This window comes from uncultured Odoribacter sp. (assembly GCF_937966165.1).
Taxonomy (GTDB): Bacteria; Bacteroidota; Bacteroidia; order Bacteroidales; family Marinifilaceae; genus Culturomica.
The window spans coordinates 57,672-115,342 of the sequence record NZ_CALCLB010000006.1; the positions used below are offsets into that span (position 1 = coordinate 57,672).

The following is a 57,671-nucleotide window of genomic DNA, read 5'->3' on the forward strand; positions in this document are numbered from 1 at the left end:
ATGTCGGGATCGTTCTGCCTTTTTTCCTGGGTGTTGTCACTTCCTTTTGGGTGTATGAAAAGTATGCCATGACTCATGCGGCCTTTTTACCTTTTGCTCTTTTTATTGGTATTTCAATGAGTATTACGGCTTTTCCCGTATTGGCCAGAATTGTACAGGAAAGAGGATTAACCAAAAAACACATTGGAATATTGTCTATCGCATCGGCTGCAAATGATGATGTAACAGCCTGGTGTTTATTGGCCGTAGTCATTGCGATTGCCAAGGCCGGAACTTTTGTAAGTGCTCTTTATACTGTAGCCTTGACGCTGGCTTATATCCTGCTTATGTTCCTGGTCGTACGACCTTTTTTGAAAAAAATAGGAAACGTATATGCTACCAGTGAGGTCATCAATAAGACTTTTGTGGCATTTATATTTATAGTATTGGTATTATCAGCTGTAACTACAGAGATTATCGGAATTCATGCCTTGTTCGGTGCTTTTATTGCCGGTGTTATTATGCCTTCCAATATTGGCTTCCGGAAAGTGATGATGGAAAAGGTAGAAGATGTCGCTTTGGTATTTTTTCTGCCTTTATTTTTTGCTTTTACAGGACTGCGTACTGAGATCGGTTTACTGGATAGTCCGGAATTATGGGGCGTATGCGCTTTATTTGTAGGTATGGCTATTGTCGGGAAACTGGGAGGATGTGCCATTGCTTCCCGATTGGTAGGCGAAAGCTGGAAGGACAGTTTCATTATTGGCACTTTGATGAATACAAGGGGGTTAATGGAATTGATCGCTTTAAACATCGGTTATGAAATGGGGGTATTGCCGCCTTCTATTTTTGTCATTCTTATATTGATGGCTTTGATTACGACTTTTATGACCACTCCTTTATTGGTTTTCTTTGAGAAAATTTTCCATGTAAAAGAAGGCCTGGTGGATTTTAAAAATAAAATCCTTCTTTCTTTCGGAAAGCCCGAAAGCGGGAAAGTATTACTTTCTGTCATCCATTTTTTCCTGGGAGAACAGTTGAAAGATACAGAACTGATCGCTGCTCATTTTACTTTAGGGGCGGATGTTAATCCGGTTAAGGCAGAAGAATATGCCTGTAAAAGTTTTCAGCCGGTCCGGGAGGAAGCTGAGCGGTTGGGAATAAAACTTACGGAGCGTTATAAGGTTACGGATAAATTAATATACGAAATCGCCCGTATGGCCGGGAAGGAAAAAGTCCGTTTCCTGTTTGTCGGAGCTGGCCAGCAATTTATGCGGGAATATGCAGAACGTTTGACGGAGCAGCGTTTACCTGTCCTGTATCGTTTTTTCCGGATGCTTAGCCGGGGAACTTATGCTTTGCCGGGAATCCTTCACCGGGAAAAAATAGAAAAGATGATGCGGGAGGTGGACTGTCCTGTTGCAATATTTGTAAATCGTCATTTTTATCGTCCAGAACATATTTATTGGATTATCGGAAGTGGGGAAGATTTGTTCCTTGCAGAATATATCGTTGTCCTTTTAGCAAAGGGGGTAAATATCCGGGTTGTTTATAGGGAAGAAATTGCAGGAAATATTTCTTTGCAGAGTCATTTGGATCAGTTATACAGCCAGTATCCCGATAATTTAATTCCGGATGGATCTTTACGAAATAATGAAGGTATACAGGGAGTAAGTCATCTGGCTATTCTGAGTTATGACACTTGTGTGCATATCGCTTCAAATGCTGATTTGTTTTCTTCCCTGCCTTCTTTGTTAGTTATACATCCGGGAAAAGTGGATGAAGGCAAGGAATCTGCTGTATAGAGGAAGAATGGGATTATTCATACATTTTATGATATTTATCGATATGAATTTTTCCTTTTTCATCGGGAGTAAATACGAGACATTTATTGTGTAATTTTTGTTCTACGAAATCGATAATCAGACTGGGATCGAAAGGCTGTCCGTTGATGCGGGTTTCAAAATGTAAATGTTCTGTTGTGGCACGCCCTGTGCGTCCTTCCAAAGAGATCGGGTCTCCTGCATTTACCTTATCTCCTGCTTTTACTAAAAATTTCGAGTTGTGTCCGTAAACGGTTTCCAGTCCGTTATAATGCCTGATCACCACGACATTTCCGTAGCCTCTCGTGCGTCCGGCAATCCGGACGATGCCATCAAAAGCAGCCCGGATCGTGTCGTTGGCAAAAGTTTTGATATCTATACCGGTATGCGGACGGTTATGCCGTCTTCCATACTGAGATAAAATACGGGCATTGGGGAGAGGAAAAACAAAAGAATTTTCTGCAATCTGTCCGAAATCTATCCATAATTCTTTGCATTTATCGAATAGATTTTCTGTTTTTGCCCTTACCAGATACCTTTCTTCCCCATTGAAAATATCCGTAATTTGAGGAGCCGGAGCGATAAATTCTGCTGGCTTGGGTAAATAATCGGAATAAGCCAGGGGAGAAGGGATCAGCATTCCTTCAGTGGAAAAGGCATGCAACTGAGTGGAGAAAGGAGCTTCCGGAATATGCCGGAAAGAACAAGACGTAAAAAACAGAGAAACTGATAAAAGAATAAATAGGAATGATTTTCTAAAATTCATAGGCTCAATTTTTACGAATACAAAAATAAGAAAAATAGTTTTAATTCCGATGGAACTTATTAAATGCCAACACTTTTTAACGATTTGTAATTTAAGCGGGCAGTAAACAGAAAGTTTGGGTGTCTGATAGGGAAAACAGTAAGGGATTTGTCTGCTCTGTTTTAAAGTACTACCTTTACCTCGTTTTTATCGTAGAAAAATGGATTGGTTAAAAGAGCTTTTTATAGACCATTCAGTGATACAGGCAGTAGTTGTCGTTTCTCTGATTACGGCTGTCGGATTGGTATTGGGGAAGGTAAGAATTCTGGGTATTTCGCTGGGCGTAACTTTCGTATTTTTTATCGGAATTTTGGCCGGTCATTGGGGATTGAGTATTAATCCACAGATGTTGAATTATGCGGAAAGCTTTGGATTGATTATTTTCGTATATGCTTTGGGGTTGCAGGTTGGACCTGGCTTTTTCGGTTCGTTCCGGAAAGGGGGGATTACGTTGAATATGCTGGCTTTGGCTGTTGTGTTATTAGGTACCGTTATGACGGTTCTTTTTCATATCTTGACAGGAATTCCGTTATCCGATATGGTCGGCATTCTTAGTGGTGCCGTAACCAATACACCGGCTTTGGGAGCTGCTCAGCAAACATTGAAGCAATTGCAAATGGAGGGGACAGATCCGGCTTTAGGGTGCGCTGTTACTTATCCTTTGGGGGTAGTTGGTGTCATCATCGCTTTGGTCGTTATCCGGAAAATATTCCTGAATAAAGCAATTCCTGCCAATGGGGAAGAGGTCAAATCGCATACGACTTTTATTGTCGGTTTTCAGGTATGCAATCCCGGCATATTTGGTAAAACGGTAAAGGAAACGGCTATGTTAGCCTATCATAAATTTGTTATATCCCGATTATGGCGGGATGGAAAAGTCAGTATTCCCACTTCCGATACCGTTTTACAGGAAGGGGACCGTTTGTTGGTGATTACTTCAGAGGCAGAAGTGAATACACTTACCATGTTATTCGGGGAGCAGGAACATGTGGATTGGAATAAGGATGATATTGATTGGAATGCCATCGATAGCCAGTTGATATCACAGCGGATTTTAGTGACACGTTCAGAAATTAATGGTAAAAAATTAGGATCTTTGCGTTTACGTAATCATTTTGGTATTAATATTACCCGTATTTACCGCGCAGGAGTTGAGTTATTAGCTACTCCGGAACTCGTGCTTCAATTAGGGGATAAGTTGACTGTCGTGGGAGAGGCAAATGCAATAGCCAATGTCGAAAAATTGTTAGGAAATAAAGTGATGAGCCTGAAAGAACCCAATTTGGTGGCCGTATTTGTCGGAATTGTATTGGGATTGATTGTAGGTACTATTCCTTTTGTTATTCCGGGTGTCAGTTTTCCGGTTAAACTGGGTATAGCTGGCGGCCCGATTATTATGGGAATTTTGATGGGGGCTTTCGGACCACGGCTTCATATGGTCACTTATACTACCCGTAGTGCCAATTTAATGTTAAGGGCATTGGGTTTATCCATGTACTTAGCCTGTTTGGGATTGGATGCAGGGGAGCATTTTTTTGAAACTGTTTTTCGTTCAGAAGGTTTATTATGGCTGGGACTTGGCTTTGCTATTACGATTGTTCCTGTCTTTATGGTAGCATTTGTTGCTTTAAAAATGATGAAGATGGATTTCGGGGCTGTGTCTGGCATGCTCTGTGGCAGCATGTCTAATCCGATGGCTTTAAATTATGCCAATATGGTTGTAAACGGAGATAACCCTTCTGTCGCATATGCTACCGTATATCCCCTGACAATGTTTATCCGGGTTATAATTGCCCAATTGGTATTGCTTCTCTTTTTATAGAATTAAAGTGGAGGAAAGTGTGGAAACCTCCGCGAGGAAACTGATTAACGCTTCGTTGATTAACGGAACAGGTTTTCCGGATTAATTTCTTTTCTCTAAACCGCAGGTTTAATAGTCAGCGAGTCTTTTGACTTACCTTAATCAGGTAGAAAGTACCCTTAATCCATTAAATGTTTAAACATTTTCCCCCAAAATGTTGCATGGTGTTTTTAAAAAAATCATCTTTGTAAAGAACCTTATGAATTGCATTGAAAACGCTGTGTGAAAATATTACTGATGAGGAGTTATTGGCTGGTTATCGGGAGACGGGTAAAACCGAACAATTGGCTGAACTTTATAAGCGCTATATCCCACTGGTATATGGAGTGGCTTTAAAATATTTCAGGTATAGCGAAGATGCTCAGGATGTGGTAATGGATATTTTCGAGGAACTGCTGGCTAAAGTCAAAAAAAATGATATCCGTATGTTTAGGCCTTGGTTGTATACCTGTGTGAGAAACCATTGCCTGGCGAAACTCCGGAAACGTTCTTTAAATCCTACCCTTACTTTAGACGAAAACTTTATGGAATTTTGTGATGATTTTAATCTTGATGATATAAGGGAAGCGTATGATAAAGAAAAAGCCTTGTTAAAATGCATAGAATCTTTACCGGAAAAGCAACGCATAAGCGTATATCGTTTTTTTATGGAAGAGCGTTCTTATAAAGAAATAGAAGAGACGACCGGATTTTCTTTGAAAAGAGTAAAGAGTTTTATTCAGAATGGGAAACGTAATTTAAAATTATGTATGCAGAAAAAAGGGTTGGTATAATATGAAATACGGGGAAGACTTAGGAGAATACTTGCGTGGAAAGCAAAGAGGCAAGGCGGCTAACCGTCTTGAACGGAATGCTTTGTCCGATCCTTTTTTGTTTGAAGCTCTGGAAGGTTTAAATGAGGCAAAAGAAGATCCGTTAAAAGTTATTGAAAAACTTTCTAGAAAGATAGAATACCGGATTTTCCCCCGAAAGAAACGAATCATCCGCCAGGGAATAGGTATTGCTGCTATTTTTCTTGTATTCCTTGTATTGGGTGTATTTTTCTGGCAAAAAGAGCCTGCTGAAAAAATGATTTTTACTCAATATGTTAGTGAAGAGGAAGCGGATACACTGAAAGTTATCCCTATAGCGAAGCGGGAGGAAAAGCAGGAATTGAAACAGAGAATATCGGTAGAAAATACTGCAGGGCATGCATTGGCTGATTCTGTAGTTTTGGATAGGATAGAAAAGGATTCGGCTGAAGCTGTTGTTGAACCGAATTTCAGAAACCGGCTTGCTTTTGCCAGTGTTGCCAGGGAAAGAGGAAAAATACAGGTGGAAAATAAAGGAGGGAACGGGCCTATGCCGGAAGGTGGAATAGAGGCTTTTGAGCGTTATATCCGGGATTCTCTGGTATATCCGGAAGATGCAAGACTCGCAGGTAAGGAAGGGGTGATAAAACTTTCATTTATAGTGAACCAATATGGCCGTCCATCCGGAATCCGCGTGATTCAATGGATAACAAATTCCTGCAATCATGAAGCTATCCGTTTGCTGAATAATGGTCCGAAATGGACCTATACAGGTACAGCAGATTCTACGATTCTTTCCCTACCTTTCTATTTGGATACTGTTTCTCACAGATAATTTGTTTTTGAAGGGTAAATATTTCTTATCTAAAGAACAAGACACTTTGATTTAAATATATTTTATTCAATCTTTATTATTTTTTTTTAATATAGATTGTAACATTTATCTATATTTGAGCGTCTAAAAAGTATTAATATTTCTAAAGAAAATATTTTGGCGGACAAGAAGAAAGGCGGAGAACATACTCTGCATGTGAATTAATTATTTGCGTAAACCTGGAATCATGATACATCTGGAGAATATCAACAAAACTTATAATAACGGTGCTCCTTTGCATGTATTGAAGGGGATAAATCTGACGATTGAAAAAGGAGAATTTGTTTCTATTATGGGGGCTTCGGGGTCCGGGAAGTCAACGCTTTTGAATATACTGGGGATTTTGGATAATTACGACTTGGGGAATTATTATCTGAACGGCACCTTAATTAAGAATCTTTCTGAAACGCAGTCTGCGGAATACCGCAATAAAATGATTGGGTTTGTCTTCCAGTCGTTCAATCTGATTGCTTTTAAAAATGCCTTGGAAAATGTGGCACTTCCGCTTTATTATCAAGGAATATCCCGGAAAAGACGGAATTCCATGGCTATGGAGTATTTGGAAAAACTGGGATTGAAGGAATGGGCGATGCATATGCCGAATGAATTATCGGGTGGCCAGAAACAGCGGGTGGCCATTGCCCGTGCTCTGGTAGCCAGTCCACAGCTTATATTGGCCGATGAGCCTACAGGAGCTTTGGACAGTAAAACTTCTGTAGAAGTAATGAATATTTTGCAGGAAGTAAACCGAAGCGGGATGACGATGATTATTGTAACGCATGCTCCTGACGTTGCAGCGATGACAAGAAAAATTATTCATATTAAGGATGGGTTAATCGGTTCAATAGAGGTAAAGGATAAATAACGGGATTTTTTTTATGAAGATATGTTCCCAACGTTTTTTAGTTTGATACGGTATGTTTGACATTTGGCAGGAAATATTCAGTACGATCCGGAAAAATAAACTCAGGACTTTTTTGACAGGTTTTTCGATGGCTTGGGGCATCTTTATGTTAATCCTTTTATTGGGTGCCGGAAACGGATTAAAAAACGGAGTTTCTGCGAATTTCGGAAATTCCGCGAAAAATTCTGTTTATATGTGGGCAGGGCGTACCAGCATGCCTTATAAAGGATTACAAAAAGGAAGACGTATAAAGTTCGACGAAACCGAAAAAGGGTATCTGAAGCGGGAATTTCCTTTTATTTCTTCTTTTTCAGCCAGTATAATCCATTGGAATCCGGTTATTTCTTACGGGAAAGAATATGGAAATAATACTGTAAGGGGAATTGAGCCTGATTATGCAAAGATTGAAAATATGGTTGTCAGGGCTGGGGATGGGCGTTTTATCAATGAGGTGGATATGAAAGAAGCGCGGAAAGTAATTGTTATTCACCGGAAAACTGCAGAAGGATTATTCAGGGGAGAGGCTGCCCTTGGAAAATATGTGGTTGTCGATGGCGTAGCTTATCAGGTTATTGGTATTTATGAGGGGGAAGATGTGGATCAATTACCGGATGTATATATACCTTTAAGTACAGCTCAGCGGATATACAATCCGTCGGAGGGATATCAAAATGTTAATTTTATGGTAGAGGGATTGTCTACTTCTCAGGATAATGAGGTATTCGATGCGGAGTTAAGGGCAAAAATGGGGCAAAAACATATCTTCGATGCTCAGGACCGACAGGCTGTATGGATTTGGAATAAATTGAAGTCTTATATGCAGACAATGGGGATCTTCAATGGAATTAATCTTTTTGTATGGATTATCGGAATTGGCACCTTGATAGCTGGTATTGTGGGTATCAGTAATATAATGCTGATTACGGTAAAGGAAAGGACTAAGGAATTTGGAATACGCAAGGCTTTGGGGGCAACCCCTTTTTCTATACTGAAGTTGATTATTCTGGAAGCATTATTGATTACCGGATTTTTTGGTTATATCGGTATGGTTGCCGGGGTAGGATTGACGGAGCTGGTGAATCATGTACTGCTAAGCGCAGGGGCGACAGACGAAATGAGTGTTTTCAGAAATCCTACTGTAGACTTATCTATTGTTCTGGCTGCAACCTTTGTTTTGATTGTTGCCGGAATTTTAGCCGGATATTTCCCTGCCAGGAAAGCTGTAAGTATAAAGCCGATTGAAGCTTTACGGTATGAATAAAAGCAGAGTCGGCATAAATAGAGTTCAATAAACAGAAAGTTTGATATAAGATGTTTGATCTGGATCGTTGGCATGAAATATGGATTACCATAACGCGGAATAAAATGCGGAGTGTGTTGACCGCATTTGGTGTGTTTTGGGGGATATTTATGTTGGTTGTAATGTCAGGAGCCGGTTATGGACTGGAAAACGGTGTGAAATCCGGAGTGGAAGGATTTGCTGAAAACTCTGCCTATTTTTTTGCCAGTACGACAACCGAGGCTTATAAAGGATTCCGGAAAGGGCGTAGATGGCAGCTCCGGAATGAGGACATGGAAATGTTGCGGGCACAGATACCTGAATTGAAATACATTTCTCCTATTTTGTTCGGAGGGAAAGAGGATAATAATGTAGTAAGGGGAGATAAATACGGGACCTATTATATAAAGGGGTTGAATCCGGAATATAATTTTATTGAACCGCAAAGCATGTTATACGGACGCTATTTGAATGATATTGATATCAGGGACAGAAGGAAAGTATGTGTAATCGGGAAAAGAGTTTATGAAGAGATGTTTGTAAAAGGGGAAGATCCTTTGGGACATTTATTAAAAGTAGGGGGCATATATTATCAGGTGATCGGAGTGAATGAACCGGTGACACAGGTCAATATTGGCGGGGATTCTAAAGAAAGTATCATTTTGCCTTTTACGGTGATGCAGCAAACATACAACCGGGGAAATGAATTGGATTGCATTGCATTAACTGCTGTGGAAGAGGTTCGGATTGGGAAATTGGAAGAAAAAATTGGAGGCTTATTAAAGGCGCGGCATTCTATTTCTCCTACGGATCCGATGGCCGTACAAAGTATGAATGTAGAAAAACAGTTCCGCATGTTTAAAATGTTGTTTTTGGGAATAAATGTTCTGATCTGGATTGTAGGCCTTGGGACTTTGTTGGCAGGTATTGTGGGGGTGAGTAATATTATGATGGTTACGGTGAGGGAAAGAACGAGGGAAATCGGTATTCGGCGGGCTTTGGGAGCAAAACCGAAATCCATACTGATGCAGATCATGTATGAGAGTTTGGTTTTGACAGCACTGGCCGGATTTTGGGGATTGGCTTGCGGGGTCGGTATATTATCGTTAGTGGATCAGGTGGTGAGCAATGTGGACAGTGATACTTTTTTCCGGCATCCGCAAATTCCGTTTTCGATGGCAATTGTGTCTGCTTTTATATTGCTGATCAGCGGAGTAATGGCAGGAATTATTCCGGCCTGGCGGGCTTTGCAGGTAAAAGCGATCGATGCAATACGCGAGGAATAACCGGATAAGAATAGGAGATAAGAAATAAAAAATAAATAAAGCAAATATGAAAAAGTATATCAAATTTATTTTTATAGGACTGTTTGTGTTCGTGCTGATCTGGACTTTTTTCTTTTTATGGAAGAAATCCCGTCCGGTAAAAATTGAATATCAGATTGTTTCGCCGGTAGTGGCAACGATTGAAAAGAAAACAGTTGCTACGGGCAAAGTCGAGCCACGGGATGAAGTATTGATAAAACCACAGATTTCAGGAATTGTGTCGGAAGTATGTAAAGAAGCCGGACAGTCTGTAAAAGCAGGTGATATATTGGCGAAGGTAAAAGTTATTCCGGAAATGGGGACCTTGAGTGCAGCGGAATCTCGCGTAAACGTGGCTCAGATAAATTTAAGGCAAACGCAGAAAGAATATGATAGGACTAAAGAATTGTATCAGGGAAAAGTTGTGGCGAGTGAAGAATTCGAAAAGGCAGAGACGGAATTGATGCGGGCGAAAGAAGAGTTACAGAACGCACAGGATAACCTGGAAATCGTGCGGGACGGCATTGCCAAACGTTCTTCCCAGTTCAGTAATACCCAAATCCGGGCGACCATTACGGGGATGATATTGGACGTACCGATAAAAGTCGGAAATTCCGTTATCCAGTCTAACAATTTTAATGACGGTACTACTATTGCTTCTATTGCCGATATGAGCGATATGATTTTTAAAGGGAAAATTGATGAGACGGAAGTGGGACGCATTAAGGAAGGAATGCCGCTTATGCTGACAATCGGTGCATTGCAGGATATGAAATTCAATGCGGTTCTGGAATATATTTCTCCGAAAAGTATAGAGGAGAACGGAGCTATTTTATTCGAAATAAAAGCTGCTGCAGAGGTCCCGGATTCTGTATTTGTAAGGGCGGGTTACAGTGCGAATGCTGAAATTATTCTGGACCGTCGTCCGGATGTTTTGACTATTCCGGAAAGTACTGTAGAATTTCGTCAGGATTCGACTTTTGTACAGGTTGTCGTTGCTGAAGAGCCGGACCTGAAGTTGGAACAACGTTTTGTCAGATTGGGTTTATCGGATGGAATAAATATAGAGGTGATAGACGGTCTTACCGCTTCTGATAAAGTAAGGGGCAGTAAAATACTAAAAAAATAAAGGAATCTAAATCAATAATTTGTGTATGATAAGGAAATATATAAGCCTGGCTGGACTTCTCATTTGGGTTTGCCTGACGGTTTCTGGACAAAGTGCGGAAACAGGAAAGACCGTTCACTCACAGCCTTCCCGCGCCTGGACATTAAAAGAATGTATTGATTATGCCATAGAGCATAATATAGATATCCGGCAAAGAGTATTGGAAAAAAGGGATCAGGAATTAAGTGTCAGTACAGCTAAATTCAGTCGTTTACCGGATTTGAATGCAGGAGTGGGACAAAATTTTTATTTTGGGAGGGGACCGGGACGGGATGGAACTTATCAGGATCAGAGCCAGTCTTCCAGTTCTCTGGATGTCAATACCCGAGTTCCGGTTTTTTCAGGATTCCGAATTCATCATCAGATCCAGCTTGAAAAATTGAATTTGCAGGCTACCATAGCAGAACTGGACCGGGCAAAAGAAGATTTAGCCTTAAATATTACCTCTTATTTTTTGCAAGTACTTTTCAACAACGAATTGTTCCGTATTGCAGAAGAACAGGTGAATTTAAGCCGGGAACAAGTGGAAAATACTGAAGTATTGGTGAGGGGGGGAAAGGTGCCGGAATCCGAATTATTTGATGCCAGAGCTGCCTTAGCTAAAGAAGAATTGAATAAAACGCAGGCACAAAATACTTTAAAATTGTCTTTACTCGATTTGAGTCAACTCTTAAACTTGGAAACTGTGGAAGGGTTTAAAATCGAAATGCCGGATATCGGGCATGTCCTCATTGAACAAACAGCTAATCTGATGACTCCGGAAGCTGTCTATATAGCATCAGTGAAAAACCGTCCGGCGGTGAAGGCGGCAGAATTCCGTTTGCGCAGCAGTGAGAAAAACCTGAAAATAGCAAAGTCAGTTTATTATCCTCAATTATCTCTGGGGGCTTCTTATAGCAATAGCTATTATCATACCTATAATTTAGGGGCTGGGGAGAGTAATCCTTCTTTTTCGACACAGTTAAGCCGGAATGGCAGTGAGTCGGTGGGCCTGAGTTTGAGTATACCTGTTTTTAACCGGTTGTCTACCCGTAATCAGGTCCGTTCTGCCCGGATTTCTGTAGAAAACCAGGAGTTGGTATTGGAAAATATACGTCAGAATTTGTACAAAGAAATCCAGCAGGCTTATTATAATGCTGTTGCTGCTCATGAAAAATACCTTTCTTCTGAAAAGTCTGTGGAAGCTTCTCAGATAGCTTTTCGGTATGAAGAACAGAAATACAATGCCGGCCGCTCTACCAGCTATCAGTTTAATGATGCAAAAACCCGTTTGGCCAAATCTCTTTCGGAAGCAGCCCAGGCAAAGTACGATTTTATTTTCAGAACAAAAATCCTCGATTTTTACAATGGCCGGCCGTTGGATGAGTAGAAAAGTTCAAAAGTAAAAAAGTTAGATATGGGAAAGATTTGCGGTATTTCATGCCGGATGAATACGGACAGAAAGGCACATGGATAGGTGAACTTTTGTGCCGGATAAAAAATCCAATCCGGAACCGAGGTTTCGTAAATCAGTAAAACCTTAACCGGTTTCTGTAAGGAAGCATTCATTTCTTGTGCATTTTTACATTTCAGCATTTCATCGCGCAAACATTCGTCACAACTTGATATTTTGATTTAAAACAGTTACTTTTGCCGCCTCATTGAGAGAAGAAATTTATCTCTCCGTGTGCTTGATAAACCACGTAAAAAACAAGAAAGATGCAAAAGACTGTTACTATTCCGTTTATGCTTTTAGGTATACTGTTCAATGTATGTCTGATTGCTTCTAATTTATTGGAGACAAAAGTTGTCCAGATCGGTGGGATAACGGCTACGGCCGGCTTGATCGTGTTTCCTATTTCTTATATTATAAACGACTGTATTGCCGAAGTATGGGGATTTAAAAAAGCCCGTTTGATTATATGGACGGGATTTGCGATGAATTTTCTGGTTGTCGGATTTGCCCAGTTGGCTGTTCTGTTGCCGGCAGCCCCCTTTTGGCAGCAGGAAGAAGGATTTAATTTTGTGTTTGGGATGACTCCCCGCATTGTGATTGCCAGTCTCTGTGCTTTCCTGGTCGGTTCTTTCCTGAATGCTTACATTATGAGTAAAATGAAACTGGCTTCCCGGGGAAAGTATTTTTCTTTACGGGCCATTGTCTCTACTTTGTTCGGGGAGAGTGCCGATTCATTGATTTTTTTCCCTATTGCTTTCGGGGGACTTATTCCGGGAGAAGAATTGTTTGTTATGATTATAACCCAGGCTGTGCTTAAATCCCTTTATGAGGTGCTTGTCCTTCCTTTAACGATACGAGTAGTCCGGTATATCAAAAAAATAGAGCAGACAGATGTATACGATCAGCACATCTCTTATAATATTTTGAAATTAAGGGATATTTAAGTATAACCGGGAAAACTGTTTTTTTACGGTGATCCTGTTAAAATATCACAAAGAAACCCAAGGTTCCCGGAAGAGAATTTATATTTAAAAATATTCCGGTATTTTTGTAGGGAATGGAATATATGAATAAGAAATATATTTTACTTGATCTGGACGGAACAGTTATAGATTCCCGGGAAGGGATTACTGAATCCGTTCGTTATGCATTGAGACAGTTGGGTATTGAGGTACAGGATTTGCGGGATTTGTACTGCTTTATCGGACCTCCTTTGCGGGATTCTTTTTGTAAATTCTATCACCTCAGTGCACAAGAGGCAGAACGCGCTATTCAGGAATACCGGAAACGTTATAGTACCAAGGGAATCTTTGAAAATAAGGTATATGAAGGAATGCCGGCCCTTTTAAAAATGTGGCAGTCTGCAGGCAAACAACTTTTTTTATGTACATCTAAACCCCAGCCTTTTGCTGTACAGATTTTAAAAGAATTGAGGCTGGAAACGTATTTTACTTTTGTAGGGGGAGCGACTTTTGACGGTTTACGTCAGGAGAAAGCGGATGTGGTCCGGTATGTATTACAGAAAAATGCTATTTTTGACCGGAAGGAAGTGGTTATGGTCGGGGACCGGAAGTACGATGTAGAAGGGGCGAAACGGAACGGGATAGATTCCGTAGGTGTGTTGTATGGATTCGGAGACCGGGAAGAATTGGAAAGAGCGGGAGCGGATGCTATTGCAGAGACTGTCGCTGATTTGGGGAAAATACTATAATACAGAAAAAGGATGAAACCTATAAATGCCTTTTATTTTTTTATATATTGGATTTTGGGATGGGGATTTGCAGTTTTCCCTGTTGCTGCCCAGCAGAATTTGCCAGTAGCAAGCTGGGAAGAAGCTAACTTGCAGGCTGCCCGGGATAATAAACTCGTGTTTGTGGCTGTAGATATAATGCCGGATAAAAAAATATTTTCCAATGAAACGGTAAAATTTTTTTTTGAACGGAATCTGGTTCCTGTTTATATGGATATGCAAAGTGAAGAAGGAAAAAAAATAGAACCGAAATTACTGTTAACTCCTTATCCTGTATACGCTTTTTTTATGCCTTTCGGGGATTTACTATTAACGGTTGGAACAGCGGAAGTCGCAAAGGATCCTCTCCTTTTGCTGGATGCTGCCCGGGAAGCGCAACAGTTGGCGGAGGTTAAAAAAAATAACAGCCGTTCCGTGAATTTTGTAATCTCAGACTGGCAGGATGTCCTGGCAAAAGCAAAAAAGGAAGAAAAACCTGTGTTTATCTATTTTCACGGAGAGAATTGTCGGGAATGCCTTTTGATGGAGAATAATATCTTTAATTTAGACCGGGTGGCGGATTTTTATAACCGGAATTTTGTCCCTTTCCGCGTTGATATTTCAGCTGAACAACCTTTATTGAAAACATACAGGATTGAGGAATTACCCGCTTATTTATTTGTGAACGGGGAGGGGAAAGTCATTACTTCTGACTGTGGACGGAAGCAGACGGAAGAGATCATACAGATGGGGGAAGAAGCTCTTCATAAAGCAAAGGGAGTAGAATTTTCCGAAGGAAGCTGGGAGCAGGTCCTGACACAAGCCCGGCAGGAAAAAAAGGGGATTTATGTGGATTGTTATGCTTTAGTTGGAGGAGAACGGAGGCCTTTGACGGAAATTGTATACCGGGATCCGGAAATTGCGGCTTTATTGAATGATCATTTTATTAATTATACTCTGGATCAGAAAAGTGAGGAAGGGAGACGCTGGACAGAAAAATCCGGACTGAATTCTCCTTTTTGTCAGGTGTTTTTGGATAGTGTAGGAGAATGGGTACATTTGTCTGCCGGTATTCCGGATACTTCTGAATTCAAAAGAATGGTTTATAGGGTTTTGGAAGGGAAAGGACTGAAATTCCTTTCGGAAAAATATGAGCAGGGGTGCCGGGAATCTGCTTTTGTAGAAGAATATATCCGGATGTTGGGGAAAGCAGGTTTAAAAAACAGAGCAGCACAAGTGACGGAGTGTTATCTGGGAGCGTTGGACCCCGGGCAGTTGAAAGATAGGAAAAATTGGGAATTGTTCCGGGATTATGTGATCGATATGGATTCCGGATTGTTTAAATATATTTCATTGCATAGAAATGATTTTTTCTCTTTATTCGGAGAGCGAGAAGTTATGGGTAAAATTCAGGAGGTCTGGACGGCTGGGGCGGAGAGTTTTGTCCGGGAACAAAATGGGAAATATGAATTCGATGAAACGGGCTTTAAAGCGTATGTAAAACGATTAAAGGCTGAAAAAATAGAAAATTGGCGGCAAATCGTCCGCAAGGCCCGTATGAATGCTGCTGAAAAGACCGGAAATTGGAAGGTTTTTGCAGAATTAGCTGAAGAAAGATGGACGGAAGAACAGATTCCGGAAGCAGAACTTTACGGTTGGGGAGTAAAAATCAGAGACAATTGTCGGGATAAATCTATACGTTATAAGGCTGCCCGCTGGTTTGCCTGGACAGTTTCAGAAATCGAGAAAAAAGAACGGCAGGAAGGCAAAGTAAGAGTTTCTTCTTACAAAGGTTTTTTTGAAAAATTAGTAAATGATTTGATTGAGGAATAAAAACGGGAAGTGATAAAAATAAAAAACGGAGCTTTTAAACTCCGTTTTTTATAAAATTGAACAGGCCGAAACCCACTTATTTAATAACGTTCAGTTTCTTCCCGATTTTAATGAATGCAGCGATAGCCCGATCCAATTGTTCACGGGTATGTGCAGCTGAAAGCTGAATGCGGATACGAGCCTGACCTTTCGGTACTACCGGATAATAAAAACCGGTTACATAAATGTGCTCTTTCTGTAGTTCAGCTGCAAATTCCTGAGATAATACAGCATCGTACAACATTAAAGCGGCAATAGCAGATTCTGACGGTTTGATATCGAAACCGGCTTCTGTCAGTTTACCACGGAAATATTCTGCATTTTCCATTACCCGGTCGCGTAATTCAGTGCTGGCACTTAACATATCGAATACGGCGATAGAAGCGCCACAGATAGCCGGAGAAAGGGAATTGGAAAATAAATAAGGTCTGGAACGTTGACGCAACATTTCAATGATTTCTTTTTTACCTGTTGTATAGCCGCCCATAGCTCCTCCGAGAGCTTTTCCTAATGTACCGGTAAGGATGTCGATCCGGTCCATTACGCCGTGATATTCGCCTGTACCTCTTCCGGTTTTACCGATAAATCCGGCAGCGTGGCTATCGTCTACCATCACCAGGGCATCGTATTTTTCAGCTAAATCGCAAATTTCATTTAATTTTGCGATATCGCCGTCCATAGAAAATACACCGTCGGTTACAATAATACGGAAACGTTGTGCCTGAGCTAATTTTAACTGCTCTTCCAAATCCTGCATATTAGCATGTTTGTAACGGTAACGTACAGCTTTACACAAACGTACCCCGTCGATAATGGAAGCATGGTTTAACTCGTCTGAAATAATTGCATCTTCCTGGCCGAATAAAGGTTCAAAAACACCTCCGTTGGCATCAAAGCAAGCAGCATATAAAATGGTATCTTCTTTTCCGAAGAATTTGGATATTTTGGCTTCAAGTTCTTTGTGGATATCCTGAGTACCACAAATAAATCGTACTGATGACATACCGTAGCCGCGAGCATCCAACCCTTTTTTGGCACCTTCAATTACACGGGGATCAGAAGAAAGACCTAAATAATTGTTTGCACAAAAGTTTAATACAGTTTCACCTGTGGTTAATTTGATCTCTGCTCCCTGAGGGGTGGCGATCAGTCTTTCGGTCTTGTATAAACCGGCATCCTTTATAGACTGAATCTCAGTCTTCAAGAAATCTTGAAATTTTCCGTACATATCTGTAAAATTTATGTTTTATTGAAAGACAAAATTAAATAATTTTTAATCAAAATACTATTGGATGCTTAAAAATTGAAAGACGAAATCGTTATTATTTTTAATGTTTGATTTTTTCTTTAGAAGAAAGAGAAAAATGATAAGCTAACATAAAAATAGTTTAAGATAAAAAGGTTAATTTTTCTTTATAAACTGCAGAAATAAGAGAAAAAAAATAACTTTGAACATTATTTAAATTTAAAAATTAGAAAACTGAATCTCTTAATCTGTTGAGTATGAATATGACAACTGCATTTAAACCTATAAGCTTGGGTTTAGCTAATTCACGTACCTATTTATTCGGTGCTGCTTTTGTATTCGGGAATCTGCTTTTACCTCAATTGTGTCATTTTATCCCGGACGGAGGGAAAATGTGGTTACCTATTTATTTTTTTACTTTAATTGCCGCCTATAAATTCGGAGTCCGGGTGGGTTTACTGACAGCCGTACTTTCCCCTCTGTTAAACTGTCTGTTTTTCGGAATGCCTCCTTTGGCTGTTTTACCTGTATTGCTGATCAAATCTTCTTTATTGGCTGGTATTGCTGCTGGTGTTGCTTTTTATACCCGGAAATTATCCTTATTTTATATCGCTGTCGTTGTCTTAGGTTATCAGCTAGCCGGAGGATTGGCAGAATGGTTATTATCCGGTAGTTTTATGGTTGCTGTGCAGGATTTTAGGTGGGGATTACCCGGAATTTTGTTTCAAATTACAGGTGGCTGGCTGGCCCTTAGAGGATTGGCAAAGTATGAATTCTAAAAATTTTTCTGAAGTTTTGGAAAGATTCAGGGAGATCAAATTTGAGGAGTCTTTCGATATGATTGTGGCTATAGCTAACGGAGGAATTATTCCGGCAGCATTGCTCAATCAGCGTTTAAATGTCGGGATTCAATTATTGAAGCTGAATCTGCGGGATGCTACTCAAAGACAGTTGTATCCCCAACCCCGTTTGCTGGAAGAAATCAGCTTTGATGTGAAAGGGAAGACTATTCTATTGGTTGAAGACCGGGTAAAAACCGGGACTACCTTGCATTATGCCCGTCAATTGCTTGCAGATGCAGAACTGGTGAAAACTTTTGCAGTAAATGGGGAGGCAGATTATAGTCTGTATAATGAAGCTTGTTTTCGTTTTCCGTGGATACTGTGATTGGTTTCCCGGGAAAAGGATGACACAGGGGAAATAGATTTTGTAATGGATTAAATAAGTAAACAATGGAACGTCGGGAATTTTTAAAAGCGATAGCACTTGCCGGAGTGGCAGCTACTATAAAAATCAGTAATCCTTTGAGTGTATTGGCTCAAAGCGGACAAAGCCAGATTACTGGTTTACCTTACGATTTGGTAGCTGTTATGGGAGGTGAACCGGTGGATATGTTTCGGAAAGCCATGACTGAAATGGGGGGGATGGAAAAATTTGTGAAGCCGGGGCAAAAAGTGGTCGTGAAGCCGAATATCGGATGGGATAAAACGCCTGAATTAGCCGGGAATACCAATCCGGATTTGGTAGCAGAAATTATTCGCCAATGTTTTGTTGCCGGTGCGAAAGAGGTCGTCGTATTCGACCATACCTGTGACGATTGGCGGAAATGCTATAAAAACAGTGGAATTGAGGAGGCAGCTAAAGCTGCAGGGGCTAAGGTCGTACCTGCCCATGAAGAGAGTTATTACAGGGAAGTGGAGTTGCCGAGGGCAAAAAATTTAAAGAAGGCTAAAATCCATGCCTCTTTGCTGGATTGCGATGTATGGATAAATGTTCCTATCTTAAAAAATCATGGCGGAGCGAAAATGACCATATCGATGAAAAATCATATGGGCATTGTTTGGGACCGCGGTTTTTTCCATAAAAATGATTTGCAGCAATGTATAGCGGATATCTGTACATTGGATAAACCTGCCGTATTGAATATTGTAGACGCTTACCGGGTAATGAAAACGAATGGTCCCCGGGGTAAATCGGCTGCTGATGTAGTGAATCCCAAGGGATTGTTTATTTCTACGGATATTGTAGCGGTGGATACGGCTGCGACGAAATTTTTTAATCAGATAGAGAGCATGCCGCTCGATGTTGTCGGACATCTGGCAAAAGGGGAAGAATTGCAGATCGGTACAATGGATATTCAGAAATTGAAAGTGAAAAGGATCAGGATTTAAGGACAAGGGGGACGGGATTTTTTATTTCCTAAGGATAAATATATGCTGAGAAAGTTACGTATTCTGGTGTCGGTGGTATTTTTTACCCTGATTACATTTTATTTTCTGGATTTTGCAGGAATAAGCGGAGTAAAGTCTTTTTTACCCCGTATTCAGTTTGTGCCTGCTCTGTTATCGTTGAGCGTGGCGGTCCTGGCCGTTTGGGTGGTATTGACGTTATTTTTAGGACGGGTATATTGTTCTTCTGTCTGTCCTTTAGGCATTTTTCAGGATATTGTCATCTGGGTTTCCAGACGCCGGAATAAGAAGAAAAAATACGGTTATGCACCTGGCAAAAATGTTTTGCGCTGGCTGATTGTGGCGGGAACCAGCATTGCTTTTTTGTTCGGGTTTACTTTCTTATTGAGTTTGCTTGATCCTTATAGTGCCTACGGAAGAATAGCGACCGATTTGTTCAGGCCTTTCTATTTGATTGGTAATAATGGTCTGGCATGGCTGTTTACCAAATTTGGCAATTATACTTTTTATTATGTACATGTAGCTATTCTGAGTACGTTTGCTTTTGTCATCGCTTTATTTACTTTGGGAATTATCGGCTTTTGGGCCTGGCGTTCCGGCAGGAGCTATTGCAATACGGTTTGTCCGGTAGGTACTGTTCTCGGATTTTTGTCCCGTTATGCTCTGTTTAAAATTCGCATAGATACTGCCAAATGTAACGGTTGCGGATTATGTGCTTTAAAATGTAAGGCTTCCTGTATAAATAGCAGAGAGCATTCCGTTGATTATAGCCGTTGTGTAGATTGCTTTGACTGTATCGGAAATTGCCGTCAGCAGGCAATTGTTTTTTCTTCTAAAAGGAGGAGAAAGCCTGTGGAAAATAATACGGTTACGACTGATGAATCCAAACGGCATTTTCTGGCAACTGCATTGGCTACGGCTTTAGTCGTACCCAAAGCGGTGGCTCGGGAAAAAGTGGAAGTATTCAGCCGGAATAAAGCTTATCGGCGGGAACACCCTATATGTCCTCCGGGTGCAGGGAGTGCAGAACATCTTTTAAAAAATTGTACAGCTTGCCATCTTTGTATTGCCAAATGCCCTTCTCATGTCCTGAAACCTGCTTTTCTGGAATATGGTTTTGGAGGGATGATGCAACCGATGATGTATTTTGACGAAGGTTTCTGTAATTTTGACTGCACTGTTTGTTCTGAAGTATGTCCGAACGGAGCCATTTTACCCTTGACAAAAGAGAAAAAACAGCTGACCCAAGTCGGGCGGGTTGTCTTTCTGATTGAGAATTGTATTGTCAATACCGATGAGACGAGCTGCGGTGCCTGTTCTGAACATTGTCCGACCCAGGCCGTTACGATGGTTCCCTATAAAAATGGATTGACGATTCCTCAGGTGAACCCTGAAATTTGTGTGGGATGCGGAGGCTGCGAGTATGTCTGTCCGGTCAGGCCTTTCAGAGCTATTCATATTGAAGGAAATCCTGTTCAGGTGGAAGCCCTGCGTTTTAAAGAAGCAGAGAAAAAAGAAATTCAGATCGACGATTTCGGTTTTTAGCAGCTTTTGTAAATAAAAAATAAACTTGATGTAAGTTTTGCAATTCCTGTCGGAATCATTATTTTTGTAGAAAATATAAATATTTCTTCGGGGCAGGGTGTAATTCCCTACCGGCGGTGATAGTCCGCGACTCTTCTTTTTAGAAGACTGAACCGGTGAAAATCCGGTACCGACGGTATAGTCCGGATGGTAGAAGGAATAAGGATAAAGATGGATTTGTCTTTATATAGATTGGTATGATATTGCCCCGGACTGATAACGTTCGGGTTTTTTATTTTTCGGAAGTCGGTTATGGAAAAGCAGAATTTTTCTACGGAGGATTGCCGGTTTATGCAGCGGGCAATGGAATTGGCGGAGCGGGGAAAGGGATTCGTCAACCCTAATCCACTGGTGGGAGCTGTCGTTGTAAAAGACGGGAAAGTAATCGGGGAAGGGTGGCACGAATATTACGGCGGTTTGCATGCGGAGCGGAATGCCTTTAAAAATTGTGCGGAAGATCCCCGGGGCGCTACTTTGTATGTGACTTTGGAGCCTTGTTGCCATTATGGGAAAACGCCCCCTTGTACGGAAATCGTGATGGAGAAAAAAATTGGCCGGGTGGTAGTAGGACTTTTGGATCCCAATCCGCTGGTAAGCGGTAAAGGGATTGAAAAATTGAGAGCTGCGGGAATTGAAGTGGTCACAGGAGTGAAACAAGAATTTTTGGAAGAACAAAACCGGTTTTTTTTAAAATATATAAGGACAAAGTTGCCTTGGCTTGCTTTGAAAACTGCTATGACATTGGATGGTAAGATTGCGGCAGCAAGCGGGGATTCGAAATGGATAACTGCAGAAGCTGCCCGGCAACGGGTGCATCAGATGCGTGCCGAGTTTATGGGAATTATGGTAGGTGCCGGTACCGTAAAAATTGATGATCCTCTTTTGAATTGCCGTATGGAGGGTAAATGCCGGCAACCGGTCCGGATTGTTATCAGTACAAAGGCCGATATCTCTTTCGATTCGCAGATCATCCGTACTGCCCGGGAATATCCTGTCCTTATTGCTCATACGGCAGCAGCAGGAGAAGAAACCCTGGAAAAGTTACGGAAGGCCGGAGTAAAGACGATGCTTTGTGCTGAGGAAAAAGGAAGGGTAGCTGTAAAAGATCTGTTGGGTAAGCTGGGAGAGTCGGGAATTGATTCCCTGTTGCTGGAAGGGGGAGGGGAATTGAACTATGCTTTTTTACGGGAGAACTTGGTGGATGAAGTTTTTACTTTTATTGCACCGAAACTGATTGGAGGGAAAGAAGCGAAGACGGCAGTAGAAGGGGAGGGGTTTAAGCGGATGGCCGATGCTGTGATTTTGCAGGATGTTAAGACAGAACAGATCGGAACGGATTTTCTGATCCGGGGAAAGATAAAAAATAGATAAAAGAATATGTTTACAGGTATAGTTGAAGAAATAGGAAAGGTAAAAAGTATCCTCCGGGGGGGAAAAAGTGTGATACTGGAAGTGGAGGCAGAAAAAGTGCTGAGAGATACGAAAGTGGGAGATAGTATTGCCACGAACGGGGTTTGTCTTACTGTGACTTTTCTGGGAAATTCTTTTTTCCGGGCGGATGTTATGCCGGAAACGATGAGACGGAGTAATCTTGGTTTATTGCGGCCTGGCGACCGGGTAAATTTGGAGCGGGCGCTCTGTTTAAATAGCCGTTTGGGAGGTCATTTGGTTGCCGGACACATTGACGGAACCGGACGGATTGTAGATATACAGCGGGAAGATAATGCTTTATGGCTTACGGTTAGTGCCGGATCAGACCTTTTAAGATATATTGTTTCCAAAGGTTCTGTAGCTGTAGATGGGGTAAGCCTTACAATTGCATACGTAGATGAGGCTGTCTTCCGGGTGTCTGTGATCCCTCATACGCAGGAGGAGACGACGCTGACAGGTAAGCATAGCGGAGAGGTGGTGAATTTAGAGAACGATATGATTGTCCGTTATGTGGAAAAGTTGATCGGAAAAGAAAATAGAAATGGATTGAGTTTATCTTTTTTAGAAGCGAATGGATTTTAAGAGAAAGAAATTATAAAAATTGAATCATTTAATGAGCCTAAATTTAACTGAAACGTTATGGAAGAAATTAAGTTTAATACGATAGAAGAAGCTGTGGCTGACCTGCGGGCCGGAAGGATGATTGTTGTGTTGGATGATCCTGACCGGGAAAACGAGGGAGATTTAATATGTGCAGCTGAGCATGCTACTTTAGCAAATGTAAATTTTATGGCATCTTATGCGAAAGGCTTGATTTGTATGCCGATGAGTAAAGCGTTGACGGAAAAATTAAACCTTCAGCAGATGGTAGCCAATAATACGGACAATCATGCGACCGCTTTCACTGTTTCTATCGATCATATTTCTACTTCCACGGGGATTTCTGCTTTAGAACGTTCCGTGACAGCTATGAAATGTGTGGAAGAGGGAGCGAAACCGGCTGATTTCCGTCGTCCCGGCCATATGTTCCCTCTGGAAGCAAAACCGGGAGGGGTATTGGAACGGATGGGACATACAGAGGCTACAGTGGATTTGATGAGAATTGCGAAACTGAAAGAGTGCGGTTTATGTTGCGAAATCATGCGGGAAGACGGCACGATGATGCGGACGACCGAATTAGTGGCTTTTGCTAAAAAACATCATTTGAAGATTATCTCTGTTGCCGATCTGATCGCTTACCGCCGGAGAACCGAAATCCTGATCGAAAGGGTTACGGAAGCGGAGATGCCGACAAAATACGGAATTTTCAAAGCATATGGTTATGTCAATAAAATCAGTGGTGAACACCATATCGCTTTGGTAAAAGGAAATGTTGCTGACGGAGAACCCGTATTGTGCCGCGTTCATTCGGAATGTCTCACGGGAGATGCCTTCGGTTCTCTCCGTTGCGATTGCGGGGAACAGTTGGGAGAAGCTTTACGCCGGATAGAAAAGGCAGGCCGCGGAGTATTGTTGTATATGCGTCAGGAAGGAAGGGGTATAGGCCTGATTAATAAATTGAAAGCATACCATTTGCAGGACGGAGGGATGGACACTGTGGAGGCCAATCTGGCTCTTGGATTCAAGGCTGATTTGCGGGAATACGGTACCGGAGCAGAGATATTGGCAGATCTGGGAGTAAAGAAGATGATTTTAATGACAAATAATCCTTTGAAAATTAAAGGATTGGATGGTTATGGGCTGGAAATTGTGGGGCGGGAGCCTATTGAGATGACCTGTAATGAGAAGAATGAATTCTATATGTATACCAAGTACAAAAAGATGGGACATATTTTACATGTCCGGAACGATTGGAAAAAAGAATAGAGACAAATAATAAAAATCGTAATTTATAATATTCAATATCATGAAAATTTTGGAAGGAAAATTATTAGCGGAAGGTCAGCGTATCGGTATTGTAGCCGGCCGTTTTAACGAATTTATTACGGCTAAATTGTTGGGAGGGGCTGTGGATGCATTTGTACGTCACGGGGGAGATGAAAGTCAGCTGGAGGTCGCATGGGTTCCGGGTGCATTCGAGATTCCGCTGGTGGCGAAAAAAATGGCTGAGAGTAAAAAATACGATGCTGTGGTTTGCCTGGGAGCGGTGATCCGGGGGGCTACTCCTCATTTTGATATGGTGGCAGCGGAAGCGACAAAGGGAGTTGCTCAGGCTGGTTTACAGACAGGAGTACCTGTTATTTTTGGTATCCTGACGACGGATTCTATTGAACAGGCCGTAGAGAGGGCGGGTACAAAAGCGGGTAATAAAGGATTCGACGCGGTGAGCAGTGCTATTGAAATGGTCAACCTGCTCCGGCAAATTTAATCCGTCTTTTGAAACAAAACATCCCTTTAGCTGATTGGATAGGCGATGCTTCGTATCGGATTCCGGCTTGCCGGTTAACGAACCTTCCGTTCTATTATGGATGCATCCGGAACGGGAGTTTCGTTAATCAGCGGAGCGGTAATCCGCTTCCCGAAGGAGTATCTGTCTTTCGTCCAGGCAGTTAAAGGAATATATTTGTTTTTTAAATCAGCCGGGTTTAAAGTTGTTTTATCACTTCCAGGGCTTTTTCGTAATCCGGTTCTTCTGTGATTTCCGGAACATATTCTACATATTTCACCTTTTGATCTTTACCGATGATAACGATTCCTCGGGTGAGCAGGCGTAGTTCTTCTATGAGAAAGCCATATTTTAATCCGAATTCCAGATCTTTATAGTCGGATAATGTGATTACCCTGTCGATGCCTTCGGCTGCGCAATACCGGTTTAATGCAAAAGGAAGGTCACAGGAAATAGCTAAAATCACAACATCTTTATTTAAGTCGGTCGCCATTTTATTAAAATGGTGCATTTGAGCCGAACAAACCGGAGTGTCGATAGAAGGAAATGCTGATACAATTACCGTTTTGTCTGTAAATTCTTCCAGACTGATGGGTTCCAGTTTTTTCCCTAATCCATAAAATACAGGGGCGTTTTCTCCTACTTGAATCGCTTTTCCTACCAGTGTAAGAGGATTGCCATGCATCGTAATTTTTCTTTCTTCCATATGTTTTTTCTTTTTTTTACGTAAAAAGCAATTTAATGTTTAAAAATTATATTACCAACCAAAATACAAAATTTTTTGAGTGTAATGAGTAAAAGGAGAGGTCGGAGAAGAATGGGAAACAGAAAAGGAATCTTTTGTATCTGAGCGGCAGAAAGAATAGGGGTATAAACCCGAACCTGAGGATACCGAAGAGAGAAACCAATCCCCTTTACGGGGATGTATAAATGGCAGAAAGCTTGAAAAGCCAATTCTTTCGGTTTGCAGCCTTGCATTCTCTGTCAGCTTCCGTTTGTTTGCCCGAAGTATAATTTGCAAAGGGATAATCGGAAATATTTTGCTCAGGGACAAACTGATTTTCTGGTATCCGATAAAAAATACGACTAGTATGTCCGAAGGAGAAACATCAGTATAGAATAGTTTGAAGTCTTCCTGTTCCTCTGAAACGGTTCCTTCCCGGAAGGGGATTATTCAGATATATATTGACAGCAAATGGCGGATGGAGTTTGGAGTCCACTGCTTTCCCTTGTATACATTTTTGTGCTTTTACAGCGAATGTTCTCCAAAGGAAAGCAGGGGAAAGAACACGATTTTCCTGTTCAGTTGAATATTTCTGCATACTGAGAAATTAAATAACTTTCGGGGTAAGCTGTTTTTAATGATTCGTAATACTTCCGGGCCTCTGTTGTATTTCCTTTTCCCAGATATAGCCGGATGAGCATATCGTAAGCTTCTGCTTTTCCCCAGGAGGGAAGCCAGGGATGGGGCAGGTTTTGGGCAGGAAGCCGGATGGCTTTCAGTAAATAACTTTCTGCTTTCTGTCCGCCGCCGTATGCGGCAGGCATATAAAAGTCGTGGCTGCCGGATACATACCAACCCCTTAAATTGGTTGAATCCATTTGCACTGCTTTCTGGGCGTTTGCTGTGACTTTTGCGGAAATCTTACCGGCTTCTGTACCCGATTTGAATTGTAGAGAAAAACTTTCTAAATAAGCTAAGAGCGCATAATCTTCTGAAGTTTTGTCTTTTATTTTTTCAAGTAATAATTTTGCTTCCGCTAAACATTTTTGAGCCTGCTCAGTGTCTTGCGTTTTCAGGTAATAAATAGCTTCATAAAATTTGGTGTAAGCTATCCAGTAAGGTGTAAGTTGCGTATTTTGCTTTTCCAGTTCCGGGTAAAGGGAGGTCAGCGGTTGAACAGATTGTTCTGTAAAACAAGCATACAATTTATTTTCGATCCGTTTTTGTATCGGAAGTTCCTGGGGGACAGATTCTGCCAAAAGAATGCCGGTTAGGCAGGAGAATAGAAAAGATAAAATAAACGTTTTCATGGGTTTATAATTTAATAGTGAGTAAATCGATTAGGAGCAGGTAAATACTGAAGCGTCCGGAAAATCCTTTTCAGGATTGCTCCTCGTTTTCTTTGTTTAAAGGGATAAAGACGTAAATAGCCTGTATAATGAGATGTATCCCCCAGCCGGCAGCTGGCCAGATAACCCACCAGTACCCGTGAAAACAGACGTAATTGATAAAGGATAGGAAGGACATGATGACAAAATAAGTGAGTAACTGGCGGTAGAATACCCTTATTTGTTGTTTGTGCGAAATGTTTGGAATTGTATTCATGGTATTAAATTTAAAGTTGAATAAGATTTTGAATGGCATGAATAATGGTGTCCGGTTCGATTTTTATCGCCTCCAGATGCCTTCCCCGGCATTGCAGGAAAAATTTGGGTTCCGGTGCATTTTGAAATATTTCCTGACCTTGGCTATAGGGAATACCTTCGTCATCCGGGCTGTGAATGATCAGTTTGGGAATGCGGTCGACGTAGGTGATATCCGTTTTGGCGGAATAAGGGAAAAGCAGGAAAGGGCGCGCCATTTCCCTTTGTTCTTCCGGTATGTTTCGTAAAGCGATATCCGTAAAAGAATTCATCCCTCCTTCTAATACTAAAGCATGGATTTTCTCCTGATTGTCTCTTGCTAACTTAACAGCGAGCTGCGTTCCGATAGAGGCTCCATAGAGAATGATTCTGGTATTTTGTACCTCCGGGCGTTTTAACAGGGAATCCAGAATCAGCTGTCCATCGGCGGCTATATTGAGGTGAGTCGGCTGTCCGGAAGATTTGCCGTATCCCCTGAAATCGGCCATAAAGACTTGAAAACCTGCTTTGACTAATGTATTGATGACGGCAGAGTGATAAGAGATATTTCCAAAATTACCGTGAATATAAAATATGGTGGCAAGGGGACTTCCCTGAGGCTTACATAAAATCGTATGTAAGCTGTCTGCCTCCGGATAAAAATAAAGTTCTTCGTAGGTCGGTAACTGGCAAGAGATCCACTCCTTTTGCGGGCGGTAAAATTGATTGTCGTATTGTGCCGATGCGTTTAAATAAAAGCATAATATTCCCAGAATGATGAAATTTGTTTTCATAATTAATTGATTAATAGTATATTTGTTTATGTCTTTACCGGATTATCCGATGTTGCCGATATAGCTTTTCAACGCTTCAATATAATTTTCGAGGGCATGCTTACCGTTAGCCGTAATCCGGCAAATTGTCTGCGGCATCTTGCCTTTAAAAGTTTTTGTGACTTCAATATATCCGGCTTTGTTGAGTTTGTCAATCTGGACGCTGAGGTTACCTGCGGTAGCTTTTGTTTGTTCTTTGATGAATACAAAATCAGCCTCCTCTACCGAGATCAGAATTGACATAATTGCCAGCCGTAATTCTGAATGAAGCAAAGGATCCAGTTCTTTAAACATGTTTTTCTGATTTTAAACGTTTCTTTCTTTCAGCATATTGCAGAATATGCCCGGGGATGATCATACAAAACAGGAAGATTACAGCAAAAATCAATATACTCTTCAGGCCCAAAACGATGAGCAAGGAATAACTGAGAATAACACCTACAGATCCCCCTATGGTCAGGGCCTTGAATTTTATAATCAATCCTGTGATAATAGTTGCTGTATTTATCATTATGGCTACCATAAAAAGAATGGGAAGTATCCTGAAAACCGTGAAGAAAGCTGCACAAGCCGATAACCATACAATGACCCCTGACACTAACCATACATATCCCACCATCCGGTCGATATAAGTAGTGACTTTCCTGGGATGAGAGCGTTTATCAAAATACTTTCCTATTCCTCCTACGATGGGAATGGCGAACCATAAGAAATAATAGTAAGGATTGAGCGTATACCCTACAATAAAATAAATAACGATAGAAGTAAAGAGAGTGGTATAGCCATAAATCAGCATCGTTTTTCCTCCCCGTGTTTCCAGATTATCGTGTGTATTCCGGATCATCCGGGCGATGAGTTCCAGACTTTCTTTTTCATTGAGTTCTTTGGTTTCCATAAATGTTCGTTATTATTGTTTTTGTATAGAAATTACTATTATCAGCTTGTTTTTCTGTTTTGTAATTTCAGGTTTCTATTGATTTAACGATACAAATATAAATTAGTTTATAATATAAACCAAATTATTTTATAAATTTTATCTGGTTTATTTCTAAAAGCAAATCATCCGAGGATTTGAATGGGGATAATATATTGACGTTTGGTTCAGTATGGTTTTGGTCAGCCGTATGCTGGCCAAATGCAGCTGATTGTACAGTCGGCTTTTACGTTTTCTTTGTCATATCTGATAAAACATGCCCTCTGCTTCATTAATCAATGAAATAGAGGGCATGCATCCATTGCATAAAAAGCTATTGTAGAGAATAGGTAAAACCTGTTTTATTTCTTTCTTTGTTCCCGCGTTTTTTGTTCCTGCATTTTTTGCATTTGTTCCAGGCGTTCGTAGAATTTCGATTTTTTTGCCGGTTTCGTTTTAGCTATTTCGATTTGCTTGAGCAATTTTTCGTCATTTACATAACGACGGATAGCCCAGGTTTGCAGGATTGTAATTAAAGTGGCAATAAAATAATAATAACTCAGACCTGAAGAATAGTTATTAAAGATAAATAGGAACATGACCGGCATAATATACATCATCGTCTGCATACCTTTCATCTGGTCGTTTTGAGGTTGGTTTTTGTTATTCATAACCATATAGATAATATTGACGGCCGTCATGAGCAAGCAGAACAAACTGACGTGATTTCCATAAAAAGGTATACTGAAGGGGAGGGTGGCGATCGAGTCGTAAGAAGCTAAGTCTGTAGCCCAAAGGAAACTCTTTTGCCGGAGTTCGATGGCTCCCGGGAAAAACCAGAATAGTGCAATCAATATCGGCATTTGCAATATCATCGGAAGGCAACCTCCCATCGGATTCACTCCTGCCCGTTTATAGAGAGCCATGGTCGCTTTTTGGCGTTCCAGGGCTTTTTCTTTTGGATATTTTTTGTTTATTTCGTCGATCTGGGGTTTCAGTACTCTCATTTTCGCCTGCGAAAGGTATGATTTATAGGTGAGAGGGAAAAGGACCAGTTTAATAATTAAAGTTAACAACAGGATGATCAGTCCGTAGTTTCCCGTCACGTGATTTTCGAGGAAGTTGAATAAGGGGATTACAATGTAACGGTTAAACCAGGCGACCCATTTCCAGCCTAAGTTTACCAGTTTTGGTAACTCAATATCAGCCCCGTATTCTTTCAGAATAGGATAAGAATTGGGTCCGAAAAAGAATTGCATATCATAAACCTCATTGCTATTTCCTGCATAAGGCAGCGGAATTTCTGCATAAACTTTTTTCAGATATTGCGGTTCGTTACTGATATCAGAAGAAAGTGTGACATCTGTAAAAGCTTCCTGGGCAATAAGTATAGAAGAGAAAAACTGTTGTTTAAAAGCCACCCATTTGATTTTAGTGGATAACGTTTCTTTTTCATTGGAATTCATAGACATATTCTCTACGTCATCACTTAGAAAATCATAATAAACTCCGGTATACCGGTTTTCAAAATCCTTGCTTTTTTCCAATTGTGGCATATCGACTCCCCAGAATAAAGTCAGGAAAGAGGAATTGGAAGCGATGACGTCGTTCATATTATAGGTACGGATACTGAAATCCGCCATATAACTGTCCGGAGCCAATTTATATATAAACTCCACGTATTTGTTTTCTTCCGAAAAGAGTTTCAGAGACAATGTTTGTACGTCCTTTTCTGCATTTAAAACTGTCTCTGCCGTATTGGGAACGAAGAGGTAATCTTCGGTGTTAATCTGTTTGTTTTTTGCGTAAAAGCTTAAGCCGAAGGTACTTTTATCTTCTTTCCACAAAACGAGTGGCATAGAATCGTGTGTGACATATTCTTTCAGGTCTACGTTGACGATACGTCCTCCTTTTGTGCTGAGTTGTAAACGGATTTTATTGTTCTCCAGGGTAATGATTTCTTCTTTCAGGCTGTCCTGGGCAAAAATCGCATTCGAAGGTATTTTTAAAGAATCCGTTTGCTGGGATAATTCAAAATCTTTTTTTTCCTGCTCAACAGCCTGAGCCATTCTTTCTGCCTCTACCCGGGTAATAGAGTCCCGTTGTTCCTGTATTCTTTTTAATTGTTCTTCATTCGGACGGGTGAGGTAAGAAAATCCGATTAGGATGACAAAAATAAGTACTAAACCGACGATTGTATTTCTATCCATATATGATTTACTATTTTTGATTTACGATTTTATTTTTCAAGTTAAGAAAGACATGCTTTTATAAAAGCCACAAATAAAGGATGGGGTTTCACCACAGTACTTTTATATTCCGGATGGAATTGAGTGCCTACAAACCATTTATGGGACGGAATTTCAATAATTTCAGTCAGACCGGTATCCGGATTGATACCAGTGGTTATCATTCCTCCTTTTTCAAATATTTCTTTGTATTCGTTATTGAATTCATAACGGTGACGGTGCCTTTCCTCTACCATTTTTTGACCATATGCTTCATACGCTTTGGACCCTTCCTTCAATTCACATTTATAGGCTCCTAAACGCATCGTCCCTCCTTTTTCTGTTACATTCTTCTGGCTCTCCATCAGATCGATAACCGGGTATTTCGTTTTGGCGGCCATTTCGGTAGAGTCTGCTCCTTCCATATGAAGTACATTGCGGGCATATTCAATGACTGCCATTTGCATCCCCAGGCAAATTCCAAAAAATGGAATATTATTGATACGCGCGTAACGAATCGCCAGTAATTTTCCGTTAATCCCCCTATGACCGAATCCGGGAGCCACCAGAATGCCATGCAGATTTTTCAGCGTCCCTTCAATATTTTCTTCATTTAAGGCTTCACTGTGGATCCAGTGAATATTTACCTTGCAGTCGTTTACAGCTCCGGCATGTATAAAAGCTTCAACAATAGACTTGTAAGCATCGTGTAATTCGACGTATTTACCGACTAATCCGATTTGAACCTCCTGCCGGTAATTCTTCAATTTGTAAAGAAATTTTTTCCAGGAATCCAAATCCGGTTCACTATTTAAAGGAAGGTCCAGTTTCTCCAGTACGATTTCGTCCAGTTTCTCTTCTTCCATTTTGATCGGGACTTCATAAATTGTTGAAACATCAATGGATTCAATAACAGCTTCCGGTTGTACATTACAGAATAGGGCAACTTTCCGTTTTAAGTCGTTGTTTAATTTATGTTCCGTACGCAATACCAGTATGTCCGGTTGTACTCCTATTTCCAAAAGAGATTTTACAGAATGCTGGGTAGGTTTGGTTTTCAATTCGCCGGAAGCAGATAAGTAAGGGACAAGTGTCAGGTGAATCAAAACAGATTTTTCTCCCAATTCCCACCGCAACTGCCGGACAGCTTCCAGAAAAGGCAGAGATTCAATATCTCCTACTGTACCACCTATTTCGGTAATTACGACATCGTATTCTCCTTTGTTTCCCAATAATTTAATATTGCGTTTGATTTCGTCCGTGATATGAGGAACAATTTGTACCGTTTTTCCTAAATAATCCCCCCGTCTTTCCTTATTGATGACGTTCTGGTAGATTCTGCCAGTTGTGATATTATTTGCCTGGGAGGTAGGACAACCGGTGAATCTTTCGTAATGTCCTAAATCCAAATCTGTTTCTGCCCCGTCATTGGTAACATAACATTCCCCGTGTTCGTAAGGATTTAATGTCCCGGGATCGATATTAATATAAGGATCCAGTTTTTGGTTGGCTACTTTATATCCTCTTGCCTGAAGCAATTTTGCCAAAGAAGACGCGATTATACCTTTCCCTAAAGAAGAGGCCACTCCACCCGTAACGAAAACATATTTTGTTGACACGATATCTTAATTTTATTAATTTCTCGAAGTTGCAAATGTAAAAAATAAGAGCGGAGTACACAAGAAAAAAAGGTGAATATCCCCCTTAATGGCTTAGTTAAAAACGAAAAATCCCTAAAGCCAAAAGAGTACCTTAGGGATTGAAATATTTATTTCCGGATTAAATGAGGCTGTCAATAGCCTTCAGTTTTTCCTGTAATAAAGCCAAACGTTGCTTTGTCTTTTCTATTTTAGAATGCAGCTCACGGATGAGGCCTTCGGATTTGTTTGATTTTGCAATAAAACCGATGTTATTTTCCCAGGTATTGATATCATTTTCTAATTGACGAATCTTGATCACCAGTTTTTCACGCTCGTTGATGATTTTGAATTCTTTATTTTCGCTGCTATCCAAAGAATTAATTTTTGCCCTGTATTTTTCAAGATTTTTATCGAATTCATCCAGATTCATCTTGTCGAAATAAGTATTGATGATTTTTCGGAATTCTTCCTGTATCGTTTCTTTTTCCTTGATGGGTACAAATCCAATTTCATTCCAGCGGGCTTGAAATTCTTTCAGTTTTTTGATATTTTCTTCGTTATTGTCTGCTAGTTCGAATTGTTTTACTTCTTCAATTAATGCTTTTTTCGCTTCCAGGTTTTTTTCTTGTTCGGAATCAATACTTTTAAAATGAGCATTTTTATTATTAAAAAACTCGTCACAGGCAGCACGGAAGCGGAACCAGATTTTGTTGGAATATTTCCGGGGTGCAGGTCCTATTTTTTTCCATTCTTTTTGGTAAGAGATAATTTTATCTGTAGTGACTTTCCATTCTGTACTGTCTTTAATGGCCTCTACTTTTTCGCAAAGTTTGGTTTTCAGTTCCAGATTTTTTTCCTGTTCTTCCAGCATTTGCTTGTAGAATTCCCGTTTGCGGTTGAAGAAGGTATCACAGGATGCCCTGAACGTTTTAAATACCCGGTTGCGTTCTTTCTGGGGTACAGTCCCGGAATGTTTCCACTCTTCCTGAAGTTCGATAATACTTTGGGCCGCAACATTCCATTCTTTTATGCCATTGTATTCTGCGTTTGCAAGGACAGCTGCTTTTTCACAAATTTCTTCTTTTACCTTCAAATTGTCTTCTTGCTCCTGTTTCAGGCTTTCAAAAAATTTATGGTAGCTATCGTTAATTTTACCGGTAGCGACTTTAAAACGTTCCCAGACCGGTTCTTGCTGTTCTTTCGGAATCGGACCGATTTCTTTCCAACGGGTGTGAAGAAGTTGCAATTGCTTAAAGGCATCATTGACATCTTTATTTTCAACTAGTTTTTCGGCTTCTTCGCATAAATTATTTTTAGCATCCAGGTTCCGTTTCAGATCTAAATCCCTCAATTCTTTGTTGATCTTGATGTAATTATAGAAATTCTCTACATGATGATGGTAGGTTTCTAATAAATCGTTCACCCGGTTCTGAGGAACAAGTCCTGTATTTCTCCAGCGTTCCTGTATGTCCTTAAATTCCTGAAATGTTTTGTTGAGGGCCTCTTCTTTTTGCACCAATTCCTTCAATTCTTCAATCAATTGTAGCTTCACCTGAAGGTTTTTCTCCCGGTCGACTTCTTGTTGTCTGGCTGCGTTAATTCTTTTTTCTTTGAAGAGTTTACAAAGATCGTAAAATTTCTCTTTGTTTTCATTTTTATAATCGAAGTCCGCTGCCGGAGATCCGTCAGCTGTAAAGGCTGACAAAGCTTGCTCGTATTCTCTTTTGTATTGTTTTTCAAAGATTTCCGGAAGTTTTTCAACTACGTCTTTTACTTGCCCTGCAGGGTAGTTTTCGATAAGTTTTTGCAATTCTGCGACAATTTCTTCTGTCTTTAAAACAGCAAAATCAATCTCCGGAAGTTCCGGTTTAGTTTCTGCCGTAGCATTGTTATCCTCTGCAGGATTGACGTCATTTACTTCATTTGCTGATACTTCTGAAGAATTAGTTTGTTCTTCGTTCAGTAACGTGTTGTCTTGGTCCATAGTTAGTCAGCCGTTAATATTCTCAATTCCATTAGCACACGAAAATAGTCAATTAATCTGAAAATGACAATATTTAGCGATAAAAAGTCCTTTTCTTTCTGTTTAAAGAATAGCTTTCCGGTTTCAAAAGTAGGAAAGTAGGGCAGATCCGGTTTAATTATCCGAAATTTTAATCCAGCATTAAACTGATAAAAGCCGGATAATTGAACACCATTTGTGTTAATTCGCGAATGTCAAGTATCAGGTCGGGGCGCTTTACTCCGGAACCTGTCCGGAAGGCTAACCCGTTTTTTAAACGATAAAATCCGTTATTCGAGGGTAAAATTTCATCTGTTAGCCGAAGAAGTAAAGAACGGCGGGGATGTGTTTGGGCATATATTTTGAGGACCTGCAGAGCGTCTATAATACGGGCCATCCCCCGGCGGACAGAATGTCCGGGCCTGGGCGGGGTTTTTAATTCAATCTCTCCTTTATTCCACTGGTCTGCAGCGGTGTTTAGAAGAGCACTTTTTTCCTCCTCCGAATCGGCTAATAGTTCACTGATATGAAGTTTATCCGGTAAAGGCTGAATAAAAGCCAGTCCTCCGATTGCCCCCCAAGAATGCCGGAATAAAATCAGACTTCCTCCGGATAAATATAAATCTTCCAGGATAATCTTAAAATCTTCGGCAGAATGCTGAACACAATTGGGACGTTTTAACATTTGCCGGTTAAAATAACAATAGAGTTCCGGCAGAGAGGAAAAACAGTTTCTTTCGGAAAGAATTTCTACCCTTTTATGGGTATATTTTACCGGTAAATAATAATTTTCCGGAGTATAACTGAAAACTGAGGCATAGCCGGTTTTGGCATAATATTCGTAAAGAGAATTTTCTTGCGGGATCAGTATACTGAAAACAATTTTTTTATTTTTCATGGCAATGAAAGCTTCCGATAAGAGCTTGTACATATAGCCCTTTTTCCGGGCTTCCGGTAAGGTAGAAGCTCCTGAAATATAGGAAACCGGGATCAGATTTCCGTTCCAGGTCATCTGATAAGGGAGCATTTGTAAAGCAGATACGATTTGTCCGTTTTCACTTAGGGTAAGCGTATATTCTTCCTTGTATTTTCTTTCAAAATAAAAGCGGATGAATTCTTCTGGATCCTGAAAACAGATCCGCCATAATTTGATCACCTCTTCTTTTATCATAGTTTTATTTTTTTGTTGCGATACATTTTTCCAGAAGAATTGTCGGATGATAGGATTGTTTGGATTGACGCAGGCCTGGAATACCTAAATCCTCTTCCCGGTTAATATAGGTATATTGTTCCGGAAGGTGGGAAGCGAATTCTCTGTTGATAATGCTGTAAGCACCGTCAAGGTGAATATTGGCTTTTTCTACATTAATATCAAAGGTATTCTGGTTAATGGGACTCCCGAAGGTAAAGGCTGCCATTTCGCCGTTTACCCAAATTGCTCCACCGGTTAGCCCCAAATCTTCGTAATGATGAATTTCGTAGGTCAAAGCCCGACGTTCGTCTTTTAAGCTGATTTGTTCCACATAATCGTGTTCAAAACACCAACGGGATTCAAATTCCAAACATTGCGGAAGTATTTCCGGGGTAAGGGGGGTGTAACAATAGGAATATTCCTTGATAAATTTGTTGACGTGATTGCGTTTCGGCTGGTAATTTTTCCCCTTTAATTCGATTAAGTCTTTACGTAAATAGATATAATCGGCAAAATCCCGGTAAGACGTGTATTCAAAAAGGGTAGGAAAAATTTTTTCGAGTTTTTCCTGGGTCTCCGGGAATGCTCCTTGTAAACGTAAAGGATGACCTGCTTTCCGGGCTTCTTTATCCAGTTGTTCGATGATATTGATGAGATTCCCTTTACCGATTGGCATTAGATAAATAAGTCGGTTGTCTTCTGTGTGGAAGCGAATGACAAGGCTGTCATCTATTACGGCATAACTACTTTGATTACTGAAATGCCAGGCACATAAATTTGAAAAAGAGAAATCACAGTCCTGGGGAGCGTATGTTAAAGTGTAAGATGTAATTAAGGCTTTGTCAGTTATGGTTATAGGTTTGAATTCAATCATAAAGTGTTCGGAAATTAAACATTCTTTTCGTTCAATTGTACGAAATTACCGCATTTTTGGTTTAGTTAAGTGAAAAAATATATATTTTTTCACGCAAACGTATGTTATCAGAGACAGTTAGGGTGCAAAAAAGGAGTAGTGAAATTCTTCATTACTCCTTTTTGTATGGTTTTAGAATTTGGTGGCGCTTATTGCTGTTTAAGGATAAGAGCGAAACCTCCTCCGGGTGCCATGTCAATTTCCAGGTGTTTTTCTGTTCCCAGGGTAAAGGTTGTCCGTTTATAATCCTGTCCGGCACGGTCGGCGTTTACTCCGTCTTTGAAAAGAATGGCCTGATAAGTGTTGTTCCCAAGGAAACTGAGGTCCAGCTCTGCAATACGGGGCGTCCAGTTGGTGAGTCCCCCAATGTACCAATCGTTTCCTTTCCGGCGGGCGATAATGACTTCCTCGCCGATTTTACCGTCCAGCACTTTCGTTTCGTCCCAGGTAACGGGAATCTGGGCAATAAAAGCAAGGGATTCGGGTTCTCTTTTATAATTACTGGGATTGTCACAAAGCATATTCAGAGGAGATTCGAAAATAATGTAAGTAGCCAGTTGCCGGCAACGGGTTCCCTGACTCATTGGTTCCGTATAAATGGGAGCAAAAGCTTTTTTAGCAGCGTTCCGCATTGCTCCCTGCGTGTAATCCATGGGGCCTGCGGCCATTCGGATAAAAGGTATGATGACATCATAGGTAACCTGATCTACGGAATCCGGCGCCCATTTTACATTTTCCAAACCGAATACCCCTTCAAAATTCAATACATTCGGATAAGTGCGCTGTAAACCGGTAGGCTTGTATATTCCGTGTAAATCCAGTAAAAGATTATAGCGGGCAGCTGTTTCAGCAGCTTGATAAACAAAGTCTACAATTTCCTGATCATCCCGGTCGAAAAAATCTACTTTAAATCCTTTTACTCCCATGTCAGCATAATGCCGGCAAATGTTCTCCAAATCTTTCTTGAATGCTTCGTAACCGGCCCAAAGTATAATTCCTACATTCCGGTCCGTTGCGTAATCCACTAATTCCTGAATATTGATTTCCGGTATGATTTGCATCATATCCGCTTTTTTATTTACAGCCCAGCCCTCGTCTAAAATGACGTATTCTATTCCATGCTGGGAAGCAAAATCGATATAGTATTTATAGGTGTCGTTATTGATACCGGCTTTAAAATCAACTCCGTAAATATTCAGATGGTTCCACCACTCCCAGGCTACTTTTCCCGGCTTAATCCAGGTAATATCCCCGATACGGGAAGGAGAAGCTAATTTGTAAACCATGTCCGAATTTGCCAGCTGTGTATCTTCAGCCGAAATGACAGCAACTCTCCAGGGTAAATCCTGTTTTGCGGGCACACGGGCAATATAAGGCTCCCTTTCGGTAACCAGACGTTGCAACATATTATGTCCTCCTTGTACTGTCGTTTTGGGATAAGGGGCAAATACTCCCGAAAAAGAATTATTCCCTTTAGCTGTATTCAGATACATACCCGGATAACTTTCCAGGTCTGCCTCTGTCAGTAAAACTTTTTTCCCGTCTTTTAAGTCTACTACCAAAGGCAAAAACATAAGCCGCTCTTTGTCCAAAGCAGAAATTTTGCTATGGGTATAGGTATTTTCAAAAGAACTGAAAAACTGGGCTTCGAAAGTTTTGTTTTTCTTGTCGCGCGGATTTACATAGGGAGCATAAGTCTCGTAATCGTTATCAAAATTGAAAACAGCTTCTTCCGTCAGAATGGTGACCGGCTTGTCAGAAAGATTACGGAAACGGTAAGCAACTCCGTCATTATAAGCTCGGAATACCAGAGCCCAATTCCCTTTAAATTTTAACGTAAGCTGATTGTATTGATCGATCACCTGAGATTTTTTATAAAAGGGCGAGGTGATGATGTTGTCTGCAGATTGCTTGTTTACTTTTTGTAACTTCGGATGAACTCCCCAAATTTCATTATTCGCTAAAGTTAAAGAGAGCGGAGAAGGTGCAATAAAAATTTGCTTGTCGTCCTGCACAGACCAGCGTATGATGTCTCCGATTTCAACTGTCAATTTCAATTTACCGTCAGGAGAGCTTATCTGTTGGGTATGGGAAGCTGCCTGAGAGAATAAAGTGGTCAGGAACAATAAAAGAAGGGTTAAGTGTGCTTTCATCTATTTTTAAATTTACGAAAATATTTAACAATGTACTTATTTTTCAGATCGCCTGTTCCCAGGTAAAACGGGGAGCAATTTAGTTAAAATTCCGGAATCTTAAAAATGATTGAGGCTTTAGAAAATAAAAGAAAAAATATTTTTTATGTCTGATGAGGAGCGTTGATAAATAGGCTGGTTTTTGGATATGATTTTGAAAGCGTTTATCTTTGACTTTTTAAATGAAATATATGGTATCTTATATATTACGGGGTCTTATCTGGATAATTAGTTATTTACCTTTGAGGGTATTGTATTTTTTTTCAGATATTTTGTATTATTTTTTATATTATATCGTTCGTTACCGGAGAAATGTGGTTCGTATAAATTTGAGAAATGCTTTTCCCGAAAAGAAAGAAACGGAGCTGATACAGATTGAAAAGAAATTTTACCGGAATTTAGGTGATATTTTTGTTGAACTTTACAAACCCTGGCATATGTCGGAGCGGGAAATGAGACGTCGTTGTGTGTTTAAACATACTGAAATCCTTCAGCAATATTATGATCAGGGGAAAAGTGTCATCGGGGTTTTAGGGCATTACGGCAATTGGGAGTGGATGGCTTCTTATGCTTTATGGGCAAAGGATGATATCGATTTTTTTACACTCTATAAACCGATGCACAATAAAGTGATGGATCGTTTGATGAGTGAGATCCGTTCCCGCTTCGGAGCGCAACCTGTGCCGAAAAATGATATTTTACGTTTGATTGTAAAAAATTTGCGGGAAGGGCGTTTGTTTCTGGCCGGTTTTATTGCAGATCAAACACCTAATGTCAATAACTTGAATTTTTGGATGGAATTTTTGCATCAGGACACGCCGGTTTTTATTGGGACCGAAAAAATTGCCCGGAAATTTAATTTGCCTGTTATTTCTTTGCGGATGAAAAAGATAAAGCGGGGATATTACGAAGTGGATTTTGTAGACCTTTGCGGAGAACCGGCTCTTTTAGAACCGGGAGAATTAACCCGTATGCATACTCATTTTTTGGAGCAGCAAATACGGGAAGCTCCTGAATACTGGTTGTGGTCGCATCGCAGGTGGAAACACAAAAGAGAAGAGGCCGTCTATTTAGAAGAAAATAAAGGGAAGAAAACAGATAAAGCGGATAAAATTAAAGAAGAGAAATGACTCTTTTTTCTGTCGTCATACTGAACTGGAACGGAGAAAAATTGCTGCGGCAATTTTTACCTGCTGTGATCCGGAATACCGATCCGGAAAGAGCGGAAATTATTGTGGTAGATAATGGTTCTACCGATCGTTCCTTACAGGTTATGAGAGAAGAGTTCCCGGCTGTAAGGGTGATTGCTTTTGAGAAAAACTACGGGTTTGCTGCGGGTTATAATAAAGCGGTTGCTTTACTCGATTCTGTTTATGTCGTATTGCTGAATAGTGATGTGGAAGTGACTCCCGCTTGGTTGACTCCGGTAAGAGAATTATTCGAAAAAGAACCGGATGTGGCCGCTGTGCAACCTAAAATCAGAGCCTGGAAAGAAAAAGATAAATTTGAATATGCAGGTGCATGCGGAGGATATATCGACCGTTACGGATTTCCTTTTTGCCGGGGAAGAATACTGAATACGACAGAAGTGGATGCAGGGCAATATGAAGATGTGGCGGAAGTCTTTTGGTGCAGCGGGGCTGCGTTATGTGTAAAACGGAAAGTTTATCTGGATTGTGGCGGGTTGGACGAACGTTTTTTCGCTCATATGGAAGAGATCGATTTCTGTTGGCGGATGCGGAATCAGGGGCATATTTTAAAAGTCCAGCCGGCTTCTGTGGTGTATCACCTGGGAGGAGCTTCTTTACCAATGAATCATCCCAGAAAATTATTTTTAAATTACAGAAATAATTTACTGATGCTTTATAAAAATCTGGACCGGCAAGTGTGGCGGAAATTATTTTTGGTCCGGTTTTTAATGGATTCAGCCGCTTTTTTAATTTTTCTTCTCCGCGGACAACTGGCAAACGCCCGTTCTGTATTCCGGGCTTACCGGGCATTTTTCTATTTGCGGAAAGAATATCATCCTTCCCCTGCGTGTAGAGAAGATCCGTGTATATACAAAGGAAGTATTGTATTGGCCTATTTTATAAAAGGGATTAAAACTTATACAGCTTTGAAGAAAAGAAAATAGGCCTTTCCTGTTTTTTGCAATTTGAAAGAAAACGATTGGGGACAATAAACCTTTTAAAAACTTTATTGTCAATATGATTGAGAAAAAGACAAAAACTGTCGGTATGTCGATGGAAGATAATGAAATAATAGAATTGTTTCATCTTAAAAATAAAAATGAAGAAGCTTTCCGGTTGCTTGTAGATAAATACAAAGAGAAACTCTATTGGCATATCCGGAAAATGGTTTTGAACCATGAAGATACAAATGACATACTTCAGAATACGTTTGTAAAAATTTGGCAAGGTTTAAAAGAGTTCAGGTATGAATCCGGATTATATACCTGGATGTACCGGATTGCCACAAATGAGTCCATTAATTTTTTAAATGAGAAAAAGAGAAAAGTATATGGAAATTCCGGAGAAATCACAGAAGCTTTGGAAAATATTCTCGAAAGTGATGTCTATTTCAGCGGAGATGAAATTCAGAAAGAGTTACAAAAAGCAATCTTAAAGCTGACGGACCGTCAGCGCCTGATATTTAATATGAAATATTTTGATGATATGCCTTATGAGGATATTGCTGCCATTCTGGAAGTCGCCGTTGGAACGCTGAAAGCTACTTATCATAACGCAGTTAAGAAGATAGAAGAAAATATGAGGATAATTGATAGTCAGTTCTGAATTGTTCAATTTCTAAACTTTGAATTATGGATAATTTTGATGATAAATATAGAAAGAAAAATCCTTTTTCCGTACCGGAGGGATATTTCGAACATTTGACGAATCAAGTGCTGGAGAAAATAAAGGAAGAAGAAAAACCCCAGAAAGTGTCTTTTGTACAATTGCTGAAACCTTATATGGGATTAGCTGCTATTTTTTTGTTGGCTTTCGTCATCGTTCAATTTGTCGTACCCCATTTTATTGATAACAACAAAATGTTGAAAAAAGTGAATACGGAAATGGTAACAAGTGTAGAGGAAAATACTTCGGATAATTTTGTGCTGGATGGAAGTTTTAATCCGACAAGTGAAGAAATCCTGGAGTATTTGTCGACAGAAGTGAGCGATTACGATTTGATTTATGCAGAACTATATTAAAAAGCATATGAAATTTTGGATAACAATTTTATTGTCTCTGTATGGAATAACCCTTTGGGGACAGGAATCTAAACTGACCGAAAAAAAATGGCATGAATTTGAAGCTCAAAAAGTGGCTTTTTTTACGCAGGCTTTGGATTTAACTCCTCAGGAAGCTGCCGTTTTTTGGCCTCTCTATAATGAAATGGTGAAAAAAATCCGGGATAAAGAATTTCAAATCCGGAAAAATACAAAAGAAGTCCGGGAGGCTAAAAGTCTGTCAAATGCCCAGGTATTGAAAGTTGTGGAGCAAAATTTGAGTACGGAACAACAAATACTGGATATTAAAAGGGAGTATTATCAAAAATTGTTGGAAACTATTCCTTCTCAAAAAATTTTAAAATTGGATTGGGTAGAGCATAGTTTCCATAAACAGTTGCTGGATAAGATGCGTAAGTGCCAGGCTCCTCCCAAATAATCTTTTAATATATGTATATAAAACGAAGTGAATTGTTTCAATATAAATTTTAGTGTATTTTAGGGAAGAATAAAAATCGGCTGAAAATGTATTTTCCGGTCGGTTTTTATTTTAAAGATTTATGTTATAGGTGTCTTCTGGTTTTACTCTGTTTTTATTTTACAGATTCATTTTCCTCTTTTCATTCTGATTTCCGGATATTTTAGATTTATTAATTCGCTTTTCACTTGTCATTTTGGTTTTACAGCTATTTTAATTTAATCCGTTTGAATGATGCGGATAAAAAATAAGCTTACAGTATTTCTAAGATCCTGAATAATAATTTAACCAATGGGGCCTTCAATATTTTGAGATGCGTCATATTACCTTATACTGCAGAGACCGGTATGCTGTTGGAGAGACGTATGGGTTTCTGTTTTTTACCCATTAGACGGTGTATATAATAAACTGTTTCTATAGGAGTTATTATTCCTGTAACATAAATTTTTTATGAATATTATCCCTGAATTAAATTGAATTTTCCAAATATGGAAAAGAAAATATTTTTAATAAGTCAATTGGAAAATTGTTTTATCTGTTTTACCGGATTTAAACGTTCGTTTTATATAGGAGTTCATTTAAATTTTCATAACAAAATTAAACATTATATTGAAATTTCAAAACTCTGCAGATCAAAATATTATTTGTAAGTCTTTTTTTTTCTTCAAAAGGGACGTAATCCAATTTTAACGAACGTTTATAGTCGTTTATATAATTAATAATGGGCTTAATGGAAGAATTATCTACTTATATGTTATTAAATATTTATTTAAAAAAAATAGACTTAATATTTACTAAACTCAATTGCCTATGAAAAACGTATTAACTTTGTTGATGATTATCTTTGGTGTCTGCTCATCACCATAACAGATAAAATTTATTTTTATAAATCTTTTCACTATTAAAAAGTTAGACAGATAACTTTTTATTTTTTTTGTGTCCGGCGGAAACGATTGCATCCCGTTCGGCATGTAATTTTAACCAGAATAAATATACAAATTAATCTACGTTATGAAAAAACTTTATCTGATATTGGGGATAGCCGCACTATTTGCCTGTAATGACGATAATACGGAACCTCCTGCTCCTGTACCTACTGAACCCGACGAAGCGATTGTTGAACTAGACTTAACGAATGTGCAGATTCCCCGATCCGGTGGTTCTGCTGAAGTAAACATTACTGCAAACTATGACGACTGGAATTATAAATGTGATGAAACCTGGCTCTCGGTTCAAAAGTCAGGGAATAAACTAACTCTTTCAGCTGAGGAAAATACGAACTCTCAGCGGAATACCGCTACTATTACCGTTACTGTAACAGGAGAAGGGGAGGATAACACCGCTTCTGCTACTGTTAACGTGACGCAGAATGATGCTTCTCTCATTATCGAAATAAAACTGGAACGGGATGGGTCGACAATGGTTGCTCCTATATTAGGACGAGTGGATTGTGAAATTAATTGGGGAGACGGTAATATCGAGCCGATCAGTGGTAATATTGATGGTGTTTTCTCTTTTCAGCCTACACATCTTTATAAAAAAAGCGGAACCTATCAAATTAGTATTTCCGGATTTGTGCCCGGAATGGGAATCGGCTCTCCTTTTACCGATATTGAACTGGCGTGTATAACTTCTGTGATTCAGTGGGGAAATACAGGTCTTGTCTCTATGCAGAGAGCGCTTCAGGGATGTGTGAATCTGAGTAGTATTCCCGGGGATACTGACAATTCATTTGCGGAAGTGACAACTTTTTCCAATGCCTTTTATGGTTGTAAATCGCTTACCGAGATTCCCGCCGACCTGTTTGTAAATTGCAGCAAAGTGGAATCCTTTTCGTTCTGTTTTGATAATGCAGGACTGGAATCTATCCCCGCTGGATTATTCGATAATTGTACTGCAGCGGAATCCTTTTCTTCCATATTCAGCAGCTGTCCCCTTATCTCCATACCGGATGAACTGTTTAGCAAATGTGCTTTAGCAAAAACACTTAGTAGTGTGTTTTACGACTGTCAGTTATTGCAAAGTATTCCTGATAATTTGTTTAAAGGCTGTGAAAAGGCTGAAGTGTTTACGTATGCTTTCCGGGGATGCCCATCGCTGACTGAAATACCGGAAGATTTATTCAAGCCGTGTCCACTGGCTAAAAATTTTGCAGGCATATTTACGATGTGTTATTCTTTGGAAAGTATTCCCGAAGGATTGTTTGCAAATAATCCACAAGCCGAGAATTTTAATTATAGTTTTACAGAATGTACTTCCCTGACAGAAATTCCCGCCGGATTGTTCGATTCCAACCGGGCTGTTAAAAGTTTTCAGGCGACTTTCCGGAATTGTATACGATTAAATTGTGAGACGCCTTATACTATGATAGAAGGGAAAAAAGTACATCTTTACGAACGAAGTAGGTATGCGGGACAATTTATAGCCCCCAGTGCTTATGAGTATTGTTTCAGTAATTGCACTGAACTGTTGGATTACGAATATATGCAACAAAATTATGCCGATTGGTCGAAACCTTATCTGAGGTAAAATTGATAACACCAAAAATTAAGACAAATGAAAAAATATATAAGATATATAACCGCCTTGTTTGCGGTATTAGCTTTTGCGGCATGTTCCGACGATAAGGAACCTGCTTTTGTTCCTGCTTCGTTCGAACTGATTCCGGGAGAAGGCGCAGCGGTTATGGTTGACCCGGATGGTACAACCGGCACTGTGAGGTTTTCTTATGAAAAAGGTTCTGTTACTATTCAGGTAAAAACGAACCAAGCAGATTGGGGGTATGCTGTAGAACAACCCGCAGATCATTTTTCGGTTACAAGTGAAGGGGATAAACTGACGATTGCTGTCCCGGAGAATAAGACCTCTCTTCCTTATAAGGCTACCGTTACTTTAAATACGGGCAGTGAAGGTAATTTTGCCAGCTGTGTGTTATCACTTTCTCAGGATCCCACACCGGACCCTGAAATTAAGATAGAACCAGGCAGTGTCGTTTTCCCTGCTGAAGGCGGTGAGGCAGAGCTGACTGTTACGACGAATCGGGAACATTGGACTATACGTAAACAAGCAGACAATAATACTGATAATTTTATGTTCGTGTCCAAAATAGACGGTAAGGTGATGATAATGGCAAGGGAAAACCGTACTCCGTTGACCTTAAATGGCACACTGATCATCACCTCCGGTGAAGGCGAGAATACCATTGACGCTGAAGTATCCGTCACTCAGGAAGCTGCTCCCCGGGTAACGGTGAAAGTAAATAAATCTTCACTTAACTTTACATATGAAGGTGGGGAAGAAACGATAGCTGTGACTGCAGAAAATGTGGAAGACTGGGATTTCAAATGTAGTGATAAATGGTTGAAAGTTGAACGTCAGGGAAATAACCTTATTGTTACTGCTCCTGTAAATCTTTCTGCAAATACTCCATCTGCCGAGATATTGGTGTACGCCGGAGATAAAAATTATAATTATGATGAACGCACCATTACTGTTCATCAGGAAGGCTGGGAAAATGCCGGAGCGTTAGTATTCGAACTAACCATTCCGACCCCTCAGGAAGAAGGCGTCACGGCTTTGTTACCTCTGATTGGATTGACAAACTGTTCGATCGATTGGGGAGACGGAAGTGAAATCGATCATCCAACTGAAAAAATTCCTTCGCACGTATATACAGCAGCTGGTGTATATCAGGTAGCGGTAAAAGGCGGAGTGGAAAGGATATTCAGTCAGGATTCCAAATTTACTTATCCTTACAGGGAGGCTAAAGATTATATAACAGCCATTTTGAGCTGGGGAAATACCTCACTTAATTCGATGGAAAAAGCGTTTTATAAATTGACGAACCTGAAGAGTATCCCGGAGGATGTTGAAGGGGCTTTTGCCGGTGTAACTACTTTCTACAATGCCTTTTACGGATGTACAGCCTTGGAAACGATACCTGACGGTTTGTTTACGCATGCAAAAGCAGCTATAGATTTTGGTAGTTGCTTTGACGGCTGTAAGGGTATAAAGGAAATACCTGCTGGTTTATTTGCGAATTGTGAATCTGCAGAAGATTTTTATGGAACATTTTATGGTTGTTCCGAGCTTCTTACTGTACCCGACGGTTTATTTGCAGGGCATTCTAAAGTAACGAAGTTTACACGATTGTTCGCTTATTGTTCTAATTTGAAAACAGTAGGAAAAGATATCTTTAAAGGTTGTACGGAAAATACTTCTTTCAATCAAATATTTACCGGTTGCGGAAAACTTGAATCTGTTCCGGTAGATATATTTGATGATTGTCGTAAAGTAACGGATTTCCGCTTTGCTTTCCGTTATGGATCTTCTCTGAAAGGGGAATCTCCCTATACAATGATCGACGGTAAGAAAGTGCATCTTTACGAACGTAATTCTTATTTGAATTATTTCTCGGAAATCACTTCTTATCAAACCTGTTTTTCGGGTTGTACGGGACTTTCCGATTATGATGCTATCGTTGAAGCCGGATGGAATTAATTAATTCTGTCCTTCCATAAAAAGAAGGCTGGCCGAAAAGTAAATTTTCGGCCAGCCTTCTTATTGTTAATCGTAACTGTATAAGGTATTTACAACTGTCTGTTTCCGAATAATTTTATTCGTTAGCGGAAAAAGAATAGATTTTACAAAAGATTGCCGGATCTCCTATTTAATGGAAATATTCTCTTTAATAACTTTTTTCTGAAGTATCCGGTATAAAAATGACATAAAAATTTGTTAGTTCAATTTAAAGCACTACTTTTGTGACCGCAAGTATGCAATATCATTCAGCACCCTGGAGAGATGGGTGAGTGGCTGAAACCAACAGTTTGCTAAACTGTCGTATCCGATTAGGGTACCGGGGGTTCGAATCCCCCTCTCTCCGCCCTAAAATGTGACAGGGGGACGGTTCTTTTGTCACCTAATGCCGTACAAAAGATTTGCGTTTCCTTACCTTGTAAAAATCCCTCTATGCAATGATGCACAGAGGGATTTTTGATCTACTAAGATTTCTTATAAAAAGAAGTTTTCAGAAGAGGATCAATGTTGGGTTTTTCCATGGATGGTATCCTGATCTCTGAAAGTACCGGTATTATAGGTACGATCATTTTCGTTTGTATTCCAGTCGGAACGATCGGCTTCCCGGTTGGCTTCATGCGCTTTATCCATTTTCTTTTCTGCTTTATCTATTTTTTTATCAGCCTTATTTTCTTGACGTTCAGCACTGTTGTAGTTCCCTTTTGCACGTTCTTCATCGGCTTTGTTATGAGCTTCATCGGCTTTGTCTAGTTTCTTGTCGGCTTTATCCATTTTTCTTTCTGCTTTGTCTGTCTGCCGGTCGGCATAGTCAGTAGTATTTCCTTTGAGATTATTTTCCATTCTCTCCACCCGATCAGAATGAACTCTATTTTCTTCTTCACTCTGAAATCTGTTTTCGTCATTTCTCAAATTATTCATAACTTTCTGATTTAATAATTAGTTTATTTTAATTGTATAGTTTTTAACGGATTGAGTGACAGAATGTTTCCCAATAATCGATTATGTTTATTAATTATTGTGTTGTTCATCAATAAATTGTACTATATAATTCTAAAGTGTGTGAAGGGGACTTCGAAAATAGCAAAAAGCTGGATTGTCCCTCATTTCCAGGGTTCTGCTGGTTTGGAAAAGTATTTTATTCTTTATCTTTTATCCGTTAATTTTCCGAACTGAATTCCTTTTCGGAGAATGGCGTATAAGTCTGTTTTTAAGTAGAGATAAGAATGTAAAAATGAGACCTGTTTGTTTAGAGCTTGCCTAGGGAATAAATTTAAAGTATCTATTCCGGAGGATATAGCGTACATAAAGGAAAATAAAATTTAAGAAAATGAAAACAGAAATAAAGCAGAATGAAAAAGAGCATCGTTTTGAATATAAGGAAGGCGGTTCTCTGGCCTATGTAGAGTATAAAATAATTCCGGGCGGAATGGATTTTATTGCTACTTTTGTTCCCGAAGAACTGCGTGGAAAAGGAGTAGGTTCTGCTCTGGCAAAAGCGGCTTTGCAAGTTGCTGAGACGAAACATATGAAAATTGTTGCCAGTTGTCCTTTTATCCGTTCTTATATTGAAAAACACATGAAGTTGAGGAAATTATGAAACTGATCTATATTTATCACAGTGGTTTTATTCTTCAAGGCAAGTATTTTGTTGTGGTGATAGATTATTACAGAGAGGGAAAAACGGAAAATAAAAAACTTATTTCAGAATTATTGAATCATTACCCGGGTCGTTTATATGTGTTGGTATCTCATGCACATCCGGATCATTATAATCCGGAAATTCTGCAGTGGGCAGAGCAGCGGCCGGATTTGCAATATATTTTTTCAGGGGATGTGAAAGTGCCTATAGATTCTTTGCCGTCACATTGTGTTTTTATGAAAAAATCGGATAGCTGGAATGATGAGCTATTGAAAGTTAAGGCTTATGGGTCGACGGATGTCGGAATTTCTTTTTTGATAGAAGGAGAGGGGAAAAGTATATTTCATGCAGGCGATTTAAATAATTGGCATTGGGCAGAGGAATCCACAGCAACAGAAGTTCAGGAATATGAAAATCATTTTTTACAGGAACTGGAAATATTGGCCCGGGATACAAAAGAATTAGATTTGGCTCTTTTCCCTGTAGATCCCCGGCTTGGAAAAGATTATATGCGGGGTGCCCGTCAATTTATTGACCGCATTCATCCCCTTTGTTTTGCTCCCATGCATTTTTGGGAAAAGTATGATAAGGCGAATGCTTTACGGGAATATGCGGAAAAAAAGGGTTGCCGGTTTATAACCTGGACGCATCCCGGACAAAGTGCAGAATTTTGAACTTATATAAGTATCTTAAAAAGAATAGATTAACTTTAAGGAAATGGAAATAAAAAGCAGATTTGATCATTACAACTTCAATGTAATGGATTTGGAAAAGAGTATACACTTTTATGCAGAAGCTTTGGGATTAAAGGAAACAAAGCGTAAAACAGGCGGGGATGGTTCTTTTATACTGGTATATCTGGGAGATGGGAAAACTGATTTTACATTAGAACTGACCTGGCTGAGGGATCGTAAAGAAGCTTATGATTTGGGAGAAGGGGAGTTTCATCTCTGTGTGCGGGTGGAAGGGGATTATGAGAAAATCAGGGAGTATCACCGGCAACAAGGATGGGTATGTTATGAAAATACGCAAATGGGACTATATTTTATTACGGATCCCGATGGATACTGGATTGAAATATTACCGGTTCAGCAATAAAGGATAAAATAAATTATATTCTTCCAGTAGTTTTATTGCCGATAAAATCCTAATTTTGCTCCGCTACTGACAATAAATTTTTGTATTTTGATACTAATAAATTCAACCAGATTATGAAATTTTTTATCGACACGGCTAATTTGGATCAAATTCGCGAAGCTAATGACCTTGGCGTATTGGACGGAGTGACAACCAATCCCTCATTGATGGCTAAAGAAGGGATAAAGGGGGAAGAAAACTGTAAAAAGCATTACATTGCTATTTGTGAGATTGTAAAAGGTGACGTTAGTGCCGAAGTAATTTCCACAGACTATGAGGGAATGATCAAAGAGGGGACTGAGCTGGCTGCGTTGCATCCGAATATTGTCGTAAAAGTGCCTTGTATTGCAGATGGTATCCGGGCGATCAAATATTTTACGGACAATGGGATTCGTACGAATTGTACTTTGGTATTTTCTCCGGGCCAAGCTTTATTGGCTGCCAAGGCCGGGGCTACTTATGTTTCTCCTTTTGTCGGTCGTCTGGATGATATTGCCAGTGACGGTATAGAATTAGTGGAAAAAATAGTCGATATGTATCGTTATTATGGTTTCCAGACTCAGGTTTTAGCAGCTTCTATCCGGTCTACTCAGCACATTATCCAATGTATAGAAGCCGGAGCAGATGTTGCTACTTGTCCGTTAAGTGCTATTAAGGGATTGTTGAAACATCCGCTGACAGATAGTGGCCTGGCCAAATTTTTAGAAGATTATCGCAAGGTAAATTCATAAAAATCATGCTTATAAAATTATTTGAGGATAATCCCAACACAAGGGATATCCTCAAAATTGTAGATATACTGAAAACAGGCGGAGTAATTATTTATCCGACTGATACGGTATATGCTATCGGATGTGCCATCAACCAGGTGAAAGCGGTTCAGCGGGTGTGTGCTTTGAAAGGAGTCAAACCCGAAAAGGCCGATTTTTCGATGATTTGCCGGGATTTAAGCGATATTGCGCTTTATGCCAAAGTCAGTAATGAGGTTTTTAAAATCATGAAAAGGCATTTACCGGGACCTTTTACTTTTATTCTGAATGCTACTTCTAAATTGCCCAATGTGCTGATGAACAGACGAAAGACGATAGGTATCCGGATTCCGGATAATTATATTGTCAGAGCGGTTGTTGAGGAATTGGGAAATCCTTTGCTTACGACTTCTGTACACGACGATGATGAGGTTGTAGAATATATGACGGATCCGGAATTAATTCACGAAAAGTATGGTAAACTGGTAGATGTAGTGATAGACGGAGGATATGGCCAGAATGTCGCCTCTACAATTGTGGATTTTACAGGAGAGGAGATGCAGGTCGTAAGACAGGGAATAGGAGAATTGTAAGAACTCCGTTTCGATTCTATTTTTTCCAAAAAGCTTTTGTAAAGAGAACAAGAACTGTAAATACTTCCAGACGTCCGATCAGCATTAAGGCGGCCAGGAACAGTTTTGCCGCGTCACTGAGGTGCGAAAAATTGTCCATAGGGCCTAAGCTCCCAAAACCCGGACCAATATTGCTTAGACTGGTAATAACCGCACTACAGGCTGTTGCAATATCTTCTGTGAAAAAAGCCATGATAATGCTTCCGATACTGAAGACAATCATAAATAATATAAAGAATCCCATTACCCCGGTCATAATGGTAGGATGCACACTTTTGGTATTGTATTTTACATTAATGACGGCGTTGGGGTGAATTATCCGTTTCATTTCTGTAAAGGAATTCTTGAATAATAAAACTACGCGGATAACTTTAATTCCTCCGGCGGTAGAACCTGCGCAAGAACCGATAAACATCAGGAGAAAGAGAATTAATCCTAATAATGTGGGCCAGTATAAATAATCTGCCGTGGCAAATCCTGTAGTGGTCATAATACTGACTACTTGGAAAAGAGCATCCCGGAAACATTTTTCTCCTCCTCCCCAATTTATCCAATAAAGGCCGGAAGCAATAATAACTGTAGCTCCCAGAATAAGAATCATATACCAACGGAATTCTTCGTCGTGTAAGAGTTTTTTCACATCTCCCTTCAAGGCTGCATAGAAGAGACCGAAATTGGTGGCCGCAATACACATAAAAATGATGATGACATATTGGATATAAGGAGAATTCCAATAGGCAAGGCTATCCTGTTTTGTAGAAAAACCTCCGGTTGCCATGGTTGTAAAAGAATGACAGACCGAATCGAAGATATCCATTCCTCCGAGGAAAAGCAATACCGCTTCCAGAAGGGTAAAAAAGAGGTAAAATAGCCATAATTTCCGGGCAGAAGAATAAAAAGTGGCAGCCATTTTATTATGGGTGGGTCCCGGTACTTCTGCCACATAAAGATCCCTTCCTTCTATTCCTAAACTGGGCAATATGGCCAGGAACAGTACTGCAATTCCCAATCCTCCCAGCCATTGCGTCATGGACCGCCAGAACAGAGAAGCATGGGGAAGGGATTCGATATCATTTAATACAGAAGATCCGGTTGTTGTAAAACCAGACATTGTTTCGAAAAAAGCATCCGGGAAAGAAGGAATCGTACCTCCCAGAATAAAAGGGAGACAACCGAATAAAGAGAAAAAGACCCAGATAAAAGTGACTGTAAAGTAACCGTCTTTTTTAGCTAATACCTTGTCATTGGCTTTTACGCCAAAAGCCATGATTGCTCCCGTACCTCCGGTAATTAAAGCGGAATAAAAAAAAGCCGGTGTGTCTTTTTCTCCATAGAGGAGAGAAAGCAGTACGCAAAGTACAAAACAGGCACTTTCAATCAGCATCAGTTTGCCGAGAAGGTTTATGATAAACCGGATATTTATCATCTTTGAAAATATTTTATAACTTTCTTAATTGCCGATTGAAGAGCAAAAATAACGACATTATCTCCGGCCTGGATCTGTACGTCTCCCTTTGCAATGATCGTTTCAGTCCCCCGTATCACCCCTCCTATAATGGCACCTTCCGGGAAATTCATATCTTTTAATTGATGCCTGGTAATTTTAGAACCGGTTTCAGCCTCCATTTCAAATACCTCGGCTTCTGAGAATGTAAGAAACTTTAAATGTTTTACATCTACATTCATGGTATACCGGTAGATATGGGAGGCTACGATCAGTTTTGTATTGATTAAAGTACCGATTCCTATGTTTTCGGCCAGATCAATATAATCGATATTTTCGACTTCGGCTACGCTTTTTTTCACTCCCATTTTTTTCGCCAGTAAACAGGAGAGAATATTGGTTTCAGAAGAATGAGTGACACTGATAAAAGCATCTATATTTTTAATCCCTTCTTCCCGTAAAAGCGTCATGTCCCGTCCGTCTCCGTTAATAATTAAGGTGGATTTGAGTTTATCTGCCAGCTGTATACATTTTTCCCGGTCTTTTTCGATAATCTTCACATTATAGTGTTTTTCCAGCAAAGAGGCTGTTTTGATTCCGATACGGGATGCTCCGACAATAACAATATTCTTGATTTCGAATTGTTCTTTTCCGCATAAAGCAAACACATTGTGAACAAAAGTCGGTTTGGTTACGACAAAAATGAGATCCCCGTATTTTAAGGTATCGTTTCCCCGGGGGATAATCGTTCTGTTATCGCGTTTAATAGCTACCAGACGAAATTCGTCGGCACCGTAAATTTCACCCATTTTTGCCAGGGTATGATTGAGGATAAGGGCATTATCCCATAATTTGATGCCGATTAATATCAGCCGGCCATCCGAAAATTCATGTAATTGCCGGGAACCGATTTGTTTTAAGGAAGCGACAATTTCTTCTGCAGCTAACCGTTCGGGATAAATTAAGGTGTCAATTCCTATGGATCTCAGGTATTCGGCGTTTTCGCTTTCCAGGTATTCGCTGTTATTTACCCGGGCAATTGTACGCTTTGCTCCCAGTTTTTTTGCAAGGATTGCGGAATTGATATTTTGGTCTTCAGAAGGATTAACTGCGATATAAAGATCACATTTCCCCACTTCTGCATCTTTAAGAGCTCCTATAGAAGTACAGGATCCGACTACTGACATTATATCCAGTTGACTTTCCAGATTTTCGATTTTTGCCGGATCCGAGTCGATGAGCAGAATGTTATGTTCCTGTCTGCTGAGCATCTTGGCAAGATGCGTTCCTACAGCTCCGGCTCCTGCTATCACAATATTCATAAGGTCTGTTTTTCCGAGTGATTAAGACTGCAAATTTAAACTAAAAGCAATTGAATCTGCAATAAACGGTTATTTATTTTAGTCATGTTGTTTTCCTTTTGCCAGCTGGTTTTATAAACATTTTAAATTTAAACGTTTGTTTCGGGTATCTCTTTCCGGTTTTATAGCAGGGGTATCCGGATACATCCTTTTTCTTCTGTTTTATAAAGAGGAATTTGTCTTTTTTTGCAGTATTTTTCCCATTCCCGTGTACAAAAGAAAGAATTGGATGCATCCAGAAAGACCGCCTGAATTGGAAAATTTGTATGTTGAAAGAGTTTTTGAGGGAAAATATTTCCAGTGATAATCAATGTTCCGGAAAGGTCATCTGCCGGATGTGCTGTTTCGATCAGCCGGATCTGCTTGTTGGAGAAAGTAAGAGTGTGGGATACATACTTCCATTCGCGGCTTAGCAAACCGTCGTTGGGAGGAAAGGGAAGCAGCCGGTTTTTTTGAATATACGGCAGTATATACTTCCACTCGGAAGAATCCAGCTCGTTCTTTAAAAAGCTATACTTTCCGCAATAATTGAGAAGAATACAACTTTTGCCTTGGCGATGAAAGAGGACTAGTTCCCGGGAAGAATGGAGTTGCAGATTATAAAAACAGGCAAAGATTAACCAAAAGATAAGCGCTATGGCAGTGAGACAAAAATATTTCTTTTTTCTCTTTTGGCAGAAAAAGGAAAAAAAGATAAGATTGGAATAAGCGAGAAGGAGGTGAATAAAAGTAGGATAGAGATTTTTCCATTGCCAGTTGATGGCTGTAAAATGCTGGAGACTTATAAAAAGTAGTCTGCAGAGAGAATCGGTTAAAAAGATAAGTTTTAATCCTATCGTCAGGGGCAAAAGCAGGATAATGATTGTTATGTATAATAATAGGGTGGTTAAAGGAATAGCGATTATATTCAGCAGAAAGCTGTTTAAGCTGATGTTGTGAAAATAATAAATACAAAGGGGGAGGGTGGTCAGCTGGGCTGCAATGGACAGCCAGGCTAAAGAGCAGAAATGAGCAATTATTTTGGGAAATTGCCGGGTAAAGCGGTTTAAAAAAGGGTAGAAAATGAGAATCCCCGTATAAGCGGCATAGGACATTTGAAAACTGATAGAGTACAGACTGTCGGGTTGTACGATTAAGGTTAGAAAAGCAGAGGCTGCTACAGAATTGAGGGGAATGTAATTTTTGTCGAAAGCTTTTCCGATAAGTATAAAGGAAAGAATGGTGGCTGAGCGTACTACGGAAGGAGAAAGTCCTGTTATACAGGCATAAGCTCCTAACAGGGGAATAATGAGTAAGCGGGTTAAAGGTTTACGGATTCCGGTTATCCCGAATAAAAAAGCAAGTAAACCGTAAATAGCGCCGGTATGTAGTCCGGAGACAGCGAGCAAGTGTATGGTTCCGGTGGTTGAAAAAAGAGATTTCGTATTGGAGTCCAAATCGTTTTTATAACCCAGGCAGAGAGCTTCCAGAAGGGCCCGGTGAGTTGGGTCGGAAATCAACTTGTCCATTTTCCGGAGCATCCGGTGGCGGAGACGCTGAAAAAAAGTGAAAAGGGTGCGGGAGTGTCCTTTTTTCCCGATACGACTGAGAGGGAGAAGTCGGAAATGCACCTTTTTTTGTTTCAGATAATGATGATAATGAAAGGCTCCTTCTGTATTAAAAGTGCGGAGGGGATAGATTTTGCAGGCAAAACTCAGGGAATCTCCCGGAATAAAAGAGAGACTGTCAGTATAATGAAAATAGAAAAGCCGGCCGGAGGCTTGTAGGATATAGTTCCCTTTCCCTAACGGCTCTTTACATTCGCATTGCATATAGTGTTCTCCTTGTATTTCGGAATGCCGGGCATCCTGAGCGGCATTTACCCAACCACATAGAAAGATACTGATATAGAGAAGTATACTGAATATGTTTTTTGAGGATTTAAAAAAAGAAATGAAAAGAGCCGAAAAGAGGCCCGTATAAAAAAACGGAAACGGTAAATAAAATAATGTTCCGCATCCTATGCCTGCTATCAAAAGGAGTAGGGGGAAGAAAAAAGGATAAATATGAAATTTATTGCTTACACCATCTCTTTAGAATGAATCAGTTACACAAGTTACAAAAAATAACTGAAAGTCATATCGGTTAAATGGTAAAATGTTTAAGTGTTCAGGCGTATAAATATTTAAATGGGGAATTGTTCAGGCATGTAAACGCATAAAAATTTTAAGCATGTCAATGATTAGAATCTGGGGGAGTATTTCCTTTAGGAGCTGATTGGCAAGACAAACCTTCTGGATTAAAAATAAATCCGGACAAAGATTTATAAATCAGCGGGTCGTCAGATAAACCTTTATCAGGTAGGAATTACCTTTACTTCCCTAATCCTTTACTCCGTGCTCTCCATCCAGTATTCGGTTCTGCCATAAGCTTCCCTCTATTTGCATATCCGGATCTTTATTTGGGCAGAATAACCCGGTAAGCCGCTTTGAATTTTCCCAGAGAGAGATTATTGAGTTTATTTTTCAGAATTCTCTTTTTCAGGGCGGAAAGATGGTCTGTAAAGAGTATGCCGTCCAGGTGATCGTATTCGTGCTGGATAATCCAGGCTTTAATTCCCTCATACTCTTCTTCCCGTTGTACGCCATTTTCATCCCGATAGGCTATTCGTATTTTGTCTTTGCGTCTGACATCTTCGTGTATACCGGGGATACTCAGACAACCTTCATTTCTGCTGACTTCCTCACCGGAACGTTCGAGGATATGGGCATTGATAAAAGCTTTACGAAAACCTCTACAATCGGGATCTATTTCTTCAAAAGCATTTCCGTCTACTACAAATATCCGTATATTTTTCCCGACCTGGGGGGCTGCAAGTCCTACGCCGTCAGCTTCGTCCATGGTCTGAAACATATCTTCTAAAAATTTGGTCAGTCCGGGATAATCGGCCGGAATATCTTCAGAAACTTTTCTTAAAACAGGATGTCCGTATATATAAATTGGTAAGTACATAATTTCGTTTTATTTTAGTTTTCTGTGTTTCCTCTTCTCTGGGCTTCCATATAAGAAGTCAGTATAATCGTTGCACTCATTTTGTCAATTAAAGCTTTATCCTGCCGTATTTTTTTCTTTGCTCCTCCTTCAATTAAGGCTTTGTGTGCCATTACTGAAGTAAAACGTTCGTCGTACATTTCTACCGGTATATCCGGGAATTTACGTTGGAGCGCTTTGAGAAAAGGGATAATATACGTCATACTTTCTGAATCCGTATTGTCCATCTGTTTGGGATAACCCACAACGAAAAGGTCGACTTTTTCTCTGGCAATGTATTCCTGAAGGAATTTTAAAACTTCATGGGAAAGTACGGTTTGTAAACCAGTAGCAATAATGCGTCCGGGATCTGTAACGGCAATACCTACCCGCTTCTTTCCGTAATCAATAGCTAAAATTCTTCCCACTTTTATTCGTCTACAATAATATAAATATCTTCATTGCTGTTTTTCATCAGGTATTGTTCACGGGCAAACTTTTCCAAATTATCCCGGTTACTGAGGAGTTCTTGTAT

Annotated in this window: 54 protein-coding genes, 1 tRNA gene and 1 riboswitch (2 of these 56 cut by a window edge); of the genes, 34 read left to right on the forward strand and 21 right to left on the reverse strand. The window is 40.0% G+C overall.

The genetic code is table 11. The features are described 5' to 3' along the window. Positions 1–1,784, forward strand: partial view of a cation:proton antiporter gene (locus tag Q0465_RS02290; RefSeq protein ID WP_298612246.1) — the 3' portion only. It extends 487 nt beyond the left edge of the window; 1,784 of the gene's 2,271 nt are visible here — the last part of the coding sequence; the start codon falls outside the window, past its left edge; the stop codon is at positions 1,782–1,784. A gap of 13 nt (positions 1,785–1,797) precedes the next feature. Here the strand turns inward: Q0465_RS02290 and Q0465_RS02295 are convergent, their stop codons facing one another. Further along, positions 1,798–2,568 (reverse strand): M23 family metallopeptidase, encoded by a 771-nt coding sequence (locus tag Q0465_RS02295; RefSeq protein ID WP_298612249.1) that lies wholly within the window; start codon positions 2,566–2,568, stop codon positions 1,798–1,800. Between the two features lie 199 nt (positions 2,569–2,767). Between Q0465_RS02295 and Q0465_RS02300 the strand changes: the two genes are divergently transcribed. The 11 genes from Q0465_RS02300 (at position 2,768) to Q0465_RS02350 (ending at position 15,785) form a co-directional block, all read left to right on the forward strand. Further along, positions 2,768–4,429, forward strand: coding sequence for a putative transporter (locus Q0465_RS02300; RefSeq protein ID WP_298612252.1), 1,662 nt, complete (start codon positions 2,768–2,770; stop codon positions 4,427–4,429). A gap of 248 nt (positions 4,430–4,677) precedes the next feature. Then, the gene (locus Q0465_RS02305) at positions 4,678–5,241 is read left to right on the forward strand and encodes a sigma-70 family RNA polymerase sigma factor (RefSeq protein WP_298612254.1); all 564 of its coding nucleotides are present in this window, start codon (positions 4,678–4,680) and stop codon (positions 5,239–5,241) included. Between the two features lies 1 nt (position 5,242). Further along, positions 5,243–6,094 (forward strand): energy transducer TonB, encoded by an 852-nt coding sequence (locus Q0465_RS02310; protein WP_298612257.1) that lies wholly within the window; start codon positions 5,243–5,245, stop codon positions 6,092–6,094. A gap of 226 nt (positions 6,095–6,320) precedes the next feature. Next, entirely contained in the window at positions 6,321–6,998 is a 678-nt protein-coding gene (locus Q0465_RS02315) for an ABC transporter ATP-binding protein (protein ID WP_298612260.1), read from the forward strand. Positions 6,999–7,050: 52 nt separating this feature from the next. Beyond that, positions 7,051–8,298, forward strand: a complete 1,248-nt coding sequence (locus Q0465_RS02320) for an ABC transporter permease (RefSeq protein ID WP_298612263.1) — start codon at positions 7,051–7,053, stop codon at positions 8,296–8,298. A gap of 50 nt (positions 8,299–8,348) precedes the next feature. Next, positions 8,349–9,602, forward strand: coding sequence for an ABC transporter permease (locus Q0465_RS02325; RefSeq protein ID WP_298612265.1), 1,254 nt, complete (start codon positions 8,349–8,351; stop codon positions 9,600–9,602). A gap of 46 nt (positions 9,603–9,648) precedes the next feature. Next, positions 9,649–10,749 (forward strand): efflux RND transporter periplasmic adaptor subunit, encoded by a 1,101-nt coding sequence (locus Q0465_RS02330; protein WP_298612268.1) that lies wholly within the window; start codon positions 9,649–9,651, stop codon positions 10,747–10,749. Positions 10,750–10,774: 25 nt separating this feature from the next. Continuing rightward, positions 10,775–12,157, forward strand: a complete 1,383-nt coding sequence (locus Q0465_RS02335; RefSeq protein WP_298612271.1) for a TolC family protein — start codon at positions 10,775–10,777, stop codon at positions 12,155–12,157. A gap of 329 nt (positions 12,158–12,486) precedes the next feature. Next, entirely contained in the window at positions 12,487–13,167 is a 681-nt protein-coding gene (locus Q0465_RS02340) for a queuosine precursor transporter (protein ID WP_298612274.1), read from the forward strand. A 122-nt stretch (positions 13,168–13,289) separates the two neighbouring features. Next, positions 13,290–13,934, forward strand: a complete 645-nt coding sequence (locus Q0465_RS02345; RefSeq protein WP_298612277.1) for an HAD-IA family hydrolase — start codon at positions 13,290–13,292, stop codon at positions 13,932–13,934. 12 nt (positions 13,935–13,946) lie between these two features. Next, positions 13,947–15,785, forward strand: a complete 1,839-nt coding sequence (locus Q0465_RS02350) for a thioredoxin family protein (RefSeq protein WP_298612280.1) — start codon at positions 13,947–13,949, stop codon at positions 15,783–15,785. Between the two features lie 76 nt (positions 15,786–15,861). Here the strand turns inward: Q0465_RS02350 and kbl are convergent, their stop codons facing one another. Then, on the reverse strand, positions 15,862–17,052 hold the full coding sequence (gene kbl, locus Q0465_RS02355) for a glycine C-acetyltransferase (RefSeq protein WP_298612282.1): 1,191 nt from the start codon (positions 17,050–17,052) through the stop codon (positions 15,862–15,864). 281 nt (positions 17,053–17,333) lie between these two features. On the opposite strand from kbl, the gene Q0465_RS02360 reads away from it, so the two are divergent. The 9 genes from Q0465_RS02360 to Q0465_RS02400 all read left to right on the forward strand — a co-directional run bounded on the left by Q0465_RS02360 (position 17,334) and on the right by Q0465_RS02400 (position 24,827). Next, positions 17,334–17,849 (forward strand): ECF transporter S component, encoded by a 516-nt coding sequence (locus Q0465_RS02360; protein WP_298612598.1) that lies wholly within the window; start codon positions 17,334–17,336, stop codon positions 17,847–17,849. Next, entirely contained in the window at positions 17,839–18,237 is a 399-nt protein-coding gene (locus Q0465_RS02365) for a phosphoribosyltransferase (RefSeq protein WP_298612285.1), read from the forward strand. Before Q0465_RS02360 ends, Q0465_RS02365 begins: the two co-directional genes overlap by 11 nt. A gap of 65 nt (positions 18,238–18,302) precedes the next feature. Beyond that, the gene (locus Q0465_RS02370) at positions 18,303–19,241 is read left to right on the forward strand and encodes a DUF362 domain-containing protein (protein ID WP_298612288.1); all 939 of its coding nucleotides are present in this window, start codon (positions 18,303–18,305) and stop codon (positions 19,239–19,241) included. A gap of 42 nt (positions 19,242–19,283) precedes the next feature. Then, positions 19,284–20,804, forward strand: coding sequence for a 4Fe-4S binding protein (locus Q0465_RS02375; protein WP_298612291.1), 1,521 nt, complete (start codon positions 19,284–19,286; stop codon positions 20,802–20,804). A 79-nt stretch (positions 20,805–20,883) separates the two neighbouring features. Next, a riboswitch (FMN riboswitch) is annotated at positions 20,884–21,006 on the forward strand. 89 nt (positions 21,007–21,095) lie between these two features. Beyond that, positions 21,096–22,214 carry a bifunctional diaminohydroxyphosphoribosylaminopyrimidine deaminase/5-amino-6-(5-phosphoribosylamino)uracil reductase RibD gene (ribD, locus tag Q0465_RS02380; protein WP_298612294.1) on the forward strand — a complete coding sequence of 373 codons (1,119 nt, stop codon included), beginning with the start codon at positions 21,096–21,098 and terminating at the stop codon, positions 22,212–22,214. A gap of 6 nt (positions 22,215–22,220) precedes the next feature. Beyond that, complete coding sequence (locus Q0465_RS02385; RefSeq protein WP_298612297.1) at positions 22,221–22,856, forward strand: riboflavin synthase; 636 nt, start codon at positions 22,221–22,223, stop codon at positions 22,854–22,856. A 57-nt stretch (positions 22,857–22,913) separates the two neighbouring features. Next, entirely contained in the window at positions 22,914–24,140 is a 1,227-nt protein-coding gene (locus Q0465_RS02390; RefSeq protein WP_298612300.1) for a bifunctional 3,4-dihydroxy-2-butanone-4-phosphate synthase/GTP cyclohydrolase II, read from the forward strand. A 40-nt stretch (positions 24,141–24,180) separates the two neighbouring features. Beyond that, positions 24,181–24,642, forward strand: coding sequence for a 6,7-dimethyl-8-ribityllumazine synthase (ribE, locus tag Q0465_RS02395; protein ID WP_298612303.1), 462 nt, complete (start codon positions 24,181–24,183; stop codon positions 24,640–24,642). 8 nt (positions 24,643–24,650) lie between these two features. Then, on the forward strand, positions 24,651–24,827 hold the full coding sequence (locus tag Q0465_RS02400; RefSeq protein WP_298612306.1) for a hypothetical protein: 177 nt from the start codon (positions 24,651–24,653) through the stop codon (positions 24,825–24,827). Between the two features lie 32 nt (positions 24,828–24,859). Here the strand turns inward: Q0465_RS02400 and tpx are convergent, their stop codons facing one another. From tpx to Q0465_RS02460, 12 genes are all read right to left on the reverse strand, one after another. Further along, positions 24,860–25,366, reverse strand: a complete 507-nt coding sequence (gene tpx, locus Q0465_RS02405; protein ID WP_298612309.1) for a thiol peroxidase — start codon at positions 25,364–25,366, stop codon at positions 24,860–24,862. A gap of 596 nt (positions 25,367–25,962) precedes the next feature. After that, positions 25,963–26,694 carry a hypothetical protein gene (locus Q0465_RS02410; protein WP_298612312.1) on the reverse strand — a complete coding sequence of 244 codons (732 nt, stop codon included), beginning with the start codon at positions 26,692–26,694 and terminating at the stop codon, positions 25,963–25,965. A gap of 70 nt (positions 26,695–26,764) precedes the next feature. Then, positions 26,765–26,989 (reverse strand): 2TM domain-containing protein, encoded by a 225-nt coding sequence (locus tag Q0465_RS02415; protein WP_298612315.1) that lies wholly within the window; start codon positions 26,987–26,989, stop codon positions 26,765–26,767. Between the two features lie 10 nt (positions 26,990–26,999). Beyond that, positions 27,000–27,800, reverse strand: coding sequence for an alpha/beta hydrolase (locus Q0465_RS02420; RefSeq protein ID WP_298612318.1), 801 nt, complete (start codon positions 27,798–27,800; stop codon positions 27,000–27,002). 42 nt (positions 27,801–27,842) lie between these two features. Further along, complete coding sequence (locus Q0465_RS02425; RefSeq protein WP_298612321.1) at positions 27,843–28,133, reverse strand: transcriptional regulator; 291 nt, start codon at positions 28,131–28,133, stop codon at positions 27,843–27,845. Further along, on the reverse strand, positions 28,126–28,734 hold the full coding sequence (locus Q0465_RS02430; protein ID WP_298612324.1) for a hypothetical protein: 609 nt from the start codon (positions 28,732–28,734) through the stop codon (positions 28,126–28,128). Before Q0465_RS02430 ends, Q0465_RS02425 begins: the two co-directional genes overlap by 8 nt. A gap of 380 nt (positions 28,735–29,114) precedes the next feature. Continuing rightward, positions 29,115–30,962, reverse strand: a complete 1,848-nt coding sequence (gene yidC / locus Q0465_RS02435) for a membrane protein insertase YidC (protein ID WP_298612327.1) — start codon at positions 30,960–30,962, stop codon at positions 29,115–29,117. A 41-nt stretch (positions 30,963–31,003) separates the two neighbouring features. Continuing rightward, positions 31,004–32,599 (reverse strand): CTP synthase, encoded by a 1,596-nt coding sequence (locus Q0465_RS02440; protein ID WP_298612330.1) that lies wholly within the window; start codon positions 32,597–32,599, stop codon positions 31,004–31,006. Between the two features lie 160 nt (positions 32,600–32,759). After that, the gene (locus Q0465_RS02445) at positions 32,760–34,604 is read right to left on the reverse strand and encodes a DUF349 domain-containing protein (RefSeq protein WP_298612333.1); all 1,845 of its coding nucleotides are present in this window, start codon (positions 34,602–34,604) and stop codon (positions 32,760–32,762) included. Positions 34,605–34,773: 169 nt separating this feature from the next. After that, the gene (gene eis / locus Q0465_RS02450) at positions 34,774–35,793 is read right to left on the reverse strand and encodes an enhanced intracellular survival protein Eis (RefSeq protein WP_298612336.1); all 1,020 of its coding nucleotides are present in this window, start codon (positions 35,791–35,793) and stop codon (positions 34,774–34,776) included. A 4-nt stretch (positions 35,794–35,797) separates the two neighbouring features. Next, positions 35,798–36,688 (reverse strand): phosphatidylglycerol lysyltransferase domain-containing protein, encoded by an 891-nt coding sequence (locus Q0465_RS02455; protein ID WP_298612338.1) that lies wholly within the window; start codon positions 36,686–36,688, stop codon positions 35,798–35,800. A 188-nt stretch (positions 36,689–36,876) separates the two neighbouring features. Further along, positions 36,877–38,880 carry a glycoside hydrolase family 97 protein gene (locus Q0465_RS02460; RefSeq protein ID WP_298612341.1) on the reverse strand — a complete coding sequence of 668 codons (2,004 nt, stop codon included), beginning with the start codon at positions 38,878–38,880 and terminating at the stop codon, positions 36,877–36,879. A gap of 230 nt (positions 38,881–39,110) precedes the next feature. Here Q0465_RS02460 and Q0465_RS02465 point away from each other — a divergent pair, with 230 nt between their 5' ends. From Q0465_RS02465 to Q0465_RS02500, 8 genes are all read left to right on the forward strand, one after another. Continuing rightward, positions 39,111–40,049, forward strand: a complete 939-nt coding sequence (locus Q0465_RS02465; protein ID WP_298612344.1) for a lysophospholipid acyltransferase family protein — start codon at positions 39,111–39,113, stop codon at positions 40,047–40,049. Beyond that, the gene (locus Q0465_RS02470) at positions 40,046–41,053 is read left to right on the forward strand and encodes a glycosyltransferase family 2 protein (RefSeq protein ID WP_298612347.1); all 1,008 of its coding nucleotides are present in this window, start codon (positions 40,046–40,048) and stop codon (positions 41,051–41,053) included. The genes Q0465_RS02465 and Q0465_RS02470 overlap by 4 nt, the downstream gene beginning before the upstream one ends. A 103-nt stretch (positions 41,054–41,156) precedes the next feature. Beyond that, a complete protein-coding gene (locus tag Q0465_RS02475; protein WP_298612601.1) occupies positions 41,157–41,714 on the forward strand; it encodes a sigma-70 family RNA polymerase sigma factor in 558 nt (185 codons plus the stop codon). A 26-nt stretch (positions 41,715–41,740) separates the two neighbouring features. Continuing rightward, positions 41,741–42,130 (forward strand): hypothetical protein, encoded by a 390-nt coding sequence (locus Q0465_RS02480; protein WP_298612350.1) that lies wholly within the window; start codon positions 41,741–41,743, stop codon positions 42,128–42,130. Between the two features lie 7 nt (positions 42,131–42,137). Then, positions 42,138–42,587 carry a hypothetical protein gene (locus Q0465_RS02485; RefSeq protein ID WP_298612352.1) on the forward strand — a complete coding sequence of 150 codons (450 nt, stop codon included), beginning with the start codon at positions 42,138–42,140 and terminating at the stop codon, positions 42,585–42,587. 1,050 nt (positions 42,588–43,637) lie between these two features. Continuing rightward, positions 43,638–45,155: a leucine-rich repeat protein gene (locus Q0465_RS02490; protein ID WP_298612355.1), complete on the forward strand. Its 1,518-nt coding sequence runs from the start codon at positions 43,638–43,640 to the stop codon at positions 45,153–45,155. Positions 45,156–45,182: 27 nt separating this feature from the next. Next, positions 45,183–47,126, forward strand: coding sequence for a BACON domain-containing carbohydrate-binding protein (locus tag Q0465_RS02495; RefSeq protein WP_298612358.1), 1,944 nt, complete (start codon positions 45,183–45,185; stop codon positions 47,124–47,126). 297 nt (positions 47,127–47,423) lie between these two features. Continuing rightward, positions 47,424–47,511 (forward strand) — tRNA-Ser (locus tag Q0465_RS02500). A gap of 155 nt (positions 47,512–47,666) precedes the next feature. Here the strand turns inward: Q0465_RS02500 and Q0465_RS02505 are convergent. Further along, positions 47,667–48,083 (reverse strand): hypothetical protein, encoded by a 417-nt coding sequence (locus Q0465_RS02505; protein WP_298612361.1) that lies wholly within the window; start codon positions 48,081–48,083, stop codon positions 47,667–47,669. Between the two features lie 409 nt (positions 48,084–48,492). On the opposite strand from Q0465_RS02505, the gene Q0465_RS02510 reads away from it, so the two are divergent. From Q0465_RS02510 to Q0465_RS02530, 5 genes are all read left to right on the forward strand, one after another. Then, entirely contained in the window at positions 48,493–48,762 is a 270-nt protein-coding gene (locus Q0465_RS02510) for a GNAT family N-acetyltransferase (protein ID WP_298612364.1), read from the forward strand. Next, positions 48,759–49,478 (forward strand): MBL fold metallo-hydrolase, encoded by a 720-nt coding sequence (locus Q0465_RS02515; protein WP_298612367.1) that lies wholly within the window; start codon positions 48,759–48,761, stop codon positions 49,476–49,478. The genes Q0465_RS02510 and Q0465_RS02515 overlap by 4 nt, the downstream gene beginning before the upstream one ends. 43 nt (positions 49,479–49,521) lie before the next feature. Next, positions 49,522–49,902 (forward strand): VOC family protein, encoded by a 381-nt coding sequence (locus Q0465_RS02520; protein ID WP_298612370.1) that lies wholly within the window; start codon positions 49,522–49,524, stop codon positions 49,900–49,902. Positions 49,903–50,015: 113 nt separating this feature from the next. Continuing rightward, the gene (gene fsa / locus Q0465_RS02525; RefSeq protein ID WP_298612372.1) at positions 50,016–50,672 is read left to right on the forward strand and encodes a fructose-6-phosphate aldolase; all 657 of its coding nucleotides are present in this window, start codon (positions 50,016–50,018) and stop codon (positions 50,670–50,672) included. A 5-nt stretch (positions 50,673–50,677) separates the two neighbouring features. Further along, a complete protein-coding gene (locus tag Q0465_RS02530) occupies positions 50,678–51,283 on the forward strand; it encodes an L-threonylcarbamoyladenylate synthase (protein ID WP_298612375.1) in 606 nt (201 codons plus the stop codon). 16 nt (positions 51,284–51,299) lie between these two features. On the opposite strand, the gene Q0465_RS02535 is transcribed toward Q0465_RS02530, so the two are convergent. The 6 genes from Q0465_RS02535 to Q0465_RS02560 all read right to left on the reverse strand — a co-directional run. Beyond that, the gene (locus Q0465_RS02535; protein WP_298612378.1) at positions 51,300–52,748 is read right to left on the reverse strand and encodes a TrkH family potassium uptake protein; all 1,449 of its coding nucleotides are present in this window, start codon (positions 52,746–52,748) and stop codon (positions 51,300–51,302) included. Next, positions 52,745–54,088, reverse strand: a complete 1,344-nt coding sequence (gene trkA, locus Q0465_RS02540; RefSeq protein WP_298612381.1) for a Trk system potassium transporter TrkA — start codon at positions 54,086–54,088, stop codon at positions 52,745–52,747. Before trkA ends, Q0465_RS02535 begins: the two co-directional genes overlap by 4 nt. Positions 54,089–54,249: 161 nt before the next feature. After that, positions 54,250–55,938, reverse strand: coding sequence for a ComEC/Rec2 family competence protein (locus tag Q0465_RS02545; RefSeq protein ID WP_298612384.1), 1,689 nt, complete (start codon positions 55,936–55,938; stop codon positions 54,250–54,252). Positions 55,939–56,563: 625 nt separating this feature from the next. Next, the gene (def, locus tag Q0465_RS02550; RefSeq protein ID WP_298612387.1) at positions 56,564–57,118 is read right to left on the reverse strand and encodes a peptide deformylase; all 555 of its coding nucleotides are present in this window, start codon (positions 57,116–57,118) and stop codon (positions 56,564–56,566) included. Positions 57,119–57,132: 14 nt separating this feature from the next. Further along, on the reverse strand, positions 57,133–57,564 hold the full coding sequence (ruvX, locus tag Q0465_RS02555; protein WP_298612390.1) for a Holliday junction resolvase RuvX: 432 nt from the start codon (positions 57,562–57,564) through the stop codon (positions 57,133–57,135). Between the two features lie 2 nt (positions 57,565–57,566). Beyond that, a protein-coding gene (locus Q0465_RS02560; protein WP_298612393.1) for a septum formation initiator family protein crosses the window boundary here: on the reverse strand, positions 57,567–57,671 show its 3' portion. The gene runs 207 nt beyond the window's last position; 105 of the gene's 312 nt are visible here — the last part of the coding sequence; the start codon falls outside the window, past its right edge; the stop codon is at positions 57,567–57,569.

Excerpts from the sequence above, each read along its gene's own strand:
- Q0465_RS02295 (WP_298612249.1), bottom strand. The coding sequence starts at position 2,568 with ATGAATTTTAGAAAATCATTCCTATTTATTCTTTTATCAGTTTCTCTG.
- Q0465_RS02300 (WP_298612252.1), top strand. The coding sequence starts at position 2,768 with ATGGATTGGTTAAAAGAGCTTTTTATAGACCATTCAGTGATACAGGCA.
- Q0465_RS02310 (WP_298612257.1), top strand. The coding sequence starts at position 5,243 with ATGAAATACGGGGAAGACTTAGGAGAATACTTGCGTGGAAAGCAAAGA.
- Q0465_RS02315 (WP_298612260.1), top strand. The coding sequence starts at position 6,321 with ATGATACATCTGGAGAATATCAACAAAACTTATAATAACGGTGCTCCT.
- Q0465_RS02320 (WP_298612263.1), top strand. The coding sequence starts at position 7,051 with ATGTTTGACATTTGGCAGGAAATATTCAGTACGATCCGGAAAAATAAA.
- Q0465_RS02325 (WP_298612265.1), top strand. The coding sequence starts at position 8,349 with ATGTTTGATCTGGATCGTTGGCATGAAATATGGATTACCATAACGCGG.
- Q0465_RS02330 (WP_298612268.1), top strand. The coding sequence starts at position 9,649 with ATGAAAAAGTATATCAAATTTATTTTTATAGGACTGTTTGTGTTCGTG.
- Q0465_RS02335 (WP_298612271.1), top strand. The coding sequence starts at position 10,775 with ATGATAAGGAAATATATAAGCCTGGCTGGACTTCTCATTTGGGTTTGC.
- Q0465_RS02340 (WP_298612274.1), top strand. The coding sequence starts at position 12,487 with ATGCAAAAGACTGTTACTATTCCGTTTATGCTTTTAGGTATACTGTTC.
- Q0465_RS02345 (WP_298612277.1), top strand. The coding sequence starts at position 13,290 with ATGAATAAGAAATATATTTTACTTGATCTGGACGGAACAGTTATAGAT.
- Q0465_RS02350 (WP_298612280.1), top strand. The coding sequence starts at position 13,947 with ATGAAACCTATAAATGCCTTTTATTTTTTTATATATTGGATTTTGGGA.
- kbl (WP_298612282.1), bottom strand. The coding sequence starts at position 17,052 with ATGTACGGAAAATTTCAAGATTTCTTGAAGACTGAGATTCAGTCTATA.
- Q0465_RS02360 (WP_298612598.1), top strand. The coding sequence starts at position 17,334 with ATGACAACTGCATTTAAACCTATAAGCTTGGGTTTAGCTAATTCACGT.
- Q0465_RS02365 (WP_298612285.1), top strand. The coding sequence starts at position 17,839 with ATGAATTCTAAAAATTTTTCTGAAGTTTTGGAAAGATTCAGGGAGATC.
- Q0465_RS02370 (WP_298612288.1), top strand. The coding sequence starts at position 18,303 with ATGGAACGTCGGGAATTTTTAAAAGCGATAGCACTTGCCGGAGTGGCA.
- Q0465_RS02375 (WP_298612291.1), top strand. The coding sequence starts at position 19,284 with ATGCTGAGAAAGTTACGTATTCTGGTGTCGGTGGTATTTTTTACCCTG.
- ribD (WP_298612294.1), top strand. The coding sequence starts at position 21,096 with ATGGAAAAGCAGAATTTTTCTACGGAGGATTGCCGGTTTATGCAGCGG.
- Q0465_RS02385 (WP_298612297.1), top strand. The coding sequence starts at position 22,221 with ATGTTTACAGGTATAGTTGAAGAAATAGGAAAGGTAAAAAGTATCCTC.
- Q0465_RS02390 (WP_298612300.1), top strand. The coding sequence starts at position 22,914 with ATGGAAGAAATTAAGTTTAATACGATAGAAGAAGCTGTGGCTGACCTG.
- ribE (WP_298612303.1), top strand. The coding sequence starts at position 24,181 with ATGAAAATTTTGGAAGGAAAATTATTAGCGGAAGGTCAGCGTATCGGT.
- tpx (WP_298612309.1), bottom strand. The coding sequence starts at position 25,366 with ATGGAAGAAAGAAAAATTACGATGCATGGCAATCCTCTTACACTGGTA.
- Q0465_RS02410 (WP_298612312.1), bottom strand. The coding sequence starts at position 26,694 with ATGAAAACGTTTATTTTATCTTTTCTATTCTCCTGCCTAACCGGCATT.
- Q0465_RS02415 (WP_298612315.1), bottom strand. The coding sequence starts at position 26,989 with ATGAATACAATTCCAAACATTTCGCACAAACAACAAATAAGGGTATTC.
- Q0465_RS02420 (WP_298612318.1), bottom strand. The coding sequence starts at position 27,800 with ATGAAAACAAATTTCATCATTCTGGGAATATTATGCTTTTATTTAAAC.
- Q0465_RS02425 (WP_298612321.1), bottom strand. The coding sequence starts at position 28,133 with ATGTTTAAAGAACTGGATCCTTTGCTTCATTCAGAATTACGGCTGGCA.
- Q0465_RS02430 (WP_298612324.1), bottom strand. The coding sequence starts at position 28,734 with ATGGAAACCAAAGAACTCAATGAAAAAGAAAGTCTGGAACTCATCGCC.
- yidC (WP_298612327.1), bottom strand. The coding sequence starts at position 30,962 with ATGGATAGAAATACAATCGTCGGTTTAGTACTTATTTTTGTCATCCTA.
- Q0465_RS02445 (WP_298612333.1), bottom strand. The coding sequence starts at position 34,604 with ATGGACCAAGACAACACGTTACTGAACGAAGAACAAACTAATTCTTCA.
- eis (WP_298612336.1), bottom strand. The coding sequence starts at position 35,793 with ATGATAAAAGAAGAGGTGATCAAATTATGGCGGATCTGTTTTCAGGAT.
- Q0465_RS02455 (WP_298612338.1), bottom strand. The coding sequence starts at position 36,688 with ATGATTGAATTCAAACCTATAACCATAACTGACAAAGCCTTAATTACA.
- Q0465_RS02460 (WP_298612341.1), bottom strand. The coding sequence starts at position 38,880 with ATGAAAGCACACTTAACCCTTCTTTTATTGTTCCTGACCACTTTATTC.
- Q0465_RS02465 (WP_298612344.1), top strand. The coding sequence starts at position 39,111 with ATGGTATCTTATATATTACGGGGTCTTATCTGGATAATTAGTTATTTA.
- Q0465_RS02470 (WP_298612347.1), top strand. The coding sequence starts at position 40,046 with ATGACTCTTTTTTCTGTCGTCATACTGAACTGGAACGGAGAAAAATTG.
- Q0465_RS02475 (WP_298612601.1), top strand. The coding sequence starts at position 41,157 with ATGTCGATGGAAGATAATGAAATAATAGAATTGTTTCATCTTAAAAAT.
- Q0465_RS02480 (WP_298612350.1), top strand. The coding sequence starts at position 41,741 with ATGGATAATTTTGATGATAAATATAGAAAGAAAAATCCTTTTTCCGTA.
- Q0465_RS02485 (WP_298612352.1), top strand. The coding sequence starts at position 42,138 with ATGAAATTTTGGATAACAATTTTATTGTCTCTGTATGGAATAACCCTT.
- Q0465_RS02490 (WP_298612355.1), top strand. The coding sequence starts at position 43,638 with ATGAAAAAACTTTATCTGATATTGGGGATAGCCGCACTATTTGCCTGT.
- Q0465_RS02495 (WP_298612358.1), top strand. The coding sequence starts at position 45,183 with ATGAAAAAATATATAAGATATATAACCGCCTTGTTTGCGGTATTAGCT.
- Q0465_RS02505 (WP_298612361.1), bottom strand. The coding sequence starts at position 48,083 with ATGAATAATTTGAGAAATGACGAAAACAGATTTCAGAGTGAAGAAGAA.
- Q0465_RS02510 (WP_298612364.1), top strand. The coding sequence starts at position 48,493 with ATGAAAACAGAAATAAAGCAGAATGAAAAAGAGCATCGTTTTGAATAT.
- Q0465_RS02515 (WP_298612367.1), top strand. The coding sequence starts at position 48,759 with ATGAAACTGATCTATATTTATCACAGTGGTTTTATTCTTCAAGGCAAG.
- Q0465_RS02520 (WP_298612370.1), top strand. The coding sequence starts at position 49,522 with ATGGAAATAAAAAGCAGATTTGATCATTACAACTTCAATGTAATGGAT.
- fsa (WP_298612372.1), top strand. The coding sequence starts at position 50,016 with ATGAAATTTTTTATCGACACGGCTAATTTGGATCAAATTCGCGAAGCT.
- Q0465_RS02530 (WP_298612375.1), top strand. The coding sequence starts at position 50,678 with ATGCTTATAAAATTATTTGAGGATAATCCCAACACAAGGGATATCCTC.
- Q0465_RS02535 (WP_298612378.1), bottom strand. The coding sequence starts at position 52,748 with ATGATAAATATCCGGTTTATCATAAACCTTCTCGGCAAACTGATGCTG.
- trkA (WP_298612381.1), bottom strand. The coding sequence starts at position 54,088 with ATGAATATTGTGATAGCAGGAGCCGGAGCTGTAGGAACGCATCTTGCC.
- Q0465_RS02545 (WP_298612384.1), bottom strand. The coding sequence starts at position 55,938 with ATGCAATGCGAATGTAAAGAGCCGTTAGGGAAAGGGAACTATATCCTA.
- def (WP_298612387.1), bottom strand. The coding sequence starts at position 57,118 with ATGTACTTACCAATTTATATATACGGACATCCTGTTTTAAGAAAAGTT.